Raw genomic sequence first — 57,671 nt, 5'->3', positions numbered from 1 at the left:
AGTATCTCATCAGGGTAATCGAGCGAACCATCATATAAAATGTCCGACTCAATGCCTTTAAATATATGAAAGCCATCAAGTTTTTTGTTCAGGTGATCAATCTCTTCCTGTTGTTGCAATACACGTTCAATGCTCAAACCCTTGGCATAAAAAGCGCTTTTGCTATGATCACACATGCCCAGGTATTCCAGTTTCAGGTTGTCGCGGCAGTATAAGGCCATTTCTTCAACCGTGTTTACACCATCGCTCCAGGTGCTGTGATTGTGCAGGCTGCCTTTCAAATCATGCGTAGTGATGAGGGTAGGCAGCTGGTTATTTTCGGCTTTTTCAATAAAGATGGTGCCTTCGCGTAGTTCAGGTTGTATCCAAGCCAGGCCTGCTTTTTTATAGATGATTTCCTCACTTTCGGGCTGATCAAGCGGCGTATTGATACGCTCTAAAACAGCCTGAACATGATCGTCGGTACCGGTATTCAAGAACAGTTCTTTAAAATAATCGGCCTTGTCAACACAAATAATATCAACAAGCAGGCCATTTTGCAATTCGCCTGATACATGGTTTTCGTTCCTTGTTACATTAGTTAAAATTTTCGATTGCATAAGTGTGTTGTATGCCAATTCATGATCAACAGAGCCAACAACAATTACAATTTCGGTAATGATATCATTTAATCGTCTGAATTCACCTGCAAAATGCTTCAGCGCATCCGGAAAAATGGACTTTATTTCGTCCATCAATTCATTGGCTTCTTTTTCAACCTGGGCGTACAAAAACTTCCCATTGCTGGCCATCCTGAACTCAATAGCCTTGCGGATCTCTTCCTGGGTTTTTAAGCCGAAGCCTTTTGCTTCAATAAGACGGTTCTCGTTGCAGGCATAAAAAAGTTCGCCGGTGTTTTCAATACCTAATTCGCGCCAAATGATGGCTACTTTTTTAGGGCCGATACCCTTAATACCCATCATTTCAACCACACCTTCGGGGGTGTTGGCCAAAAGCTCGTCCATCTCGGCAATGGTGCCGGTTTCAAAAAGCTCAATGATTTTGCTGGCGATGCTTTTGCCCACGCCATCAACTTTCTCCAGCTCGGCCAGGGTTTTACCGGCTATAGGGAAGGGCAGTTTGTCAACCTTAAAGGCTGCATTGGCTACCGACTTTATTTTAAAGGGGTTAACCTCATGCAGTTCCATGAGTTGCGAGAATAAACGAAGTGTACGGGCTATGGGTTTATTTTCCATAATAATATTGAAGGCGTAAAAATACAAAAAGGCTTTGGAAAGATGCTGCTTTTTTAAGTGAGGGTGTGGGTTTTTGGTGCGGAGAAATTATTTGTAATTGTCTGAATCGGAATTGATAGAATTCAGGAATTTACAGAATTACATTTTACTCCAAAATGAAAAAAGCTGCCCATACAAGCAGCTTTTAATCAAAATATAATAGGAAAACTTATTTAATTACAATATCGTAAGGCAAACGGGTTTGTGGGGTACGCATCATTTGGGTTATACCTTTAAGTTGTTCGTAAACCCTGTAGTTATCACCCAGTTCAGATTTAAGCATCCGGGTGCGGGCCTCTACGGTGACGTCGCCGCTCAGTTGGTTCAGGAAGCTTTTTTGCTCGGGATATGATACCAGCTTGTAGTTTTTCACATTCGCTTTTTTAGCGGCTGATGCTATGGCATCATTGATGTTGCCCAGGCGATCAACCAAACCAATTTTAAGGGCCTGAGTGCCAGTCCAAACGCGGCCCTGGCCAATGCTGTCGATATATTTTTGTGTTTTATTACGGCCTTGTGCCACGGCTTTTGTAAAATCATCATAGCCATGATTTACGCTATTTTGCAGTATAAATCTTTCTTCAGGTGTTAACGGGCGACTAACATCACCCAGATCAGCGTATTTACCGGTTTTTACACCGTCGAAACTAACACCTAATTTATCATTAAATAATTTTTGTAGGTTGGGTAGTATAGCAAAGATGCCAATAGAGCCTGTGATGGTATTAGGTTCGGCTATGATAGAATCGGCAGCACATGAAATATAATAGCCACCTGATGCCGCAACATCGCCCATGGAAACGATAATAGGTTTTACTTTTTTGGTGAGCATCACTTCGCGCCAGATCACATCTGATGCCAGCGAACTGCCGCCCGGCGAGTTAACACGCAGTACCACAGCCTTTACCTTATCATCTAAACGCACTTTACGCAGGGCTTTTGAAATTCTTTCTGATCCGATGTTGTTATCATCACCTTCGCCGCCAGAAATTTCGCCCGAGGCATAAACAATAGCAATGCGATTTTTTGATGATGAGTTATCGTCGTCTTTATCGGGAGTGCTGTTGGTGTATTCGCCCAGTTCAACGCTGTGCAAATCACTTTTTAGCTCGGTATTGGTGCGTTTTTTTAACTCGTCGAGTATTTCATCTTTGTATTTCAGGCCATCAACCAGTTTTAATTTCAGCGCATCTTCCGGGAATTGAACACGCATTTGGTCGGCATAATTATATAAAGTATCCTTGTTGATACCGCGGCTTTTGCTGATACCGGTTAAAAAATGGTCATATAACGAACCCAGGTAGGAGGTAACCTGCAAGCGGTTTGCATCGCTCATTTTGGTTAATATCAATGGTTCAACAGCGCTTTTATAAGTGCCAACCTTTATAATTTGAGCTTCGATGCCCAGTTTGTCAAGTGCGCCTTTTAAAAAGGTGATCTGCGAGCTAAAGCCATGAAATTCAAACATGCCTTTAGGGTTAATGTACACTTTATCGGCTACGGATGCGAGGTAATAAAAGCCCTGGGTATAGATTTCGCCATAGGCAATCACAAATTTGCCTGATTTTTTAAAATCAATAAGCGCGTTTCGGATCTCCTCGGTAGTGGCCTGGCCCGATGTCATGTAGCTTTCATCCAGAAATATACCCTTGATGTTTCCGTCTGTTTTGGCCTTGCGAATATTGGCCAGGATATCATTTAACCCGGTTGATTTATCTTTATTTAATCCTAAAAAGTCTATTCCGGCAAGTGGGTTATTGGGAGTACGTTCGGTTATTGGTGTGGTAAAAGTCATGCGCAATACCGAGTTTGGTTCAACATCTACAGTTTTTTCGCTGCCTGCCGAAGAAATAAGGCCACCAATTATACCGGCTATTATGATCACTATAATAATGGCTGATATAATGATACCAACTACCGAGGCCAGAACGAATTTGAAGAATTGTTTCATTAATGTTATAAATCTTTTTAACTATGCAAACTTAGTAATTCAATACCGATATTGTTAAGAGCCCATTCTATAATATTTGTTACAACATGAATAACATTTTTTTACTCTTAGGCAGTAACCTTGGCAACAGGAAGGAGTATCTGCAACAGGCAGTTGAACAAATTGAGGCGCAGATTGCTCCGGTTATACATGCATCGTCGGTGTATGAAACGCAATCATGGGGAAAAACCGATGAGCCTGATTACCTTAACCAGGTGTTGGAATTACAAACCGAGCTACCCGCCCGAGAAGTGCTTGAGAAAATATTGGCTATTGAAAATTTGCTGGGACGTAAACGGGTAGAAAAATGGGGATCGCGGATTATTGATATTGACCTTTTGTTTTACGGTAATGCTATTATTAACGAGCCGGATTTAAAGGTTCCTCACCCCGAATTGCATAAAAGACGGTTTACGCTTGAGCCACTGGCCGAAATTGCAGCTGATTTTGTACATCCCCAATTAAATAAGCGTATTTTACAGCTGAAAAATGAACTTAACGATAGCTTGATCGTAAAAAAAGTATAATTTTATACATTATAATATATATACTTATGGCCGATATTTCGCCCGATCAGGATCTTGATCTTTCTTTTTTATATGAAATTGCCGATGGCAGCACCGAGTTTATTGTAGAATCTATTGATATGTTTCTGCAGCAAACTCCCCAGTTACTGGATGCCATTGATACGGCATTGGCTAATGGCAATTGGCAGGAGGCCTCGCAGGCTGCGCACAAATTAAAACCTAATTTAGGTTTTTTTGGTATGCCCATAAGTCAGGCAACCATTCAGGAAGTTGAAATTGAATGCAAAGCCGGCGCCCAGGATACCGCAGGGGTATTTGAAAAATTTAACCGCGTAAAAACAATGGTTAATGCTAACCTTATTACGCTCAAAAAAATAAAAGAAGAAAAAGAAGCAGAACTATAAGTGACCTAAAAGCCCAAGGCAGAAAGCTTAAAGCTAAAGCCATTAAATAAATTAGCTGCAATCAGATTGGTTGCAGCTAATTTATTATATAAGTAAGTTGTTTGATATTAAATTTTCGCTTTAAGCTTTTGGCATTCAGCTTTAGGCCTTACGCTACTTCCTGTAAAGTGAAGGTGTAGCTTTCCATGATCAGGTTGGCTAACAGGTTTTTGCAGGCTTGCTCTACCTTGGCGTGAGCGGTTTCGGCGTTATCAGCCTCAATTTCAAGTGTGATGTGTTTACCTATACGTACATTGTGTATTTCGGCTAAACCAAGATTTTTCATGCTTCCGGTTACTGCTTTTCCTTGTGGGTCAAGTATTTCTTTTTTGGGCATTACGTCAATTTCAGCCTGGAACTTTGTCATTTGTAATTTTTGTTTGAATTAGAGATAAGGTGATATATATAAATATAACCACCGGAACTGCCACAAATTTAAAAAATAGAATCAGTATTGCCGAAAACAACAGCAGTAAATAGCGGAAAATGTTTTTATTGAAGTCGCGGTTTTTAAATTTGAGCGACATAAGCGGTAATTCTGATACCAGTAACACGCACATTACGGCTATTAAACCTGTTAATACATAAGGGTTTAATATGTAATGGCCTAAAACTTCGTACTGCTCAATAATAAGTGGCAGCGATGCTATAAATATGGCATTGGCAGGGGTAGGCAGGCCTATAAAACTATCAGACTGCCGGGTATCATTATTGAATTTAGCCAAACGCAGGGCCGAAAATACGGTGATCAGGAAAGCCACGTAACATAAATACTGGCTTATCTCTCCTAATTGAGGGGCCTTTAAAAACAACTCATATAATATGGCCGAAGGTAAAAAGCCAAAGCTTACCATATCGGCAAGTGAATCAAGGTCTTTACCGATAAAAGAGTAGGAGTTGAGTACACGGGAAGCAAAACCGTCAAAAAAATCAAAGATGGCGGCCAAAAAAATGGCGTATGATGCTACCAGCAGGTTGTCCTGAAAAGCAAATACTATCCCTATACAGCCGCTAAACAGGTTAGCACAGGTAATGGCATTGGGTAGATGTTTCTTAACGCGCTTCTTCATCAGGCCATGAAGTTATCATGATTTTATTAAGTATTTATGAAGTTACAGATAATTTTTGAGAGTCAAGAATCAAGAGCTAAGACTCAAGAATCTAAAGCTTAGTTTATCTTGATTCCTGGCTCTTGATTCTAATATCTTATCAACTCTATAACTTCATAAATGCTAAAATATTACGAATTCATTGAAATCAGAAATTCTTCGTTGGTTTTTGTGCCTTTTATTTGGGCCTGTAAAAACTCCATTGATTCCTGAGAATTCATATCGGCTAAGTGATTGCGTAAGATCCAGATGCGTTGCAGCGTGTCGCGGTCAAGCAACAGGTCATCGCGGCGGGTGCTTGATGCAGTAATGTCAATAGCAGGGAATATACGTTTGTTTGAAAGTTTACGATCCAGTTGTAACTCCATGTTACCTGTACCTTTAAACTCTTCAAAAATAACCTCATCCATTTTTGATCCGGTTTCGGTTAATGCTGTAGCAATAATGGTTAATGAACCGCCATCCTCAATATTACGGGCGGCACCAAAAAAGCGTTTTGGTTTGTGCAGCGCGTTGGCATCAACACCCCCTGATAATATTTTACCTGATGCCGGTGCAACAGTATTATAAGCACGTGCCAGGCGGGTGATAGAATCTAACAAGATCACTACATCATGACCGCATTCTACCATACGTTTGGCTTTTTCCAAAACGATGTTGGCAATTTTTACGTGGCGCTCGGCAGGCTCATCAAAAGTTGATGATACAACTTCGGCACGTACGCTGCGGGCCATATCGGTTACCTCCTCAGGACGTTCGTCAATTAATAATATAATCAGGTAAACTTCCGGGTGATTTTTGGCTATGGCGTTGGCCACATCCTTTAATAACATGGTTTTACCTGTTTTGGGCTGGGCCACAATTAAACCACGCTGACCTTTACCAATTGGCGAAAACAGGTCCATGATACGGGTTGAATAGTTGCCCGCATCGGTAAACAAGCTTAGTTTTTCTGACGGGAAAAGCGGTGTTAAGTGGTCAAATGGTACACGGTCACGCACTTCGGCAGGTATACGGCCGTTAATGGCTTCTACACGCACCAAAGGGAAATATTTTTCGCCTTCTTTTGGCGGACGTATGCTGCCGCGAACGGTATCACCTGTTTTTAAACCAAATAGTTTTATCTGTGATTGTGATACGTAAATATCATCGGGCGAGGTAAGGTAATTATAATCTGATGAGCGTAAAAAACCATAACCATCAGGCATAATTTCTAATACACCTTCGTTTACAATTACGTTATCAAAATCAAGATTAATAGCTGGTTCCTGGTTTTTTTGCTGGTTAGGATTTTGGCCATTAGCGCGTCGGTCAAATTTTTGAGGACGGGCTTCAGCTACCGGCTCATCAACCCTTGGGGCTGTTTCGCCTTGTTGTACTGCAGCAGCTTCAGTTTCTGCTACGGCAACAGGAGCTTCGTTTTCAATATCTTCAGTTTCTGCCGGAGTATCTTCATCCTGCATATCAAACAGGTTGGTATCATCTAAAGGTACTTCAACACGTGGCTGGTTTTTGGTTTTTACAACACGGGTTCTTTTACGTGTTTTGTCAGCGGCTTCGGCCACCGGGGCATTGGTGGGAGTATAGTTTGATTCAACAATGTTTTGCTGGGCACGGGCAGCCTCAATAAGCTGTTGTTGTTCAACTATACGTGATATTAACTGTGGCTTTCTGAGTTCGTCGGCCTCGGCAATACCTAAATTTTTTGCAATCTCGCGCAACTCAGAAACGAGTTTGTCGTTCAATTCTATTTTATCAGACATGATATGAATTATAGTTCAAAAGGGATTTTTAATGTTGTAATTTGTTTTCTGACGGTAATAAGGCTTCTATGCTAATTTAAGCTGTTATGTGGTTACACACGGAGCATTATTTTAAAGAAATTGATCTTGAAACTTTGTTTAAATAAACATCCAAATCCAGATAATTATTAATGTAATAAATAACGTGGGGTTTTAAATTGTTTCTTTAGTGCAAGAAAAATTCAAAGGAAAACGTTGCAATTGTAATCAAATAATTTTTAATTTCAAATTTATTAAATAAATATCTGCCAAAACATCCCGATTAAGCTAAATTTTTAGTTTTTTTGACATTTAAAATATTTAGCATTAATGATTTCACGCGCGCAGCTTATTGAACAGATCAAACAAAAAAAATCGTTTTTATGTGTTGGTCTGGATACAGATATTGATAAAATCCCAGAATTTTTAAAGTCATATCCCGATCCTATACTTGAATTTAATAAACGGATCATTGATGCAACCAAAGATCTTTGCGTATCCTATAAGCCCAATGCTGCGTTTTATGAAGCACGAGGCATAAAAGGATTGCAAAGCTTAATAGATACCTGGAAATACCTGCCTGCCGATACCTTAAATATAATAGATGCAAAAAGGGGTGATATCGGCAATACTTCTGATAAATACGCCAAAGCTTTTTTTGACGAAAATGCCTCAGGAATGAGCTTTGACGCCATTACTATTACCCCGTATATGGGTAACGACAGCGTAACACCATATCTGGCTTATGAAGGTAAATGGATCATTATACTGGCCTTAACCTCATCAGTAGGCAGTAAGGATTTTCAGTACCTGCAAACCGGCGATGGTTACCTGTATGAAACTGTGATACAAAAGGCTAATACCTGGGCCGGGGCAGATAGAATTATGTATGTGGTTGGGGCTACCAAAAGCACCGAATTTACCAACATCCGTAAATACGCGCCTGATAATTTTTTACTGGTGCCAGGGGTAGGAGCACAAGGGGGCAGTTTGGAAGAAGTGTGCCGTTATGGTATCACTAAAGACTGCGGACTTATCGTAAACGCTTCACGCTCCATTATATACGCAGGTAATGGTGAGGATTTTGCCGATGCTGCCCGTGCCGAAGCCCAAAGCATCCAAAAACAGATGCAAACAGAACTGGAAAAGGCTGGGGTGATATAAGGAGGTTGTCTGAAATTTTGCCTGAACCAGGATTAAACAGATTTTGGGATTTTACTTCAATTTGTAAATGGTGGTAATCTTTTAATCCTGAAAATCGTGGTTCGGACAAAATTAATCCATGCTCACAATTTCGTAAAGTATTCTGCATAATTAGTAAATTACATGCCTATATGCTTTACACTACATGAAAAAAGCCGTACTATCTGTTATAGCACTGTCATTAGCCATTACAGCTGCTGCCCAGCAAGATAAAAAGCCCATAAAACCGGTTGATTTTTATCGTATTCCGTCGGTAAGTGATCCGCAGCTATCGCCTGATGGTAAATGGGTTGCCTACAGTGTATCAACAATTGATACGGCTAAGGATAAACGCGTATCACACTTATGGATGCAAAGTTGGGACGGTAAGGAATCGTTGAAACTTACACATGGCGATGAAGCAGCTTCAACCCCACGATGGAGCCCTGACGGCAAGTACCTGGCCTTTCTCTCTTCGCGCGATTCAAAGGATGGTTCGCAACTTTGGCTGATCGACCGCCGTGGGGGTGAGGGTGCTAAAGTAACCAGCGTTAAAGGAAGTTTAACCGAGTATGCATGGTCGCCGGATAGTAAAAAGCTTGTTTTGGTAATTGGCGATCCCGAAAATAAAGGCAAACCAGCTCCCGGTACTCCCAAACCTATAGTGATTGACCGCTATCATTTTAAACAGGATATAGAAGGCTATCTGCAGCAACTGCATGATCATTTGTACCTGCTTGATGTGAGTACCAAAAAACTGGATACACTTACCAGCGGTGAAAAGGATGAAAACTCGCCGGTATGGTCGCCTGATAGTAAAACCATCGCTTTTGTAAGTAACCGCACGGTTGATCCGGATAAAAACTCAAATAAAGATATTTTCACCATTGATGCCCGGCCCAATGCAGCCATGTTGCAGCTAACCACCTGGAAAGGCCGCGACAGTAACCCGCAATGGAGCCCGGATGGCCGATATATATCCTATCTGCGTAGTACAAGTGATGCCGATTATATGATGTATGATCAAAACTTGCTGTGTATTATGGATGCCGTTGGCTCCAATAGCAGGATATTAACCCAGCAACTCGACCGCCCGGTTGTTGGCCAGTTTTGGTCAAAAGATAATAAGAACCTGGCGTTTTTAGTGGTTGATGACCGGCAGCGTTATGTAGCCAACATCAATGTGAATAACGGAAAAATATCAACGGTAAGTAAAGGTGTTTACAGTATAACTGATATAAATACCAATTCGTCAGGTAATTGGGTTGTTGCTAAAACCGATCCTTACACACCAACCGAATTGTTTGCCCTTGAGGGCGATAAACTACGTCAACTTACCTTTCACAACCAGGATTGGTTGAGTACTGTAAAACTGGCACAGGTATCTGGGTTTCAATCTAAAAGTGCAGATGGTACCAATGTATCGGACATATTATTTACGCCGGACAGCATCCCTGGTAAAAAATGGCCATTTATACTTTTTATACATGGCGGTCCCGTTGGGCAGGATGAATATGCTTTTGATGCCACACGGCAAATACTGGCAGGTGCAGGCTATGCTGTGGCAGGTGTAAACTACAGGGGCAGCAACGGCCGGGGCCTTGATTTTTGTAAAGCCATATATGCCGACTGGGGTAACAAGGAAGTAAAAGATTTACTTGGTGCCGTTGACCAACTCGAAAAAATGGGTATTGCCGATCCTAACCGTTTGGGTATTGGCGGCTGGAGTTATGGGGGTATACTTACCGACTATACTATAGCATCAGATACCCGTTTCAAAGCCGCGGCGAGTGGTGCGGGTAGCGGCCTTCAGCTCTCAGTTTATGGCAGCGATCAATATGTACTTCAGTACGAAAATGAAATTGGTGTGCCCTGGAAAAGTGCCGATAAATGGCTGCAAATATCGTATCCGTTTTTTCATGCCGACAGGATAAAAACGCCTGTTCTGTTCATGTCGGGACTGAAAGATTTTAACGTGCCAACTATTGGGAGTGAACAGATGTACCAGGCACTTCGATCGCAAAATATACCAACCGAACTGATATTGTACCCTAACCAGTTCCACGGTATAACCAAACCCAGCTACCAGGTTGATCGCCTGCAGCGTTATGTTGATTGGTATAATAAGTATTTAAATCAGTCAACTCTTTCAAAATAACATTTTTTTGATTTGCAACTTACGTATCCAGATTAGCCGATAACCCATATCATGAATAAAAATATTTTGTTGTTTATTGTTGTTTGCCTTTATGGCACAGCAAGCGCCCAAACGGTTAAAAGACCGTTTAAGCCAAATGATTTTTATCATATCCCAACGCTTGATGATCCGCAATTATCCCCCGATGGCAAATGGATAGCTTATACCTTATCTGAACCTGATTCGGCGAGGGATAACCGGGTATCGCATCTGTGGATGCAAAGTTATGACGGTAAACAATCTATAGAGCTTACACAGGGAACTGAGCCTGTTTCATCGCCCAAATGGACACCTGATGGTAAGTTTCTCTCCTATATTTCTGCACGCGATTCAAAGGCCGGTGGCCAGGTTTGGTTGATGGACAGAAGAGGGGGAGAGGGCAGAAAACTGACTGATATTAAAGGTGAAGTGAGCGATTATGCATGGTCGCCAGATAGCAAGCGCCTTGCTCTGATCATTAAAGATGAAGAAAATAACGGTAAGGAAACAAAAATAAACCCGCCAATAAAAATTGATCGCTACCATTTTAAGCAAGATATAGAAGGTTACCTGCAGCATTTGCGTTCGCATTTGTACGTATATGATATTGCTTCAAAAAAATTAGACACTTTAACAAAGGGTGATATGGACGATGATTCGCCGGTATGGAGCCCGGATAGCAAATCTATAGCCTTTGTGAGCAATCATACAGATGACCCTGACCGGAATGAAAATACCGATATTTTTACTGTAGAGGCTAAAAAGGGGGTCGAAGTTAAACAACTAACCACCTTTACCGGTCACGATATTAAACCCCAATGGAGTCCCGACGGCAAACATATTGCCTACCTGCGTTCAACCAGTGATGCCGATTATTTTATTTACCAGCATGATGTGTTGTGCCTGATGGATAGCGATGGTAAAAATAATAAAGTGATCACCGCCCAGCTTGACCGGCCCGTAAGTAACATCTCCTGGAGTCGGGATAGTAAAAATATTGGCTACGTAGTAAGTAGCGACCGCATCAGGTACATTGCACAGTATAACCTGCTGCTGCGTAAATCAACGGTAATTAATAAGGGCGTACAGTGCAGTTTTGAAGATCTTATTGCACAATCGCCGGGTAACTGGATAGCAAAAATGACCAATGCCTATATGCCGCATGAATTAGTGGCTGTAGAAAATGGCAAAATACGCAGGCTTACATTTCATCAGGACAAATGGCTAAGCAAGGTTAAGCTGGCTTATGTAAAAGGTTTTCAGTCATTCAGCAGTGACGGAACGCTGGTATCAGGATTGTTGTTTACACCTGATAGTTTGGTTACTAAAAAGCTGCCTTTGGTATTATACATACATGGCGGCCCAACAGATCAGGACGAGTTTGAGTTTGATGCCATAAGGCAGGTATTGGCCAGCGCCGGTTTTGCTGTGGCTGCTGTTAATTATCGCGGTAGCACAGGTAGGGGGCTCGAATATACCAAAGCCATTTATGCCGATTGGGGTAACAAGGAAGTAAAAGACCTGCTTGGCGCGGTTGATGAACTGGTAAAAACAGGTGTTGCAGATGGGCAGCGGTTAGGTATCGGCGGTTGGAGCTATGGAGGTATACTTACCAATTATACCATAGCGAGTGATACCCGCTTTAAAGCCGCAGCCAGCGGTGCGGGCAGTTCCTTGCAGCTATCCATTTATGGTAGCGACCAGTGGGTTGTACAATATGATAATGAACTGGGCTTTCCGTGGAAGAATGCAGAGAAATATATCAAACTCTCGTACCCGTTTTTTCATGCCGATAAGATCAAAACCCCAACCATGTTTATGTCGGGCCTGAAAGATTTTAATGTCCCTACAGGCGGCAGCGAACAAATGTACCAGGTGCTTAAATCGCAGGGGGTACCCACTCAAATGGTGCTTTACCCTGGGCAGTATCATATTTTAAATGTGCCAAGCTACCAGGTTGATAGGGCACAACGCTACATTGATTGGTTTAACATGTACCTGAACGACCAGCCAAAAGGCAGTATATTTTAAATAGCTTATATACATATGTTAATATGTTAAAAACATAACTATTAAATAAATGCTTTTTACATATATTTTTACTGAATGACCAAACATCACAACCTGCTTTACCTGCTTGCAGTATTTTTTGTGCCTTTGATATTAACATCCTGTCATTCGCGTAAAGCTGCGATGAGGGGACAGCCTGGTGAAATAGTAAAACCCCAGACTGAAATGGCAGACAAATATTCGCAAATTATGGGGGTTAATCGTGGTGATATTGAAAACGGTCGCTTATATGCCTTTATTGATCAATGGATGGGCACACCGTACAAATTTGGTGGTTTAGATAAAGACGGTGTAGATTGCTCGGGCCTGGTTTACTTATTGGAGCAGGAAGTTTACGGTATAACTATACCACGCATGACCAGCAAGCAGATCACCGTTATTAAACGTAAATACGAAGAAGAACTGAAAGAAGGCGACCTGGTTTTCTTTGATTTTGATGGCAAGCAGTTTAGTCATGTAGGTGTTTACCTGCAAAATGGGTATGTGGTGCATGCCAGTTCCAGAAAAGGGGTAATAATAGTACGCCTACGTGATCCTTCTATCTATAAATACTTTTCAAGGGCCGGCTCTGTTGATATACAGTCGCATACGCAAGTTAATTAGCTATTTGCAGAATAATTCTTTACGATCTAAATTTTTCCGGCACAATACTTATTCCAGTGCGATATCAGTAACTTTTGACCATAGCTGGTTGTGCAGGTTCCCATTCCCGGGGTAGGAGTAAACTCACCAAATACACATCCTTTGTCGGTGGCGTAAAAATCAATCCTTACAAATATCTCATAAGCCTTACTCAAAATTTTGGCTTGCCTTACTATTTCTTGTAAACACTTGGGTGGCTGTTCAAGCTCGCCTGCGGGATATATCTTATTAACTGTTTTTAGCAGGTTCCAGTGTTCATCATAAAAAGACCCATTTCCCGATTTAGGGCTTAACCGGTTAATTACCCATATGCAGGCTATCTCTCCGTTAAAACTATACACCTTATAATCTTTCAGAATTTCGTTCTGTCCCTGCTCATTTTTCAAGAATTCTTCAACTAAAAACTCAAGCTTATCATTTGATGCAATAGCCGTTTTCAGAGCTTCTTTAATTTGAGCCGTTGTGTAGTTTTTTTTATCAAAAAGATTGTAATTCTTCTTCATTAAAAAGACCAGATTGGCCGAATGACCTATGGTAGGTCTGATCACATAGTTTTCGGGGAGTTTTTTAAAGTCGATTTTGTCGATATCTCTCCCTTTCCATATCAGGGCTGCTACCTTACAGCCATGTTTACCGGCAAACTCTCTCGAGTTATATTTATTACTTAATCGGCGTTGCCAGTTAACTGCATCCTTCCATTTTTCAATGCCGTCTTCGGCATCCAGCAAGGTGTTTCTGACTGTTTCGGCATCTGGATCCTGCCAAAATTGTTTATGCCTATCCCGTATTCGCGCAGGAAATGGCCCCCTATGATCCAAATAGGATTGGATAAATTTGAGCATGGTTTAGTTATTTAGGTAAATAATTGGTACTCAAATGTGAATAATATTTATCAACTTAATATTGGATTTTTAATATTGTTACCCATTGAGAAAAAGTGTGCATTAAAATTAAAAAAAGGCGTTTTTATGAACTTTGATTCATAAAATCAAAGTTTGATTATTGCACACTATAATTCCAGAAATGTAAATAATATATTACGCAGGTAATAAATACCCACGCATCATTCCGATTTCTGCTTTTAATTTCAGAAATATTTAAAGGAGAATTATTGTGAAAGTGTGAATTATTAAAACCGAAAATATTAAATGTTGTAACAGTATTTAAATATGATAATTCATATACTGCTCAATTCAAAAAAGGAGTTTTAAATCGAACTGTGAAGCTGAGTTAGCGAACTAATTATAATTTCAATAGTTTTGCAGCATTATGGCCAATCAAAACGAAAAGTATTCATTTTGGACTAAATACAAGCATTTTGCCGGTAATGAGATCTTGCTTTACCTTATCATGATAGTAGGTATTGTATTGGGCATAGTTATTTTCAGTTACCTTTAATGAGGGTAACGTTATTACTATCGCTCTCTACTACGACCTGATAAAAATCAACAAGATCCTGATAGGTATCTTTATTGTAAGTGCCATCAAAAATTTGCATATGGCGCTTATATATCAGTTGATTATCTTTTACAGTTATACTTGCCGAAAACTTTCCGAATGGTTTATTGATCAATACATTAGGTGGATGCATATCCAGTTTATATCCTGCGGGTAAAGTATAGCTGATCTCATCCTCATCGGTGTAACCACGGTTTATATACACATCAAGGCGGCGGTTCCGTACCTCACGGGGAACCTTGCTCATTCTGTTAGTGGCGTTTATGATAAATGATAATTTACCCTCATTGGCAGATGCATAATCGCGGGCATTAAGCCTGATGGTTTCTGTAGTTACAGGCTGGAGGCTTTTATCCTGTTTAAATTCGGCGTTAACAATATCCATATTATCAATAGGATATTCTTTTTGCACAGCCTTAATCTGCTCTTTGGGTGCTTCATCAATAATATATTGTACATTATCATACTGAGTGCCTTTAAATGAAGTGAGTATATTGCCGGTAAGCTCTCCATCGGCATTTAAAACAAAACTGGCATTGCGTTGCTGTAAATTGTTTTGAGCGGTATATACAGGGGTATGCAGTAGTTTTCCGCCTGCCGGAGTACAAGCCAGCACCGTACGATCGTCAGTAAAATCGCTTAAAAAGCCAAATGGTATTTTCTGACTGGTACACTCTAAAAAGGTAGTATCGTTTTTAAATGGAAGGCATAAAATAACATGATCAAACTGGTTCATGCTTGCAAAATCTTTCAGAGGGCTGGCCTTACGGCTACCTGCCTGTACCACGCAATAGTATGATTCTATGTTCACGGTTTTAAGCAGGGCCTGTGTATAGTTTACCAGCGCTTTGCAGTCGCCATAATTTTGCTCGTCAACATCACTTGCCAAAAATGGCTGATAACCGCCAATACCTACTTGTACGCTTATATAATGGGTTTTACCCTGCATATATTCATAAATCTTTTTTGCCTTCAGCTTAGGATCTGTTATGCCCTGTGTTAGCTGCTTCACGTATTCGGCAGTAGTAGCGGGTATTTGCAGGCGGCTTACCAGCAGCTTATCGTATATCCATTTACCCATCTCGTTCCAGTTGGTAAAAGAGCCTGTAATACCCTCATAGCTAAATTTTTCGGGAGCTATTTTAACGCAGCTTAAGTATTTATCTTCATTGGGGCTGTAGGGTTCATCTTTGATGGCTTTTAAATTACTTACCTGCCAGGTGTAGGTTTTATATCCGTCTTTATTAGTGCCTTTAACAACACTTGGTGGCATATTGATCTCTTTGTACCTGATATTAAAATCGGGTTTGCAGCTAAAGGTGTATGCGCTTTTTTCAACGGCAAGGCCGGTTGTTGAATTAGGCTCCCAATCCTCAAAATTTAGTGATTGCTTTGATTTTACTTCATATTCATAGGCCACCGTGTAGGGGTAATCAGTAACCGGCGGATTATAATGCTTTATCTTCAGATCCTGAAAAAGTGAAAAACCATCGCGGGAATTTACATCCTCAAAATCACTTTCTGAAAACTTGGCCGTTGGTTTACCAAATTGGTTATAAACCATTCCTTTGATGCTTTTTATTATCCGGCTTTTATTGTGCCAAACCAGTATGTCGGCCATTTCACTACCATTTTTGTTCAAAATAGTTATGGCCGTTTTAATATGGTAAACCGTGTTGTCAAGGTCTTTAACTTCAATGCTCACCTCCTTGTTACGAATTACCGCGCTGGCATAAGGCAGCAATTCTTTAGCTATAAGGGATGCATCATAGTTTTCCTGGGCATGGGCACATATGCCGCTAAAAAGCAGGAATGATAAAAGTAAAAACGATTTCATTATTTTTTCTTGAAAACCATATCGGCTTTTTCGGTAAGGATTATCTTATTATAAAGCTCTTTAAGGTACGGATACTCGTTAGAGCTGTAAATTCCTTTAGTAAAGCGTGTTATGTTTGACACGGTGAAGGTATCGCCCTGATTGTCATAGTTGGTGGCAAACATGCCCCCATTATTTGGCAAGGCAAAAGCAGCGTTCTGTGGCGGTGTTTCAACTATAAATTGCGATGGCAGGTGCATGGTGAGTAATAGTCGCTCATCAGAAGCCATGCCCCAGTCAACAGGGTAATCGCGTTCGGCCAGTTTAAATGGGTTGGTAGTTATTTTGTTCCAGAAAAACGGGTTGAACACCAACTGACTCTTATTCATATTATCAAAGGCATCAATTTCTACTTCCAAAGTTTCGCCCAAGGGCATATTAAGGCTATCCAGGTTACTGATGTTTGATTTCAGGATCTTTATTTTAGGAAGCTTGGCGTCCAGGTCTTCAATGTATTCATCAACAGAGTTGAACTTTTTAATAGCCTTGCGTTTTTTGTATGCTTCGTACCCGGTGTAATAATTGGTTATGCTTCCTTTTATTTTGCCGTTTTCAAGCAAGGTAAGGTCAAGAGAACGTGTGCTGTTTGACTTTTGCAAGCCACTAAGCTCAACCCAATACGATGGTTTATCAAGGCTGATCACCCGGCCTTTATCATTAAGGCATTTGAGTTGAAGCAAACCAAATGACAGTAATGGATCGGACGCATCGAGATAATAGGAGTTGCCATCAATATTAGCCTTGGCTACTACATAATTAAAGTCGCTTAAAACAGGATAAAGGGTATTAATATTACCATGGTCTCGCGTAGAGAGCAGCACGGCTTCTGTATTAATACCGCAGGCATTCAGTGCGGTAATTAGCGAAAGATTAATATCGCCAATACTACCGGTGTGCGCCTCCATTGCCCGTTTAATTCCGTTTGAGCTGGCTATGCCAATATAATCGTTCCATTTATACCATTTTTGAAGGTAACTATAAATAGCCTGGGCCTTATCTATGTCAGTGGTTTTACCTGCAATTATGGGCGCCATACGCTCCTTCATGAGGTCTTTGCGTTTTAGCTGTGAGCCAAAGTTTTCGTCAATTTTAAGCTGGCGGTCAATATCTTTCCACTCCTTACTTACCACTGTTTTAACAGAAGTATAGGGATTCATCCATTCTACAAGCTCAAAATCAATGGCCGATAAAAAGTTTTTTGCCGAGGTCATATAATCCTCTTCTACAAAAGCAGGAATATCATTCATGGCGTACATCAGGTGCGAGCAATCACTTTTTGCGCCATGCGATGTAAAGCATTCACGTTCAAGCTCTGAGCTTGTTTTTGATAGCTTTAAACTACCCTTTAAAGCGGCATTAAATGTCCAGAAGCCAGGTATATGCACCTCATATTGTGAATGTATTTTGGGGATATTATCCTGAAATTCCCAGCGGTGAAAGCTATCCCAGAAAGGGGAAATGAGTTTGTACCTGAACTCAATAACGCAACCGCTGCGAAGCCCTGGTAATGCAAATTTTACAGTACCGCCGTATTTATAGTCCTTTACCTGGAACACTTTCTTCGGATCAAGATCTATTTTTTGCATCAGCCCATTATCGTCGGTATAATAGGTGCTGCCTTTAATGTCGGTTATCTCGTCGGCTACATCATCACTGTTATGAACCGGTATTTGAATGGTGCCGTTTTCGAGGCCTTTGCTGTCAAGTATTTTTATTTTGGCGTGGTAATCATAGATGAGCCTAACGTGGTCATCGTTGGTGATATCTATCCTGGCATTGCCAAACTCGTTCAGGAAAACTGCGTGTGCTTCGGGGTCTTTGTCGTACTTTTGCATGCTTAGCTCTTCCTGCACAAAACCTTCTTTAAAATCCTGTGCATTTGCAAGCTGTTGAGTACCAATAGTTACTAACGCAATGAGTAATGCTTTTTTCATGTATTGCTGTGATAAATTAAGGTGGTATGAAATTAAATATAAAATGGATATATTAAATAAATTAAAAAATTTATTCTGCTGATTCTTTTTAGGACATTTGCGACCTTTGTACTATCTACTTTGATCTTTATAAAATGAAATTAAATTTAAAACGCCCTCTTGCTTTTTTCGACCTGGAGACTACCGGTACCAATATTGGCGCCGATCGGATAGTTGAAATATCTGTTATTAAGCTAAATCCCGATGGCAGCGAAGAAGTGAAAACATGGCGGGTTAACCCGGGTATGCCTATCCCTTTAGAGTCGTCATTGGTGCATGGTATTTATGATGAACATATTAAAGACGAGCTGCAGTTTAAAGAGATAGCACAGGCCATAGCCGAGTTTATTGCTGATAGTGACCTTGCAGGTTATAACTCCAATAAATTTGATATACCTATGCTTATGGAGGAGTTTTTGCGTGCAGGCGTATCATTTAACCTGGATGCACGCCATTTTGTGGATGTACAAAACATATTTCACCAAATGGAGCAGCGCACCCTGAAGGCTGCTTACCAGTTTTATTGCGATAAGAAGATAGAGAATGCCCACTCGGCAGAGGCAGATACCCGTGCTACCATGGAAGTGCTTTTGGCGCAAATTGAGCGCTACGAGAATATGGAATGGGAAGATAAAAAAGGTAATATCATTATCCCCGTTACCGGCGATGTGGAAGCGCTGCACAAATTTACTAACCTGAGCAAACCGGTTGATTTTGCAGGCCGCATGGTTTATAACGAGCAGGGCGAAGAGCTGATTAACTTTGGAAAACATAAAGGCAAACGCGTTGAAGATGTATTTAACGTAGAGCCAAGCTATTATTCATGGATGATGCAGGGCGATTTTCCCTTGTACACCAAACGTAAGCTGGAAGAGATATACCAAAGATGGAACGGTAAAAAAGCCGCCGAGCGCCAGGCTAAAGCGGCAAGCCAACCAAAGCCCGCAGAGCAACAGGCTCCGAAAGCGGATGCCCCAAAGGCAGATTATCAGAAAAAAGATTACACCAAACAAGACCATACCAGAACCCAGCCATATCAAAACAAACCTTTTAAAAAGAAGGAAGAACCTGCAAAACCGGTTAATGAAGATATGCTGCAGCAATTAGCCCTGAAATTTAAAAAGGGTTAATTTTATAGTGTTGAGTAATGAGTTTTGAGTGGTCAGTTTTCACTTGAAACTCATTACTTATTTATGGAGAAGGAAAACTCATAACTCCGTACTTAAAACTCACAGCTATTTCCGAAGGAAATCAATATTCCGTTTAAGGCCGGCGAATTTGGTGCGCTTTACGGCCGAGTTTTTAAATACTTTCTGAAAAATATCCTGGGTTATTTCCTGCCAGTCGGCCGCTTTAAGGCCGAGTAGATCAGGGTGAGGATTAAATGCAGGTTCGGTATTTAATACCGAGAAACGGTTCCAGGGGCAAACATCCTGGCAAACATCGCATCCAAACATCCAGTTATCCATTTTGCCTTTAAACTCCTGCGGTATCTCGTTTTTAAGTTCAATGGTAAGATATGATATGCAGCGGCTGCCATCAACCACATAAGGGCCAACAATGGCATCAGTAGGGCAGGCATCAATACAATTGGTGCAGGTGCCGCAATGATCGGCAGTGGGTGCAACATCATACTCCAGCTCCAGATCAATGATCAATTCGGCCAGGAAAAAGAATGAACCTGCTTTTTTACTTAATAAGTTGGAGTTTTTACCGATCCAGCCCAGGCCTGCTTTTTTTGCCCAGGCCTTATCCAATACCGGTGCTGAATCAACAAATGCCCGGCCGCCTACTTCACCTATTTTTTCATTAATGATTTGCAGCAGCAGCCTCAGTTTATCTTTAATAACGGTATGATAGTCCATACCGTAGGCGTATTTTGATATTTTGGGAGCCGAGGGATCATCCTGGTGATCATTGGTAAAATAGTTTATACCTAATGATATAACCGACTTTGCACCATCAACAAGCAGGCGGGGGTCAAGTCGTTTGTCAAAATGGTTTTCCATGTACTGCATTTCGCCGTGCATGTTTTTTTTAAGCCATGTTTCCAAACGGGGGGCTTCTTCTTCTAAAAAATCGGCTTTTGAGATTCCGCAAAACAGGAAGCCAAGTTTTTGGGCTTCTTGTTTGATCAACTGGCTGTATGTTGTCCTGTTTTGCATTATTAATGCAAAGATACTATAAAATAAAATCCCCAAACTGGGGATGGCTTTTTTACATATGCCCTGCTGACTTTATGTTTTTTTAATAAAATAGTAGGTTTTCAGGTGCTTGGTGCAGTTTTTGCAACTAATGACATAAAAAGCCTACTATGCTTAAACACATGAATTATTTGCCTGCGCATGTGTTAGGTATGCACGCGGTTGGGGATGTTACTATTGATGATTACGGGAAAGCTTTACTGCCTTTACTTAAAGAGCAGGTACGGCGAAACCACAAGATCAATTTTGTATTGGTTTTAGAAACCAATATAAAGAACTTTACAGCAGGTGCCTGGTGCGGAAATGTAGAAATAGGACTGAAATACTTTTTGAGATGGAATAAGCTGGCCATAGTATCCGATCAAAAGGATGCACGCGGTTTCAGCGATCTGTTTAAATATATATTACCGGGAAAGTACCGGGGATACGCCTTGGAGGATATTGATGAGGCTATAAAATGGGTATCAGAAAAATAGATGTTTACGCAAAAGGCCTTTCTTTTTGGGAAAGGCCTTTTGCGTATTTAAAGAGTATTTGAGTTTTAGAAACTATTTTTTACGCTGTTGCCAAAAGTTTTGGTTGTCCAGTAACCGCTATCTAATATCCTTCTTACAGTCATTAGTGGATAGTCGGGGTCACGCTTGTCGGCCAGTTGGAAAGCAATTTTGAAACCCTTTTTTTGGAACTCAGGCAATACCGGTTTTTTCCAGATGCCGAATGGGTATGCAAAATAATCTATTTTTTTACCGGTTATTTCTTCCAGTTTTTTGGTAGGCTTGTCAATTTGGGTAACCCAATCATCAACCGGGCGGGTAGTTATTTTACCATTTTTTCCAATGATCTTCAACTCCGAATTGTGCGAGTATTTGTCAACACGGTGATGATCCCAGGTATGGCTTCCAATAACGTTGCCTTCATCAGATAGTTGTTTAACCATCTCTGGTGTCATATAACGCGGGCGACCTAAAGATACCGTCATCACAAAATAAACAGCTTTAAAGCCATATTTTTTAAGCGTAGGGTTAGCTATCGTGAACTGATCAAGATCGGTATCATCAAAAGTTAACATGATAGGTTTTTTAGGCAATGCCGCGCCAGTTGTTAAATAAGCATATAACTGATCTGGCAGTATGGTATGGTAACCGCTATCGGCCAGCATTTTTATATGTTCTTTAAAAGCCGCTATCTGTACAATATAATCTTTAGCACCTTTTGAGTCGGTAGGTTTCCAGTCGCGTATCTGGTGATAACAAACCACCGGAACTTGCTTGCGGGCCATAATAGCCGCGTTATCTGCTGGTTTACCGGCTGCCGAGGCAGCAGCTGTAGGTACTTCTGCACTGGTTGCACCAGTGCTTGTTGTTTTATCAGAAGGTTTAGACTGGCAGGATACTGTGCCCAAAGCACACACGGTCAACCACACAAAAGCTTTTTTAAACATATTAAAACAATGATTTTTTAGATTATTTCAAGAACGGCTAAATTAGTATAATATATATGCAGGCAATAAATTTATTATAAATAAATTATTAACAAAGGCTTACAATACTATCCGCTTACCTTCCTTGATTGATCTTTTTGCAGCATCCAATATCTGCATCACAATCATGTTATATTTTAATGATGATTGATCGTTACGCGTTCTTCTTGGATCTTTAAGCGCAGCGGTAAAATAAGGTACAGGCGCATTAATAGGGGATGGCAGCGGAGGTGCTTTAAATTCCCTGGTTGTTTTATTTATCCTTATTTGTAGGCTGTCCGGATCAAAAGTATGAATGTAGCCTTTAGCGCCAAAAATTTCCATATCCTTTATGCTGAAAGGCCAGTTCCATGAACCTTCTATCATGCCGGTCGCGTTAGGGTATTCAACCAAAACGGTGGCATCATCCTCAACCTTAGGGTACACAGATGGTTTATAGTGCCTGGCAATAGCTGTAACGGCAATTGGTTTTTGGCCTTGCATAAACCAGGTCATCATATCAGCTCCATAGCAGCCAAAATCATTCAGCGCACCTGCGCCATTAAGCTCCGGATCGGTTAACCAGCTCAGGAAATCCTCGCTGCATCCAATCTCACGTGGGCCCTGGTGCCCATCATGAAACACCATTTTACGTATTACGCCAATGCTATCGGTTTTAACAGTATTATAGGCGCTCTGTACTGATGAATACCAGGTAGTTTCGTAATTGGTAAGTACGTTAACATAATATTTAAGCGACAGGAACTCTATGCGTTTGGCTTGTTCAAGCGTAGCTGCCAAAGGCTTTTCAACCATTACAGGTATACCCATAGGGGCGCAGGTTTCCACAATATCAACGTGTTTAGCTACGGCATTATAGCCCAGTACAATGGTTGGTTTGCGCTTAATACACATGGTTTTCAAGTCTTCAAAAAACAGTGAATCGGGCAGGTTATATATTTTGCCAAATTTTTGCCAAAGCTTTTTATCGGGTTCGGCAATGCCAACAATGTTTACGTTGCCGTGGCGGTATTCATTTAAAATAAGGTGAATATGATCATGGTTTAAGCCCGCTATACCCACCTTTGTGCCTGTGGCTATACGGCGCGCGGCAAGGCTATCGGCCTTAACCTTTGCTGAATCTGTGGGGGTTGTTTGCGCCTGGGTATTTGTGATGGATAGGCCCATGACAAGGCACGCCGCTAAAAGGATTTTGCAGCATGCCCCAATGCTTTGTTTTAATTTGGTTTTCATGTTTGGTATAATAGTTTATTGCTTGGTTACTAAAATAACGTAGGATTGCCTCCCAGTTTTATTTTTCCTAAATGCTTGTAAGCGCTCTCAGTAGCTTCACGACCTCGGGCTGTACGCATTAAAAAGCCTTCCTGAATTAAAAAAGGCTCGTAAACTTCTTCAATAGTACCTTCATCCTCACCAACGGCCGTTGCAATGGTTTTTAAACCAACGGGGCCGCCTTTAAACTTATCAATAATGGTAATCAATATTTTATTATCCATCTCATCCAAACCATGCTCATCCACATTCAGCGCGTTCAGGGCATATTGGGCTATATCTGTATCAATTTTACCATTCCCTTTTATCTGGGCAAAATCACGCGTGCGGCGCAGCAGGGCGTTGGCAATACGCGGGGTACCACGGCTTCGGCGGGCAATTTCATACGCGCCTTCATCACTTATAGGTGTTTTAAGGATAGATGCGGAGCGAAGTACAATGGTATTAAGTAGCTTGGCATCATAATATTCCAGGCGTGAGTTTATACCAAACCTGGCTCTCAAAGGTGCAGTAAGCAAACCTGAACGGGTGGTGGCCCCAACCAGGGTAAAGGGATTAAGCGATATTTGTACCGAACGGGCATTTGGGCCGCTCTCCAGCATAATATCTATCTTAAAATCCTCCATCGCCGAGTATAAGTACTCTTCAACCAATGGGCTAAGGCGGTGTATCTCATCAATAAACAGGATGTCGCCGGTTTCCAGGTTGGTCAGCAGGCCGGCCAGATCGCCGGGTTTATCCAATACAGGGCCTGAGGTAATCTTGATACCCACACCCATTTCGTTAGCAATAATGTGCGATAGGGTAGTTTTACCCAAGCCCGGAGGGCCATGCAGTAAAACATGATCAAGCGCCTCGCCGCGTTGGCGGGCTGCCTGTACAAATATTTTCAGGTTGGCTAATATCTTATGCTGGCCGGTGAAATCCTCAAATTGCTGGGGGCGCAATACTTTTTCAATATCGCGTTCCGTATTACTCAATCGTTCTGCTCCGGGATCAAGATGCTCATTCATTACCAACGAAATTAGTATTTTTTTTTGAGGTAAACTGATTCTTTATGGTAAAAGGATAAAGGTGAAAGGTAAAAGGTTTCTTCCCAGCATAAAACAAAAAAGCGAATGGTAACACTCTTTTTACCTTTCGCTTTTTTACTTTAAATTTTATCTCCCGGTCACCCTTCAGGGTATTTCCTGAAAATACTATTGATCTTCATTTGTATCACTCCAAAAAATGCTTCCTTGAATATCCCTGTCGACATTTTGGATGTGCCTGCCGTACGATCTGTGAAAATGATAGGCACTTCTACCAGGTTAAATCCGTGTTTAATGGAGGTGTACTTCATTTCTATCTGGAAAGCGTAACCCACAAACTTTATTTTATTGAGTCTGATGGTTTCCAGTACCTTACGTTTGTAGCACATAAAGCCTGCTGTTGAATCTCTGATATCTATTCCTGTTATGAACCGTACATAAACCGATGCAAAATAGCTCATCAGCACGCGACTCATAGGCCAATTAACCACGTTTACGCCATTGCTGTAACGGGAACCAATGGCAGCATCGGCACCATCAATACAGGCTTGCCTTAGTTTAAGCAAATCATCCGGATTGTGCGAAAAATCGGCATCCATTTCAAAAATATAATCGTAATGGCGCGCAATGGCCCATTTAAAACCATGTATGTAGGCAGTTCCGAGACCCTGTTTACCCGCCCGTTCTTCAATAAACAGCCGCTCGGGGTATACGTTCATCAGGTTTTTTACAATGATGTTGGTACCATCCGGCGATCCGTCATCAATAATAAGCAGATGAAAATCATGGGGTAGGGAGAATACTTTGCGTATCATACGCTCAATATTTTCCTTTTCATTATAGGTAGGTATTATAACAATGCTATCCGGCACGTAGAATTTATCAAGTAAACAAAGGGTAAAAATAATTGATTTTAACCCGGTTTTAAAAATAAAAAAAAGCAGCTAAGCAATATTGTTACTTAACTGCATTTAATAACGCTGAAATTTAAGAATTATTGGTTCTCGGCAATAGCTTGACTATCTACGTAAGGATCAGTGATATAATTCCGCTCTTTTAGGCGCGGTGCAACAAACATGAACACTACAATAAAGGCGCAGATAAAGGTAACAAAGAACCACTCATAGTTTGCACCTTTAAGGTTGCGTGTCCACCAGCCGCCGTCTTCTATTAAGCCATTAACAAGTGCGGTTATAAGATTACCGAATGATACAACCAGGAACCAGATACCGGTCATGGTACTTTTCATTGATTTTGGCGAATGTGTATAAGCGTATTCAAGGCCTGTGATAGATACCAGTACCTCGGCAGCTGAAAGTATCATGAACGCAAATACCTGCCACCAGATGGAAGGAGAACCGCCATGATCAAGGTTAGTATGTATTATACCTATTACCACGAATGATAAAGCTGTTAAGATCAAGCCTACGCCAAGTCTTCTAAGCGGGGTTGTTTTCAGGCCAATTTTATCAAACCATGGATATACCACATAGTTGAAAAATGGGATGAACATAAGAAGAAACACGGTATTAACAGTTGATAACTGACCAGGCAGCACAGTGAACTTAGTAAAACCAAGGTTAATTACGCGATCCATTTTTTCTGCATATAATGTCCATTCAGACAAACACTGATCCCAAACAGCCCAAAATGCCAGTGCGAAAAAGAATACCGAAATAACCCGGTATACAGCTTTTACACCTTCAACACGTTCAGGATCATATTGATCCTTAGCAACGTCAAGCATAGATTGACCCGGTTTGCGTTGACCTAAATGGGTTAGTGCATACCAGGTTATAAATACCAGGTTATTGCGATTAACTCCTTGTGGGGGAACCTTTACGTATTTTTTGCGGCCCGAGAAAAATATGATGGTAGCCAGTGCCATCAGGAAACCTGGGATACCAAAAGCCCACTTAGGGCCAAAGTGTTCATAAGTCCATGGAATAGCAACAGTTGAAATCATAGAGCCGGCGTTGATACTGAAATAGAACCAGCCGTAAACTTTTGAAAGCAGATCCTGGTTGGTAGCATCAAACTGATCGCCAACGTTAGCAGAAACGCATGATTTAATACCACCGGCACCAATTGCAACCACCAATAACCCTAATTCAAAGCCACCAAGGCCACCATCAAACATAGCCAACATCAAGTGCCCAAAGCAGTAAATTATTGATACATATAATATAAGCTTGTATTTTCCTGTAAACCAGTCGGCAATCATGCCCCCTACAAATGGCAAGGCATAGGCTACCATTACAAACAGGTGATGTAACTTATTGGCTTTGGCGTTAGCAACATCTGTTAACGCAGCAACATTATTGGGATTAAAAAACTGGTTTACCAGGAAAAGCGTGAGTATGGAGCGCATGCCATAAAAACTAAAACGTTCCGCGGCTTCATTGCCTATGATATAAGGAACGCTTCGAGGAAATCTGGATTTTGGTGTAGCCGTTTCGGCTGGGCTTTTTTGCATTATTGAAATAAAAAATTTGTTAAAATTAGTATAATTCTTTTTGAATCAGAATTTTATACTGAAAGTGTTATGGTTATTATATGTAATATTTTGATTTGTGATTGTAATGTAAAGTTTAATTTTTCTGGATAGATTTCTTATCTTCCAAAGCCTGTTTTTTAGGGTCAACCAATTGGTTGTCGCTATTGTCAGGTATGTTACGCATATCAAGATTATCCTGATACACCCAGCGTCCATTTTTTAGCTTATAGCCATCATAGCTAAGGTCGGGGCCAAAAGTTTCAGGTTGATCCTTCATTTTTGGATCAGGCGGAACCAAATGATCAAATACAATTAAGTTTTGCTCAGGTACATATCTCAGCAGCATGGATGCCTGGCGGGTATACTCAAATACAACCCGTTTACGGCCTTTGCCATTACCATCAAAAACCGGCATTCCAAAAACCGGCTTATCATTATTGAACGAGAGCACATCAATCACCTTCTTGGTTGATTTTATGGTGTTGCCTTTCCAGCCTATTAATACATAATAGGGCTTTTGAGCATATACAGGCACTATTTTATAATACTGGGCCCCATACCATTTACGATTATCAGTAACGGAATCTTCAGGGTTTTTCAACAATGGCGAATAGTCCTCCAGCGGGAACATTTTTAGCGGGCCGCCGGTATTTAGCTGTATGGTGCCATAAAAACGGTAGCTGCCATCCTGGTTTACCACATGCCAGCTCAAGATCCGGAAACGGTTATCGGGCGAGTTGATGATACTGATGCTCTTAACCGAATCAAACGGGAAAAGAAACGAGTTAGGTGTTTTTAATGCCGATACCAGGGTTTTGATAAACTGGTAATTAGCATTTTTACGTTCCAGGTCGTTTTCATTATTGATAAATGTTTTACCCAACGATGCAAGACTATCCTGATAAACATTTAATTGTTTTATGCGTGCGCTTTCGCTGTTTAGCTGACCAAAAGACTGGCCTACAACAAGCAGCAAGGGCACGAATAGAAACAAGCGCCTTATCGACATACCGGGTATTTAAAATTTAACATCATATCAAGCTGCGAAACTAATAATTTATCACAATAGTTGTTGTAACATGCTTTACAGCAGTTAGCTTGTTTTAATTAACGTAAATTTTCAATAACCATTGCGCTGGCACCGCCACCACCGTTACAAATACCTGCCGCGCCATATTTGGCGTTATTTTGCTGTAAAACATGCAGCAACGTAACAATGATGCGTGCACCTGATGCACCCAGCGGATGGCCAACAGCTACAGCGCCGCCATTTACGTTAACTTTGGCCGGGTCAAGCTTTAATATTTGGTTGTTAGCTATCGCTACTACCGAAAAAGCCTCATTGATCTCAAAAAAATCGATCTGATCTGCCGTTAGGCCGGCTCTGTGCAGTGCCAGTGGGATAGCTTTCGATGGTGCGGTGGTAAACCACTCCGGTGCTTGCTGTGCATCGGCATGGGCTACAATGCGTGCCAGAGGCTTAATACCCAATTCGTCGGCTTTTTCGCGGCTCATGAGTACCAGGGCAGCCGCGCCGTCATTAAGGGTAGAGGCATTGGCCGCGGTTACGGTGCCATCTTTTTTAAATACCGGTTTTAATGAAGGTATTTTCTCGAATTTTACAGTCTTAGGTTCTTCGTCCTCGGCAAGCAAGGCAATCTCACCTTTTTTATCTTTCAGTTCAACCGGGGTGATCTCATCCATGAATTTACCCTCTTTTTGGGCTTTTTGAGCCCTTTGGTATGATTCAATGGCGTAAGCATCCTGATCTTCACGGCTGATGTTGCAATCAGTAGCACAAAGCTCAGCCGCCGAACCCATGTGGTAATCGTTATAAACATCCCACAGGCCATCTTTTACCAGTCCATCAATGACCTGGCCGTTACCCAAACGGTAGCCATTACGGGCTTTGTCCAGGTAATAGGGTACACTGCTCATGTTTTCCATGCCGCCGGCAACCACAATATCATTTTGGCCTATGGCAATGCTTTGGGCAGCAAGCATAATAGCCTTCATGCCCGATGCGCATACCTTATTAACGGTAGTAGCAGGTAAATAGGGCAGACCCGCGAATATGGCCGCCTGGGTAGCAGGTGCCTGGCCCAAATTGGCCGACATCACATTGCCCATATAAACTTCCTGTATCTGATCGGGTTTAAGTCCTGATTTTTCAATTGCCGATTTTATAGCTATAGCCCCCAGCTGGGTTGCGCTAATGCCGGCTAAACTTCCTCCAAAATTGCCTATTGGCGTGCGTGTGGCTGCTACTATTACTACTTCTTTCATGTGTCCCTCATTAAAGTTGGTGGGGCAAATTTAGTATTTTTGGTTAAACGAAAAAGCTATGCATGCATAATAATTTATTGACTGCAAATGACAACAGCTTTTTCTATTACCAAAACTTTTTAAAATAAAATTTTAACACTTTTTCGCTCAGTTTAGCATTAAAAATGCCAGTAAATCCATTAAAAACATTCGTTTTAACACTTTTTGATCTGCTTTTTGCCACTTATTTTTACTTTAAAAAGTATTAAGTGCTTGATTGTTATTGCTTTGTTTGTTTTTGATGTGTTTGTATTGTTTTGCCACCTTAACAAAACAGCCCGGTTTTCTGGATAATTGAAAACCGGGCCGCTGCCTATCAAAAATACGAAATTTAGCCCGCATCTTTTTTCTTTTTGCTCCCTTTTTTACGACCAAGTAAAGCCTGCTGCAGCAGATATTCTATCTGGCCGTTGGTGCTCCGGAACTCCTCGGCTGCCCAGGTTTCTATCTCTTTCAGTACATCGGGGTTAATGCGTAATATAAATGCTTTTTTCTCGGCCATATTGTTTATTGCCTGTGTTATTAATGGTAAAGGGTGCCGGTATTTACCACGGGGTTAACTGCCTTATCGCCGCAAAGTACCACCAGCAGGTTGCTTACCATGGCGGCTTTGCGTTCTTCATCAAGTTCCACAATGTTTTTTTCTGATAATTTATTCAGGGCCATTTCAACCATGCCCACGGCGCCCTCAACAATAAGTCTGCGCGCAGCTATGATAGCCGATGCCTGTTGAACTTGCAGCATGGAGTGCGCTATTTCAGGCGCGTAGGCCAGGTGTGATATCCGCGCCTCCAGCACTTCAATACCCGCGCGCGACAGGCGCTCGTTCAATTCCTTCTCCAGCATTTCGCTTACCTGTTCGGCACCGCCGCGCAGGGTGATGTTGGCGCTTTCATCCTCCAGGTTATCATAAGGGAACGAGTTGGCCAGGTGCCTTACCGCAGCCTCGCTTTGTATGTTTACATATTGTATATAATTCTCAACCGCAAATACGGCGCTGGCCGTATCTTTTATTTGCCATACAATTACAGCTGCAATTTCAATAGGGTTGCCAATACTATCGTTCACTTTTAACTGCTGACCATTAAGGTTAAAGGCCCTTAATGATACTTTTCTTTTTTGGGTAAACGGGTTTACCCAAAAAAAGCCGTCCTTTTTTACAGTACCGGTGTACTTACCAAAAAGCGTAAGCACTTTTGATTCGTTAGGATTTACTATGATGAGGCCGGGTAATAAAAAAATAACATCTATAAAAAGCACAATGCTCCCGGCCGGTTCCTGGCCTGCCCAAAAGCACAGGCCCGCTACCGCTGCCAAAATCAGAAATAAAGCAAACACTGTAAAACCAGATGGCGGATTGATGATTTTTTCGGATTCCATGATAAAGGTGATTTTAAATTGATATCATAAAGATATCAAAACCAAATTGATATAAACAAGAAAAACTGCATATAACAGAAACTTATATTATTTTTGGCTGGTTAATTAATTAAATGGCAAAACTATCTTCTTCGCGCCAAAAGGCCTTATTGCGCAAATACGCCCGCAACGTTAAGTTTTTAATGATGCTGATAAGCATTTGCCTCATTGTGTTTTTTTTACCCAAGCAGGCAAAATTTAGTTATGAGTACGAAAAAGGACGTATCTGGAACCAGAAAGACCTGGTATCGCCCTATAATTTCGCCATACTAAAAACCGCTCAGGAAAATAAAACTGATCAAAAAGCAGCCAAAGAAAGTATTACACCTATTTATCAGTTGGATGCCTCGGTTGAAAATCAACAGGTAGAAGGTTTTAAGAACGATATTGAAATAAAGTGGCACAACGCCGGTATAAATGATAAACTTAAACCAAAGTATGTTGCCACCGGTACCGATCTGCTCATCGAGATCTATGAAACCGGTATTTTAAAGCTCAATGCGCAGTATCAGCTCAATTCAGAAAATTACCCCATCACCGTTTTAAACAAGAATATAGCTGCCGAAAAAAATACGAACGAACTGTTTACCCGCGAAAAAGCCCTGGCTTATTGCGATAAGATACTCACCAAACATACCGATCTGGATAAGGCCTTTTTGCTTGACTTGCTGCAAAACAGGCTGCAAACTAATTTAAGCTATGACAATAACCTAACCTCAAGGCTGGTGAACGAGGTGGTTGACGGATTATCACTCACCCGTGGTATGGTTCAAAAAGGGGAAGTGATAGTTTATAAAGGTTCGGTTATTAATGATGATGTATACCAAAAGCTTGAATCTTATAAACAAGCTTTTGAGGATAATGCGCGTACCAACGGCAACCGTAAACTGGTACTGCTTGGCCAGTTTTTACTGGTAGCCATTGCCATATCGTTGCTGATGATATTCCTGTACCTTTTCCGCAAGGATATTTATGCCGATAACCGGTTGGTAGGTTTGATATTGCTGGTAATAACCGCTATGTTAGCCACCCTGTCGCTGGCTATTAAGCTGCAGTTGCCCAACTTATATTATATACCTTACTGCATAGTACCTATCATTATCCGCATATTGTTTGATACCAGGCTGGCACTTGATATTCATTTGCTGGTGGTATTAATAGCAGGCTTTTTTGTGCCTAACAGCTTTGAGTTTGCTTATTACGAGATCACCGCGGGTATGGTATCTATTTATAGCATTAAAAACCTGATCAAACGCGAGCAATTCCTGATTTCGGCACTTATTATAACGTTTAACTATTTTGTGGCCTTTTTGGGTATTACGTTTATACGTGAGGGCACTTTCCTGGATATTGACTGGATGGATTTTCTGCCATTTGTTGTTAGCGTGCTGCTTACCTTACTGGCTTACCCGCTTATTTACCTGTTTGAAAAAATATTTGCCATTACCTCAGATATTACACTTATTGAGCTTACCAATACCAACGCGCCTTTACTGCGCGAACTGGCCTTTAACGCGCCCGGTACCTTCCAGCACTCGCTGCAGGTAGCCAACCTGGCCGAGAACGCCATATACACCATTGGAGGCAACGCCCTGCTGGTTAGGGCAGGGGCGCTGTACCATGATATTGGTAAAATGGAGAACCCGCTGTTTTTTATCGAGAACCAAAGCTCGGGCTTTAACCCGCATGATAAACTGCCTTACGAGGAAAGCGCCCAAATCATCATCAGGCACGTAAGCCGGGGTATTGAGATGGCCCGCAAGGCCAACCTGCCCGAAATTGTGATTGACTTTATACGCACTCACCATGGCAATACCCGGGTCGACTATTTTTACCAGTCGTCGTTGAAGAATTTTCCTGAAAAATTCATCAATGAGAACATTTTCCGCTATCCCGGACCCATTCCTTTCTCGAAAGAAGCGGGTGTTTTGATGCTTGCCGACTCGGTTGAGGCCGCATCGCGCTCATTAAAGGAACCCGATGAGGAATCGATAAGCATTTTGGTTGACCGCATAGTGAAATATAAGCTTGATCAGAACCAGCTGAAAGACAGTAATATAACTTTAAAAGATATTGAAACCATTAAAACTATTTTCAAAAGAATGCTCATGAGCATTTACCATGTGCGAATAGATTATTAAAAATGTAACTTTTTTTTTGACGGTATGGTTGAATTACTATATTTGCAATCCCGAAAAACGGGGAACGTTTTTAAAAAAGATGGTGAGGTGCCTGAGAGGCCGAAAGGATCAGTTTGCTAAACTGACGTACGGGAAACTGTACCGAGGGTTCGAATCCCTCCCTCACCGCTGATCATATCGTCAAAAACAAACAAAAGCCTGTAAATGAATAGTTTACAGGCTTTTTTATTTTGGTCATTTACCCAAAAAACACCAAAAATGCGCATAAGTTCGTGGCAAAATCGTGGCAAAAAAAAAATTTACGAAATTGCCACGAATTGTTGCTTAACTTATTGATTATTAAGTTGTTCATGAGGTGAACATCTTGACTTCCTGTAGCTGTATTTCGACATTTACTTACTTATAATCGTGGCAATTATGTTGGAAAAAAGCTTTGGTTTGCTGTATTTTCTCAAAAATTCGGGAAACGAACCTAAAAAATTCATTTATTTACGCATCACCGTGGATGGACATCCGGTGGAACTATCGACAAAAAAACAATGGTGGGACAACCGTTGGGACCAGGAAAAGGGCAGGGCCAGCGGCGTTAAGGAGGATGCACGTGAAGTGAACTTCTTTTTGGATACACTCGAAAACAAGGTATTCAAGGCTCGTCAAAAGCTGATCGAAGAGGAAGAAATCATCACCGCAGAAATCCTGCGCGATATGCTTGCTGGCCGGGATAGCCGCAAAATGATCCTGGAGATTTTCGCACAGCACAATGCCGACATGAAAGTGCTTGTAGGCAAGGACTATGCCGAGGGAACCTGCGAATGTTTTGCGACTACCTATGAACACACGAAGTCCTTTATCATCTGGGCATTCAATGCAGAGGACTTGAGTGTCCGAAAACTTAATCATGCCTTTATAGAACGCTTCGCCCTATGGTTAAAGACCGAACGCAATTGCGGCCATAATACCACGATGAAATACCTGGCGAATTTTAAGAAAATCGTACTGCTTTGTGTGAAAAACAGGTGGCTGCCGGCAGATCCCTTTCCCGATTTTGAATTAAGCAGAAAGGAGGTAATCAGGCACCCATTGAACCAATGGGAATTGGATAAGATTTCCGCGAGGCGTTTTACCAATGAACGCTTACGTATCGTACGGGATATATTTGTGTTCAGTTGCTATACGGGATTGGCATACGCGGATGTTGCTAAACTAACCCGGCAGGAGATCATCAAAGGTGTAGATGGAGAACAATGGATCGTCACTTCAAGGCAAAAAACGGATACCAGTTGTGCAATTCCACTGCTGCCCGCAGCACTTCAAATACTCGAAAGATATTCAAATCATCCGAAATGCCTGAATGCCGACAAGGTATTACCTATCCTCTCTAATCAAAAGATGAATGCCTACCTTAAGGAGGTAGCTGACTTGAGCGATATAACCAAGGTGTTAACCTTTCACCTTGCCAGACATACTTTTGCCACTACCGTCACTTTAAGCAATGGTGTGCCGATCGAAACCGTTGCAAAAATGCTGGGTCACACTACTTTACGGCAGACGCAGCACTATGCCAAAATTTTGCATGGAAAGATAAGTATGGACATGGCGCCCCTACGAAAGAAATTCAGTGCTGGTATACAAGAGCCTGAATTGGCATGCGCTGACGTTATTACGGAACCGGTTAAACAGGCTTCCACGTCAGCGAAATATAATTATGTCCTGGTGTGATGATACACCATTGTTAGTGGAGACAAAACGCTGCCACCGTGGAATTAAGATCAAAAAATCAGTTAATTAAAGATAAGATAATCATGAAAGATCAGTTAATGCCTGACGAGGTTGTTACAAGTAAAATTTATTTGATACGCGGAAAAAAAGTTTTACTCGACAGCGATTTGGCGGAATTGTACAATACGGAAACCAAAAGATTAAAACAGCAGGTGAAACGAAATATCAACAGATTTCCAAATCACTTTATGTTTGAATTGACTAAAGAGGAAAATGAAATCTTAAGGTCACAAAATGTGACCTTAAGACATGGCGAGCATTCAAAATACCTTCCTTATGCATTTACCGAACATGGAATTCTGATGTTGTCTAACGTGCTGAAAAGTGACCGCGCTGTGGAAATAAGCATAAGAATAATAGACATCTTTGTCAGGCTAAGGGAAAATTACACGGATCAAACAGAGTTGTGGTTAGCCATTGAGAAAATCAAAGGTAAACTGGACAGCCAGGATAGGAGTATGGACATTATGTTTCGTTATCTTGATGAATTATCGGAGCGTATTCCGAACCGGCAGGAACCAGACTCAAGAAAAATGATTGGCTATAAATCCTACGAAGAATAATTCCTGGTTTCATAAAACGGGAAAACGAGCACAGATCTTTGGCCTTTTTCGTTTTAAGCCGGCATTTTAAATCTCAGTTGGTATTGGGTGCCGGATTTTTTATTCTGATTATGACCAAACTTACATAGCTCCCGGTAAAAGGATTGAAAGATGGTTCATAAATGATATAGCCGAACTCGTTTAACTGCCGTATACATTTGTGATAAGTCACAATACTGCCAATATGTGTCTGTTCCATAATTTGCCTGCGGGAAACAGCTATAGGGTTAACGAACCCATTCAACAGCCATTGATGGAACAGGCACATATAAATGCTAAAATGCCAGACACTGATCCTTTGATCTGCGGCTAAAGCGCTGACCACCTGGCTGAAAATTTTCTCGTTACGGTTACCCTTCATTTCGCGTCTGTCAGCATCTTTTGAATGTCACCGTATCGATAATAATAAGTTCCGCCGATCTTGGAATAGGCCAGTCTCCCGTTTGCCCGCAACGTCAGCAGGGTTCCTGCCGATATTTTTAGCAGCTGCCGTACCTCCGCAGCTTTAAGCCATTCTTTGACCTGCGGCTTGCTGTTGTCCAGCAAGGAACGGATATCGTTCAGCAGATCATAACGGAATTGCTGTAAATCATCTTTCGTAATTATTTCCACACTCATCACGCACACATTAAAGTTATCATCAATAATAAAACAGGCGGTAAAAGCCTTAAGCATATGTTTTATCTCCAAACCGGCTCAGCGATGCTATTGCACATCTCTTTTTAGGGCTCATCTTCTGTCTTCAGGTATATGCGACTGCGCACGTTCCTTTTAAAGGAAGGTTCATATGTAATGTATCCGAAATCATGCAGATCCCGGATACATTTATGATAGGTCGTACTCCCTGAAATCTTGGCGAGGGGCATGATCTCATGTGCGTAGGCATGCAACGGGTTGGTAAACCCGTTTGCCTGCCAATACTCCACCAGCGCGGCAAAGATGCCGATATGGGTAATGCCAATCCGCGCATCATGCGCTATCGCCCGGAAGAATCCCCTTATGGGTTCGCACCTTTCCATGCTATCAATTAGGGCGAACGCCCTGCCTGCGGCGTTGTTCCGGTTTTTGATCCGCTGCAAGCCTTTCTTTGGCTGTTTCCTTTTGCGCGTGCTGGGCTGTTGATGATTGAGCAGTATCCTGGGGCTTTGTTGCAGGTGTCTGTTCCTGCTCGATGCCGTTTTGAGTCTGCCGGTTTGCTGCCGGGGCGGGTTGCTGTTCAGCGGCACGTGCAATCGCGGCCCGTTGTATTTCCTGCGGCGTCATACCGGTTTTTTGCGTTTCGTCAAGGGCCTGTTTCTGGAGCTTGCGAACGATCAGGCTCTGTCCGTCACTGTCGTAAAAATCAAGACGGACCATACGCGGATTGGCCACCATCTTAGCAGGGATCTCCCTGCCGTCTTTCAGCACTACGACATCCACTTTATTGCCCTTTTCCAAAGCCGTGATCAGACGCTGCCTGTCATACTTTTCGTCGATCCCCTTAATCGGGTATTTTTCCACTTCTTTCTGATGGTTCCAGAACAGCGTCTTGGGCATGAAATTTCCGTAGTTGTCCGATTCTTTGAAATTCAAGATCTTCCACGCGATATAGGTTTCACCGGTTGGCTTCATTTTCGTTTCGCCATTTTCTTCCACGGGCCTCATTACCGGTTGCTCGCGGTAAGCCGCGCGTCCGTCCATCATGTTATAGCGCTCCTGGAGCGTGTAATTATACTCTTTACCTACGAAAAATGTTTGGGTCAGGTCTTCCTTGCCGGGTTGTTTCAGGGTGGTCTCAAAACGGTTGAAAAAGGTCATGTCTTTTTGGTCTCCCTTAGAAAAATGCAGTACGGAGCTGGTTTCATCCTGGCCAAACTTCCGGCTGTGGGGCAAGGTGAATTCCGCCAGGTTCTGTTCCATTTTTTCCAGTAGGGGCTTGGCGATCTCTTCACCAAAACCCAGGTAAAGCAATTGATTCTTTACATAGTCATAGCTTTGCTCATTCATGTTGTTTGAATTTTTAATGGTTAAATAATCATTGATAAAATAGGTCGGATAAAACGTTCGCTGCAGTAAGTCCGGATCAGCCGGCTCCAACTTATCGTTATAAAGGCCAAGCTTTCCCTGCTGCAGACGGGCAAAAAAATATTGAGTGATGGTCGCCGGCTCCGATACGGATTGTATGTCGTGGTAGTCGTGGCCATGCTGAAAGTTATAATTTGCTGTCACCAATGTTAATCCGGAATGGGCCAATGCGTACCCCTCCATGTCCAGTTCAAGCCGGCGGTTGTGAAACCGGCCGACCAGCAGGTAGTCGTTTCCCCTATCTGCCAGTTCGTTATAGAGCACCGCGTTGTCCATAAAGTCACGGGCTTCCCTTAGGCGACTGAAAGATTCCAGCACCTGGTGGCTGTGCCCGATCTCATAGATCTGCCCGCCGCTATGCTGGTGTTTAATGACATGGTAATCATCGATTTCTTTTAACGGATCGATCACCAGCTGCCGGGTCACGGGAAAAAAAAGGCCTTTGGTCAGGCTGGCTTCCGCGTCATCGTACGATCTGCCGGGCAACAGATACAATTTTTCCCGGGTCATCTGCCGGATTATCGCCGTGGTATGTTCACCTGGACCGGTTGCCCCGGTCGTGCCGGAACTTAAGGCAGCCAGGAGATTCGCCACCGGCATATAGCTGTGGTGTTCATGAGTAAACATTTGCGCAGCAAAGTCAAAGGCGTTATTGCCGGCATCACAGAAAATTTCAGCTTTGTATGCCGCTGCGAAAAAATGCAGGTCTTGTGCACGCAGTTCCTGATCAGGCCGGTCGTTAAATGCCACCCACGGTTCGTCCACAGCCAGGGCGCGGTTCAGTTCAGCCAATACTTGTTCGTGTTCAGTTATCGTCATCTTCCAGGGATTAGCGATTGTTCTTTACTTCGCCGTTGTCGCGCAGTAAAACCGCGTGACCGTCCTTCAGTTTACCTTTCACCCGCCTGATCTTTTTGCCGAACAGACCTTTGGCCGTATTGATCCCGGCAGTGGTCAGCTGCCCAGTCACCGATGGATCGAAACTTGTCAGATCCATCTGTTGCACACCACCGCCGGCGCCGTCACGCAGCGCGTCAGCGGTAATGGCCTCGGGTACGCTGATCCCTTCCAATCCGTCCGTTTCGTCAAACACCGTGAGGTCGACGGGGTAGAAGCTGTTACCGACGTGGATGCTTTGAATGTTGACGGTGCAGCGCTGGTTAGACAGGATGCCGATGCCATAGAGACGTTGCCCTTTGGCGAAAAGCTGACCGCCAAGCCTGACCGTATCGCTTAACTGTAAACGCACCACCGTGCCCTGTACGATCTTTTGATTGCCGTCGATCATTGCCGGGATGGCGCGAAACCTTTTAACCGCGGGGTTCATGTCGTTTTTTTCTTGGACAGGCGCCACCCGTTCCGGGTGTTGTATATCCAGTATTTTTTCCAGGAGCCCGTTCATTTGTTTCAGTTCGGGGTCTTCAGCAGCGACCGTTAGGCTGCGCCAGGACTCCGGTAAGTCGGACGGCTGTTTCCTGGAGGACGGACCGGCCGGGCTAACCTGGGGCCTGTCGATCATTTCCTGTAATTGGCTTATCCGCCTGCTGATCCTGGCCTCGTTGTCGGCGGGACTGCCGGTGCCATAATCAACCGCACCGGGAGCGGGCTGGTGAGGGAAAAAAGGACCGTCGGGGTAAGCGGCAGGCGGGTCGCCGGGACTGTCTGGCTTCGTTTGTAGATACGGGTCCGCTTTGCGCAATTGGTGTTTCCTGATGGAATCGGCACTGGCCTGATCGTAAAAGCTCATTTTATTGCCGCTTTGACGGGTGGACACCATGACTGACGGGAGTTTCATACGTAGGCCCCCGGAAGCGGAGAGTTTGGTGCCTTCGCCCTGGCCACCACCCAGCGTTACGAACAGGATGCTGACAAAGCAAAAGATCAGGAGCGGCAGAACGAGCAGGAATCTGCGGTTGCGTTGCCCCTGTAAGCTGATGTTGTTGATTTTCATGATTTTATCGGTTAGTGATTGCTCACGGTTAATACTTTGTTCTCTACCGTGTTCCAGTGTTCGATCAGGAACCCGAACAGGTTGTTATCGCTGCGGCTTACTTCCCGCAGGTCGCCTTCGGTAACCAGGCTTTGCACGACGTTGCTGGTCGAGCGGATCAGGTGCATCGTGGCATAACAGCGGAAATGATAGGGCATGACACGGGTATCGACCTGTACACTGTCCACATCGATGCGCTGGCTGATGTTGCCTGCAATGATTCCGGAATAATACCCGCTTACAGAAAGGCTGTCATACACCTTTTTAGCGGAGCCGTCAGCGAGGTAGAGCGCTTTCGACAGGTTGCGCCTGATCACCTGTTCGTCCGGGTCAAGCGTGAAGAAGGCATCGTGAAAAGCGCGCACATGACCGCGTGCCTCCATAGGCAGGTAGGTGCCCTTATCGGCCGCCAACGCCGACCAGGCCGTGTTGCCGGATAGAACGTACACCTTGCTTTGCAGCGCGACCGAGGCTTTCCTGTTCTGCCAGGCCATAAACGCGATGGTTAGAAAGGCGCAGACTACGATAACTATCGTGAAACCGCGCACATGCTGAAAGGCGGTTTCGAGGTTTTTCATTTTCCTGAACATATGGTTATTCTTTTTGAGGATTGCCGGAGAGTTTGCTTTTGTTCAAGTCCGGGCTGCTGCCCGGCTGGTTATAATTGGTTTGCCGGTGGTTTTGAATACGGTTGCCGCCGTTGAAACTTTGCATCACTGAACCGCTGAAATAGGATACCGCCATGGAAGCCAATGCACTGGTTTTGCTGAAAAGTGCATGACCTCCGACATTCATCATGTAGTTGGCGACTGCGGGCACGGTGAAATAGCCAACAATGCCGATAAGCAGGAAGATCATATAAGCGGTATTGTCGTTTGCCAGCTCCTGACCACTGAGGTTGCCATTCTGGATACCGATGATCATATTCTCCTGCACCCTGGCGATGATCGCCCCGAAGATATTAGCCACAGGCAGCCACATGAAGACGTTGATATATCGTGCCAGCCATTGTTTCAGCGTATGCTGAAAGCCGTCAAATACGCTGAGCCCGAAGCAGAGCGGCCCCAATATCGACAGCACGATCAGCTTGAAGGTGCGGATGGTGTCAAGACAGAGCGCCGCGGCCTGAAATAATACGTTGAGGACTTCGGCAATAAATTTTCTCGCCCAGTTTTTGATGCTCCAGCCGGAGAAAGCGTCCGCTATCGGGTTACCGCTGCCGGCAACGCTGGTCGTGCCGTCCGGGTGGCTATACTGATACCATTTGTCCGGATCACTGTCAGCATCGTTCGGCACGGCGTCGGCAGCATCCGGTTTGCCGCTGCTCAGCAGACGTTCGATAGCCTGGTTACTATTGGTAACCATCGCTTGCGTCGCGGTGACAACGGGCTGCAGTATGCTGTTGATCAGCCCGAGAAGATCCGGGAAAATGGCGATACAGGCGCCGATTACGAACGGCCGGAGCAAAGGGTAAATGTCTACCGTCTCCGCCGCGGCGATGTGTTTCCAGATGCGTGCGCCGATATACCACAGGGCTGCGAAGCCGGCGATTCCCCGGGCAACGCCGGTAATGCCGCTGCACAAAGGCAGCATTTGATCATACAGATGGTCGAGCACGCCCTGTAACCCATGCAGGTGATCTGCTACGCCTTCGGCATGGGAGAGTAGTGGAGCGAGCATGGCCGGGACGGTTGTCAACGCTGTTTTGAAAAGTTTATGGTTCATGTGCTATTGATTTTGTGTTGTGATTTTGTTGATGTGTTTGGAAACGTTTCAATGGGTGAGTCCGTAAATGGATCCGACGCTTTGCCGCTCGGCATTGTCCTGCGCGCGTTGCCTGCTGACGCGGGCAGCCTGGTCATCAAATTTGCGGAGGTAGCTGAGCTGGTCACGGCTTTCCCGGTAGAGTTGGTCTATGGCCGACAGCCTTTCCGCATCGCTCATCCGCAGCTGCTTATCCGTGACGATCATCGAAAGGTCGTCGAGGTTTTTCAGGCTTCGGCTGATCAGGTTTCCGTAGACCGCCGTCATGTAGGCTTGTTCGTCCGGCGGGAGCTGCTGACCGCTGCGAAAGAGGCCGGAGGCTTCCCGGCATTCGCCGACCAGTCGCGCCTGGTCAAGAATAATATCCTTGATCCGCGGATACCTGCGCACCGCAGGACTGACCAGGTACAGGCCGTCAAGGAACACTTCCTGCAGGCTGAAATTACCTTTCGCGGCATCTTTTACCGCGCCGTAACCCTTGCTTAATACCGAGTAACCGGTTTGTAGCTGTCCCAGTATGTTTTTGAGCCCGGCGAGTTTCTGGTAGTCCAGCGCCAGCTGTTTGAGCACGTCCGCTACGGATTGCGCCCGGCTGCTCAGCGGAACACCGGCCGCCAGACCGAGAAATATGACCATGGTGATGAATCTTTTCATTGTTGTTCTCCTTGCTCGTTTTGGGGTTATTGGATACCGTATAATTTTTTGAGTTCCGCTTTATTCTGCCGGTTGTTTATTCTGGCCAGCGTCAGCCGGCGGCACCGGGCGGTAAATGAACGGGCAAAGGCATATTTGTCCTTCATCTCCTCATAGAGCCTGTCAAGCCTTTGCAGGCGCTGCCCGTCGCTGAGCTGTAATTTGCCCGGCGTGAGCACCTGCAGTAGTTCATCCATATTCAGCTGACACTGGTCTGCCAGGTTATCCCGTACCTTTTGCAGATAGCCTGTTTCTGTTGCCGTCAGGATCTTCTGGTGCTGCTGCCAGCTGATTTCATCGGCCAGCAACGTTAATGTCTGCCGGCCCAGATCGGCTATCGCCCGGCCCTTCGGGTTACTTCGGATCAGGGGACTGACCTGCGTCAGCGAACCGATATAATCGCCCTGCAGGCCTAACGTCCCATTTTTTAGTTCCTGCGCGATGTTCAGCCCGCTTTCACTGATATGATATCCCGTTTGCAGCATACGGAGATAGATTCCGTATTGGGCGATTTGCTCGCCCATTAATTTACGCTGCCGCGATTGCTGGCTGAAAAAGCCACCCAGGAACTGGGCCGCTGCCGGATAACAGGTGAAACACGCGAGGGCAGTGAACAGGAGCGTTTTGATTGTCGTTTTCATCATGTTGATTGTAGCTTAGTGGATACTGTAAAATTGTTTCACTTGCTGGCGATCCTGAACATCCTTTGCCCGCCTCAGGCTCAGCGCAGCGGTTTGGCGGTTAAACTGGCGCAGGTGGTCCAGGCTGACCTGCATGGCTTGGGATGTTTCCCGGATTCTTTGCAGGCGCTCGGCATCATTCATCTGTGTGCTGTAGGCACTGACCGCCGTTAACACCTGGTCGAGATCCCGCAGGCTTTCCTGTAAAATGCCCTGATAGATCGTTTCCATATACCGGAGCTCGGCCTGCGAAAAGTGCCGGTCGCGGCTGAACATCCCGCTCGCCCGCCGATATTCGGCGACCAGTTGCTCCTGGCGTGTAATGATGGTTTTTACCTCTTCGTAATCAGCGATCAGGGGCCGCACCTCACTGAGTTCCCGGTAGTAGCCCGCATACAATTCTTTTTCCCTGTTCAGCCATCCGGAAATATCGTCCAGACCTGACAGGTGCAGGTTGTTCTCCAGCCGCTGGCCGGCGTTCTGCAGTGCGATCGTCTGGTTCTGCAGCTGTTGTACTTTCAGGTCAACGGCCATGATCACCTTTTTGATCGCCCCGCTGACCAGGCCGGTACCGGGAATTTGTCCGTTTGCACGGCTGAGCATGCAGGTCAATAAAGTAGTCCATAGCAGGTTGCAGCAGGTCATTTTCATAATCCCGTTCCTTTCTCATGTTGTTGCTGTTCCGCGACTAAAACCCTGATGCCCTCCTGTACGCTGCCATATTTTTCTGCATACTCCAACACTTTCACCCGCTCGCGGCCTTCGGTGGTAAAGGCATAATATTCTTCCGGACAGAGTTCGTTCCTGTAAACTTTCATGACCTGCCCGCCGATATCGATGAAGATCTCCCGGTGATCCTTATTGACCGAAAGGAGAATGGTTTTACCTTTGTCGGACAGGCCCAGCGCGTCCTGCAGCTTGTCAAACTTACCCTGGAACTTGCGCATGTCCATGAGTATCTTAATGTCGGCATTGTTGATGATGGCGTCTTTAATCACCGGCGAGCTGATCAGGTCATCCAGCTCCTGGGTGACGACGATGGGAATGCCGTTAAACTTGCGGATGGTTTTAAAGGCATAACGCAGGAACTCTGCCATACCGCTTTTGGCGATCGCTTTCCACGCCTCATCAATGGTGAGCACTTTGCGCAGCCCCGGCAGTTTACGCATCTTGGAGATAAACAACTCGGTGATGATGAGCGTACAAACCGGGAATAGGATAGGATGATCTTTGACCTGGTCCAGCTCAAACACGACGAAGGGCTGATGGAGCAGCTCGAGGTTTTCCCGCGCGTTCAGTAAAAAGTCAAATTCACCTCCGCTGTAGTAGGGGCGCAGCACATACAGGAAATTATCCATATCAAAATCGCTTTCTTTAACCCGGTGGTTTGCCAGAACTTTCCGGTAGTCGGTTTCCAGGTAGTCATAGAAGGTGTTGAAGCCGGGAAACAGGCGTTTATTCTGTGACAGGTATTCGTAATAGCCCTGCAGGGCATTGGACAGGGCCACGTATTCGGCGCGGTTGAACGTTTCGTTTTCGCCTTTCCATAAAGAGACAAGCAGGGCCTTCAAACTTTCTTTCTTCTCGGTGTCCAGCACTTCATTCTTACCGAGGTAAAAGGGGTTGAACCTGATCGGGTTGACTTCCTCGTAGGTAAAGTAATAGCCGCCCAACAGTCCGCAAAGCCCTTTGTAACTGCCGCCGATATCGACGGTAACGCAATGGGCGCCCTGGTCATAGAGCGACCGCAGGATGTGGTTGACGGTCATGGATTTGCCGCCGCCGGACGTGCCGCAAACCAGCGTGCCCATATTGCTCGTGATGCCGCTGCGGCGTGGCGCGTCGTACAGATCGGCGTGAACCGGACTGCCGGAAAGCCGGTCGCAAAAGCGGATGCCCCCGGCCGCTGGGTCGCTGCGGTAGTTGCTTTCGAGATTCAGGAAACAGGCAGCCTGTTCCGCGAAGGTGTCGAAGGTGTCATTGAGCGGAAAGTCGCCTCCGTTGCCCGGGATGCCCGCCCACCAGATCTGCGCGGCGCCGTCGGTCTCGGGTTTGGCGGCAGCGTCCATGGCGGCCAGTGCGGAGACGACCCTGTTCCCATTATCCTTTAACACTTCGTCATCAGACGACCAGATCATCACGTTGCAGTGCGCTTTTACCGGCAGGCGCTGCTGGCTGATGGCCTCGTTCAGGAAATCGTTGGTGGCTTCCAGCGCGACAGCATTCTCGCGGGAATAGGCGGACAGGGATTGCAGGCGCAGTCGCTTTTTCTCCAACCGGCGCAGGCTGGCCTGGGCATCCCCAATAAAAATATATTGGTTATAGATGTGGCTGCAATCCAGTAACAGGCCCAGGCCCGCGGCGAAGCTTAGCGGAAAGCGGGTCTGGTCGGTGGAATAGGCGTCATAGGTCAGGCGTGAACCGCAGTGGGCGGGTAACTGCCCGGCGTCGCCTACCGTATAAACGGCCATCCGCTCATTGCCGATGCGTATGCCATCCGACAGGCTGACGTCTTTGATCAGCAGCTGGCTGTCATCCTCCGAAAGAAAGCAATAACGTTCGATCAGCCCGCTGCACCTGGGCTGGCTTTGCAGATCTGCGGCGGTCAGCCGGGTCAGCGTGATCAGGCGCGTATCTTCGAGCAGGTGCCTGAACCGGCTGCAGGCGTCCAAAAACTCCCGGCGCCCCTGTTCCCGGAGGTTCTCCTTCGGCACCAGGGACGGGCGGATGAGGGTGGAAAGCAGCGAGCTGCTGCTGCGGCCACCCGCCGTTTTTTTGGTCAGGTATACGAAGGCTTCATGCTGCAAAGACTTCCGGCCCTCGAAATGGCGATCCGCGCTTTGCTTCAAAAAGTTGTCTTTGCCGGCCCTATCCGGCCGGTAGTACCCCGGCCTGAACCAGTCTTGTTTATGCAGCACACTGTCTTTTGGCAAAACCCGTATGGCTTTGACCCAGGCCTGGTGCATGTTCTCGTAATCCTCACCGGACAGTGTAAATATCTCCGGCAACCGCACCCGGTAAGCTATCGTATAATCACCCTGTTTGGAGAGGATGCAGTCATGTTCGACGCCCATAATGGGCAGTATATCTTTGAGTTCTTTTTCCATTTCGATAGTGTTTTCCGCGTGTTTATGCTCCTTACTTAAAATTTCGGCCTTTTCCCGGGCCTGAGACGACGTGCGTTTTCGCGGTGTTCCTCCCGAAGGGCCTCCTTATTGCGCCGGATCAAAGCCGGCACATGGGTTTCGCTTAACGGGATCACTTCGGCCTTCAGGTTTTTTTGTATCGGGTAGCGGCGCAGCAGTTCGCGTTGGTCGATACCATGGGCCCTGGCCGTGGCCACGGGGTCGAGTCCCAACTCGTTAGGGAGCCTGAGCTTGATGACCCCTTCGGGAAATTCCAGCAGTTTGGGGTCGAGCTCCACGACCTGCTTCATCACCGGGTGGTAATAAGCCTCGTAGTGCGTGCCGTCACCCGTTAATTCGAAGCTTTTCAGGCTGATGACCGGGAAGAAATGCCGGCTGTTCGGCAGTTCCCGCAGCCGCAGGTCAACGGTGAACAGTTCACCTGCAAGATCGATCTGTGGCAGTGCACCGTTCAGGCGCTGATCAAGCAGCTGTTGGTCAACGATCAGCTCAAAGTCTGATTTACCCATCACCAGTTCGCGGGGCAGGCCATATTTCAGGGCCATGCCCTCGCGGTCCAGATCCGTCATCTGCGGAACATGCACGGTTTTGACCCGCTGTTCTGCCGACAATTCATCTGCGGCGTGTTTTTTGTCCGGGTCATAACGGAGCGTATAAAAAGCGCCCTGATCCTGCATGTCGCCGATAAAGGATATTTCGTTGCTTTGGTCATTGGTCTGGCGCAAGACCTGCCGGTCAATGTCCACCTCGAAGTGGGTGCCCTCAATTTCGTAAATCACGGGTTGCTTTTGCTGGTTCATCGTTGTCCTCCCTGATGGTTAAAATTTTGAAAAAAACGGCGGCTGTAGGATTTCAGCACGCGGGGGGTGCGTTTGCGGGCAGCTGCCTTCATCAGGCCGTGTTCTCCGTACCTTGCGCTGAGCCGATATATCGTCGTGCTGCCGTACACGGCGGCACTGCCGGTCACCGCCATGCAGATCAGTGTTCCCGCACCGGAGATGTATAACACGGCGAAAATGATCAGCAGGCCCATGACCATTCCCGCGAAGTACCAGATATACTGCGCCCGCAGGCCCCGGAACTCGATGCTTTTGTTAATGCCCTTATTGATGGCGTAAATGCTGTTGTTCATAAACTGTGCTTTTATAGGTTCTTTTGTGTTGGATCAGCTGTTTTTTTCCACCGGTAAAGCCTGCGGCCGGTGAGCGAAATGGCATGCATGTACTTGCCTTGCTTTCATAAGCGCATCCCTCTCCCTTTTTTTGATTCAGCGATTTCAGGAAGCTGCGTATAGATGGCCTGATGCGTTATTTCCGGAACGGTGTTCTCTGCCGGAGCATCGGCCCCTGATTGAGGAACACGATTACTTTTGGTACCGTTGGTATTTATAACCGTGCTTTCAAGGGCGTTTATGCCAGGTAACGATTTAGTTTCATTAACGTCCGCCGCTAACCGCTCTTCCGGTTGTTCGTTTTGCGCTTCCTGTTTCGCCTTGATGTTCCGGGCGATATCTTGTTCCAGTCTGCTGAGTTCTGATTTCATGGACTGCAGTTCCGTCTCCTGCCCGAATGCTTTGCCCTGCAGCGCTTTAAGCTGGGGTATCTGCCCCGCCATTTCCCTGAGCTCCTGCCGGTATTTTTCCACCAGGTCGTCCACTTTATCTATGGCGTTGATAAAATAACGGGCAGCCAGTTTCGGATTGTCCATATTGGGGGCACCGGAACTGAAAGTGTAGCGGATGGTGCCTTCAGGGCGTTCGGCATACAGACTGTTATAGGCATTGTCCATGGTCCTGCCGTCCAGGTTAGCCATTGATACTTCATGACGGATGTACAAGGTAAATCCGTACAGTTCGCCGAGTTCCTTAGGATTCTCGCTGTTGCTTTTTGGTTTCCAGGCCTGATAAAGCCTGATCAGGTATTTTCCGATGGCAACGCTGTCGGCGCTGCGCAGTTCCTTCAGTTGTATGGGGTTGGATTTGCTGCCGTCTTTCTCTTTCCTGAGCAACAGGTGATATTGCTTTTGATCTTCCTCCAGCGCTTTTAGCGTGCGCCGACTCGATTCGCTATCCTTCTCCAGGCTTTCCAGCTGGTAGCGAACCCGTACGACCTCCTTAAAGTGGGCCGTTTTCAAACTTTCCATCACGGCAATCTTCTTTTCCAGTTTTGTTTTTTCCAGTAGCGTCGTATCACCGGAAAGAATGGCAATGTATTCCGAAAAGTTCATGCCGCTCTTTTCATCCATCGACCCTTCATCGATGCTGCGCACGTTCAGCTCGCAGTTTTTCATCTGCGAGATAAAATTCTGTTTGTTTTTGAGGAGGCCGAACTTGTAATTATCCAGCGACTGCTCTACGGCATAGATAAAATTTTGCACTTTATTGCCATAGACCGATTTGGCCAGTTTATTTCCTTGCCGTGCGCCACGGCCGTTGCGTTGCTCCAGTTCACTCGGCTTCCAGGGTATGTCGAGATGATGCATGGCGATCACCCTTTCCTGCACATTGAGGCCCGTTCCGGCTTTTTCTGTGCTGCCGATCAGGACGCGGATGTCCCCCCGGTTCATGTTTTTAAATAGTTCCGGTTTTTGCTTATCGGTCCAGTCATGGATATAAGTGATCTGTGCTGCCGGGATGTTCAGGTCGCGGGTCAGTTTGTCCTTCAGCGCGTCGTACATGTTAAAGGCATCCGGTTTCGGTGTACCGATATCGCAGAACACGATCTGCGTGCCGCGGTCCTGATGGCTGCCTTCATACAGTTCCGCCACCTTGCGGGCGCAAACGTTCACCTTGAAATCCGGGTGATCTTCGTATTTAACAGGGTCGATCAGCCGCAGATCAGCGGCCATTTTTTTGGCATAATTGGTGGCAATGAGCATCCGCCCTTTATCCTCATCCTCCGTTAGCGGCGGCCGGCCGATCAGCGTTGCATCGCCGTTTTTGGCGAACGTCATCAGGCGCCTGATGAAATCCGCCTGCTCAGGCGTGGGCGGAATATTGATGAGTTGCTCATGAAGCGCGGGCTTGTCCAGCGCAATATGCTGCGCGGTCTTGTAATCCGTGATCTCGTTATAGAACAGCGCCAGTTCAGGTACCTTGATAAAATGGCGGAAGCGCTCTTTGGCGATGATCTCATTCGTTACCGAGAATTCGAAGTCGGTGGTTTTCTTGGCGAACACCGCCGCCCAGCCATCAAAGTTCTGTATGGACTGGCGCTCCATTTCGTTTGGCCGCAGGTATTTAAAGATCAGGTACATTTCTGTCAGGCTGTTGGAAATGGGCGTGCCGCTCAGGAAAGTAACGCAAAGGTCGCTGTCGAAACGTTCCTGCAGGGTGCGCACGGCGAAAAGCATGTTCAACGCTTTCTGGCTGCCTTCGGTATTGCCGAGTCCCGCTACCCGGTCATGGCGGGTGGTGAAGGTCAGGTTTTTGAATTTATGGGACTCATCCACGAAGAGGTGATCGACATTCATTTCTTTAAAGTCTATACCCTTGTCTTTTTTGCCTTCCAGCTCCTGTTCCAGTGTTTTGAGTTTTGCACTGAGGTTCTTTTTGCGGACTTCCAGCCCCTTGAGCATCCTGCGGGAGATATCGCCTCCCTCCATTAGCACGGTATCCAGGTCACGCTCGGTGTTATCCAGCTCCGCCTGGAAGATGCGCTGCTGCACCTCCGGAGATTGCGGGATCTTGCCAAACTGATCGTGGGTCAGGATGATACAATCCCAGTTGTTATTCCTGATCTCGTGGAATAGGCGCAGGCGTTTATCAGGTGTAAAATCATTTTCACCGGGTGCCAGTATCCTCGCCTGAGGGTAAGCCCTGCGGTAGGTGTCCGCGATCTGGTTGACATTAGCTTTCAGCGCCAGGATCATGGGCTTGTGAACGATGCCCAGCCGCTTCATTTCCTGCGCGGCAATGATCATGGTCAGGGTTTTGCCCAGGCCGACCTCGTGATCGATCAGCGCCCCCCGGTTTTGTACAATGCGCCAGGCCGCATTCTTTTGGGAGCTGTACAGATCGGCGATGCCCAGCGCTTTTTTATCCAGTCCGGGAAAAGTCAGGTGGCTGCCATCATATTCCCGCAGGCGGTAACAGTTGAAGGTATCGTTGTACAGCTTTTCGAGGTATTGCTTTTCCTCCGGCGGGAGTTCGCCCAGCCAGCTGACAAAGCCCGCGCGGATCTGCTCGATCTTTTGGTGCGCCAACTGGATAGCTTCGTTATCCGGGTAGCGCTTGGTTTTACCATCGCCGGTTGATACCTCGTAGCTGAAATAGGGAGTCGTGTTTTCCAGCGCATGCTCCAGCAGGGTGTAGCCATAGGTCGTGCGGCCGCTCTCTTTGGGACTGATCGCGTACTCGCGGCTGATCTTCAGGTTGGTGCCTTTCGCGGCTACTTTGAAACTGTCGCTGCCCTGCAGGTAAGCAATAGTGATGGGCAGCTCAAAGAAAGCGGAAGCAAAGCGTTCGTAATAGCTGAGCGGGAACCAGCGTTCACCAAGATTAAAGTCCAGCACCAGGAGCTCAAAAGGTATGCGCTCAGGCTGCACCCTGCTGATACGCTGCAAACTGTCTTGCAGCCGGATATCTTCGGGGAACTGTGCCGCTTTCCCTTCGGCAATGGCCAGCTTTTCCACCACATTGCCCGACAGGTATTGATCTGCCGTTTCCCATTCCATGTTTTTGGGGTTCAGGACAATATGGCCGTGCAGGCTGACGGGAACCTCTTCGAGCGACAACCCGGTAGCCGCACCGATGAAACCGGGGTCAACCAGGCCTTTTTCATTCAGGCAACGTGCCAGTGCCGCTACGGGATCATCGGTTTTAAAAGCCTCCCGGCTGCGAAAAATGGGACCGCTCAAAATATCCGCCGGCCTGAAATCATGACCATCTTTTACTTCGACAGAAGACAGTAGCTTAAAACCTTCTTTTTCATCGGTCAGGATCAAACGGCGGTTGGCTGGGCGGTTGAGCGCTCCGAAAGCCTGTACAAACTCATTGTAGGCTATATTCAGGTCGGCGCGGAACGCGGGGTAGGCGACCTGCGAAAGCGATTCTACTGCTGCAAGGGCCAGGTAGGTATCCCGGATCAGCGTATAACGTTCAAAAAAACGCGCATTCTGCTGATCACTCAGCGGTTCAAAGATGGCTTGCGTCCTGGTTTCATTGATATCACGGATGGTTCCGGCCTGCCCGTTCAGGATCACCAGGCTGCCTTCCTGGTGAAAGGCGTTGATCGTACGGTAGTAGATCTCCGAATTCTTGCCGAAATTGAAATAGGCTTTCAGGCTTTGGTCGCCTTCGAAATAAAAATCATGGTTAAAGGCCTGGAGCGCGGGCACCAGTTTAGGCAGTTCCTGTCCGAGCAGGTTACCGTTGAGCCAATGATCAGGTACCCTGATACCTTCAATATTAGCGACCAGCTTGTAAACGAATTGCCTGCCGTTGTTTTGCCTGGCCGTCAGTAACACCACGTTCTCATGCCGCGGGTTATCCTTATTACGGATGGTGCCGATAAGCCGGGCGCTGCTTTTGAGTACACTGCTTTCGTCCGTTTCGCCGATGTAGTCCATCGCCCGGTTGCCATTTTCGGCAGGCGCGGTATCGAACAGGCCTAACTGTACGCTGGTGGCGACAGCCGATGTTTCCGGAACGGGCAGATAGGACAGTTGCGGCTTTTGCTCAGGTGCCAGCTGCGCGGTTTGAAATCGCTGCGCACGGGCAAATGCCTCGCGGTTGAAGCCGGAAGTAATACCATCCGTTAAATTCCCGTACAGGACCGGGGCGATAGCGTTAATGTCAGCCTTTTGCCAGGCACGCTGATGCGCCTGTCCGTACTGGTTCCTGCCCGGTTCGATGGTATCAGCCACAATAATCCGTTTGCTTTCGTCATGGATGTATTCGCTTACATGATATTCGCCAAATTCGTTTTGCTGTTTCATCGTATTGATGAGCAGCGCCTCATCAGCGCTGACATTGATCTTGCCATCATTCTTCTGCACCACCAGCAGGAGACTTGGCGCCTCGGTATTGCCGGTATCCTTCATCAGGTTATCGGGCAGGACAGTCACGCTGATAAAGTCGGCGCGGTCGAACAGGTATTGGCGGGCAGCTCGGTTATCCGGCGTGTTGAGGAATGCGGCAGTGGTAACGTAGGCGAGGATGCCGCCATCGGCCAGTTTGTCCAGTCCTTTTGCGAAGAAGTAATTATGTATCCTGCCGCTGATGTTTTTATCAGGAACAGCGGGATCGAAGACCTGGAAACTACCGAAAGGAATATTGCTGATGATGAGGTCATGCTGTCCGTTTTCGGTAACTGCCGTTTCCTCCAGACCTTTGATTTGAACTTCAACCGGAACTGTTAAACCGGCCGTCATCGCTTCCAGCACCATCCCGGTAACCACATCTTTTTCGACAGCCACCACTTTTTCAACCTCCGGGAAAGCTTTGGCCAGTTCTGTAATAAACACACCGGCGCCACTGCTGGGTTCATAGGGACGTTTTGGATGAATGCCCTGATCCTTAAATGCGGTATACAACGTTTGAGGTATTACGTCCGGCGTATAATAAGCTGTCAGGATACTGTCCCGGATGGATTGTACCGCGCTGCGATATTCGGCTTCAGGCAGGCGTTCCTTCAAAAGTCCGTAGAGTTCCATCATGGATGGGTAAAGTTTAAGGTCGCTTTGCGAGGCGTTGCGTTTTATCCATTCCTCTTTTTCCCCTGCGGGAAATAATACGGCTTTAAGCCCGCCGAAACCGGAATAAGCCCGCAGGACGCTGATGTCATCCTCCTGCGGTACCACGCCTTCGCGGTAATCCAGTGCGACGCGGATCGCGGCGATATTATCCCTTAAATGGTGTAGCTGATTGTAAGCCATGTTTCCTTATTTTCCTTTTCTACTTGCTGGTCTATCTTTCCAGGTATTCGGAGATCATGCCCATGACCGCATATTTCAGGTCAGGACTGTCCTCGGTTTCCGTGCCGAAGGCGAAAACCTCGAAAATGGGTTCGCAGGCACCGGTGAGACTGATAATTTCGTAGGTCAGGATGCCGCTTTGGAGCATCCTCTGGTAATCCCGCTCGAATTCTGCTTCGAGCAGCTCGCGCATATAATTGAAGCGGGATGGCCGCAGGTCGCATGTAAGTTCTTCGAGACAAAGGGCTTCTATCACGTACGCGGGCCTGCCTTCTTCCTGCAGGGTGCTCAGCAGGTCGCTCACGGAGGCTACCTTTTGTGTCAGGTAATGCTCCAACCGGTGCTCTTCCTGCAGGGCGATCAGCAGGTCGGTATGGTTATGCAACAGGTAATCGTGCAGCTGCTTGATTAATGTTATTTTCATGATTGTATTTTTAAATCTTCCCTGAACACATACTGAGTTCAGCCCGAAACAGGGAAGGCTTTCGTGGCTCAGATGCCGAAAAATGATTTGATGATAGTAGCCACGACCACCAGGAAGATGCAGGAGCCGAACCAGGCGGCGGCAACTTTGGAGGTATCCTGGTCGCCGGAGTTCCATTTCTGGTAAACCTTGACTGCCCCGATCAGGCCGACGATGGCGCCGATCGCATACATCAGCTCGGTACCGCTTTCAAAATAGCCGCGCACCTGGGTGTTGGCCTGCTGGATGCCGGCGTTACCGTCCTGGGCACCTGCCTGCTGGATTTGAGTGAACAGCAGCGTGCAAAGCACGCCTGCTTTCAGGGCTCCCCCTACGAATTTTCTTTGGCACATTTTCATCTTCACTATCGTTTATTTAAAAGTTTTCGGGCCGGAATTTTTCTCATTGGTCCTCAAGCGGACCTGTTCGTTTCAGGACATAGCTTTCCCGTACCCGCTCCGGATTCCGGTCCGCACAGGGCCGGAGGGGTTGGAAAAGATGCTGCCGGCGTTTCCCCTTGTTGGATTATCCTGGCGCCTGGCGCCGGGACGTTCGGTCAGCAGAGACTGGTGTTGATTTGTATTTCTTCCGTTGCCCGGCCCCGGTTAAGGGGCGCGGGAAGGAAGCGGCTGGCCTGCTAACGTTCCCACCACTGATCCACTTCTTCTTCGGTCAGCAGGGCGGTGCCGGTTTTGTCACATTCGTTCACGATCAGGCGGTTGATCAAGGGCCTGTCCGCGGCGGCGATATATTGGTGATCCTGCAGAACCTGCTGCAGCTGCAATATCAGGACGGCTGGCGCAAAGGGTTGGTCGGCTGCCCGGATGATGCAGGCCTTGAGCTTTCCGGCGAGGAGGTCGGTATCAGCAATGGCTTCCTCAGTGTACGGCTTTTCTGTGCGCTCAATCACTGGTTCAGCTATGGCTGATTCTTGTCCGGGCTGGAATTGCAGGGCTTGTAAATCTTCGCCCGGTTTTTCGCCGCTAATGCGGCGCTGCAGGTTTCGCAGTTCAGGCTGGTAGCAGCGAAGGATCAGCAGGGCATAATAAATGATAGCCGCTAAAATGGCAAAGCTTAGGTATTGGTGCCAGCTGATCTGGTGCAGGAGATGGTTCATGGTCTGATTGCTTTTGTTGTTGCTGAATGGGCAGATTAACTGCCGTTTGTTGATACAAAGCAAGCGGATCCGGGTACGCTGGAAAACTTCAACTTTTGGTTGCATCCTTTTTGCAGGTTTGGAAGCCTGTTGGAAATGAGGTGATTAAAGTTCAGGTTTTGAATAATTGAACGAATAGAGACGGAATTATTTTGGGAAGTGTGATTGACCAGCGCAGGTGACGGGCCGGAAAGGGTTCATAAGATCAGGTGTTTGAGGGCCGTGAACAAAAAAGCCTCCCGGTGGGAGGCTGTCGAGACTGTCGATTAGCTGGTTCAATATTGACTGATTTTGCTGATCAACGCCTGAAGGGTTTCAATGGCGATGGCTTTATCCCTGTCTTCCATCTTGTAGGTGCTGCTGCGTGCGCTCTTCCAGGAGAAGTCTTGAAAACGCTCCGTGGATAGAAAAGGTACGATGCTTTTAAGTACCTGGCTGAAAGACCGGGTAATAACCAGTTTGATATCGTCCGCCGCTTTCAAAATGATGGCGATCTGGTCAACGCTGAGCCGGCAAAGTACCTTATATAGTGCTTGTGATTCCGGTTGATTCGCAGGAATTTCATTGATCCAGAACTGATAGCGCTGATGAAGGCTTTTTTCGAACTCACTTAGGTGGTCCAGCAGTAGCTGGCAGGTATCCCGCAACGGGCCTTTTTCAGCATACTGCGCCAGGTTGATGTGTGTTTGTCGCAGCAATAAGCGGATAGCCTGATCATAGTGGCCTGCAACGACTTTAACTTTCTCGTTGGAATAAAGACAGAAGGCCTGATTGTTCAGTGTCGCCTTGATCCGGGCTAATTCTGCAGGTAATCGCTCACGGATAGCGGATAAATCTTCCGGCGTTAAGGCACCTGCTCTATTTTTTTCCGGGTTCAGGGTAACCTCAGCCAGCTCATCAATCCAACTGAACGGATAACTGCTTGCAAACGCTAATTCTTTCCGCATATAGTTCCTCCGTTCATTAAAAACATACTTTCCGGTAAATGATCAGGCGTCAATTGAAAAGGGAACAGGAGTAATCCTGACCGTTCAGGATCAGTCTTCATCCGTGTGCACACCCTGGGTTTTAATTTTTGCGTCATACTTCGAAATTTATTTGGTTATCCCGCCACGCCCGTTCACTGGCAATGATTATCACTTTGGCAGGGGTAAGTAAATTTTTTTCATAGACTCTTCTGCTTTGTTAGATTGGCAGACAGTCAAAAGTATAAGGCATTTAACTTTAAGGAAATACCAATAAAGTGTAAAAACTATACTGAAAAAGTGGTATTTATAGATGAAAAACACCGGATTGACTCATGTATGCTTCTTTCGTAACAGATAAAGTAAAGCCTGCCTGTTTTTTACGCTTGTTTTTCTAAACGCGTTATAGATGTGTTTTTTTACGGTTTCTTCTGAAATAAAAAGCGTTTCTGCTATGGTCCTGTTATTCATCCCGCTGCTCAAAAAGTGGACGATTTCAATCTCTGTTTTGGTTAGACCGTAAATACGGGCGTTATCCTCAAGCATCTGTGGTGTAATACCCGTTTGGGAGAATTTTAAAAGACGACTGTGCTCTTCACGGGTGCTTTTGATTGACTTCCACATAAAAAGAAAGCTAATGGCGATGATTCCTGTGTTGGTAACCAACACCTCCACCAGTTGACTTTCTTCCACAAAACCAAAAACAGCCAGGGCAGCCCATGGACTGATGGCAAAATACATCATGATTTCTTCCAGATACTTCTTGTCATTCCTGTTTTTTCCGTGTTTCTTTCTTATCGCACTGAACATGACCCAAAGCAGGACAAGCGCATAAATGAAAGGAACGATCATGCCGTATTTTAAACTGGTATTCAGGTTACCATAAATAGTGTAAACGACTATAAAAAAAATGATGTACGGTGTAATCAAAAACAATGGAACGCCGAATAACGCGTGCCATCTCAATGGCTTCAGATCAAAGGCCTTATAAAAATAAAAAGGAAAATAGGACGCCATCAGGAATCCACTGCCATAAGCGATCATTTCCTGTGTCTGGATGGTCAGGTTAAGTTTGGGATCCGGGAACAGTCCGCCTGTCACATTGTAAAACAGGAGTAAAATTAACAGAAAGAGGTACCAAAGCCTGCTTTTATCGTCCGGCCTGAACAGATAATAAAAAAACTGGAATATCAACATCCAGGTTTCCAGCAGAATGAAAATAAAGGTTACAATATGAATTTGTGTACCAAAAACGAGCATGGGTATAGAGATAAGGTAGGTAATTGAGTTTCGGCTATGATTGCTTTAAAAAGAATAACTTATACGTCAGGTCAAGTTGATCATAGATTTTGAAATTATAACTTTCGTACCAGGGAAGATTTCTTACAGTGGAAGTTTCCAGAAAGACCGGGAGATCTTTTTCTCTGGCATCGGCAAGCAGATCTCTCAGCAACCGGCTGCCCTTACCCTGGTGTTGAAATTCCGGGTTCACCCCGATGAACCATACATAAGCCATTGGCTGTTTAGGTTGCTTTGCTTTTATGCTGCTTTCCCTGTTAAGCGTTTTGATAATATTCCCTATCCCGATTACCTGCCAAATTAATTTGATATCCAGTATGATGGATTTTAGCGTTGTTCGTTTATTCTGAGGGTACAGAACAAGGGCACACGCTGATTTGTCTTCTGAGAGCCAGACATCACCGAATAATGAACAGATTTCAAAAGAATAACTCATCAGCTTAGCAATCCTTTCTTTACGCTTGTTATCCTGTCGGACAATATAATTGACACTTTGATTAGCATCAAAAGATCTTGAAAGTATTCTTACTATGAGGTCTTTATCATTTTTTGTAGCTCTAATCATCATATATTAAGGCCTTTAAATGTATTTGAAGTAGATTGTATACGATTTAGTCTCGATTTACCTTAAAAACATATTGCTCGTATTTATAAATATTTATTAAACATTAAAATAATATTAAAAATAGTTATTTAAAACGGTATTTATTGTTATTTATTGCCTGATAATATTATAAGTTGCTGGTGTAGTCTTTTTATGCCATTTCGAATAATAAGTTTTATGTTTTTAAATAGTTTATTAATAGTGTGTTATAGATGTTGGGTAGGATTAAACGGAATGTATTAGTTTTCTTTTATTTAATATCTGTTATTTTATATTAAAAGAAAATCTTGTTCTTGATTTTTACTACATATTAAAAACTCATTAGATGGTATAGTGTGACCTGGAATCAGGCTAATGTTTTGATATTGAAGTCAGGCTCTATCCTTCAATAACATCTCGTCATTATCCTCCAATACCACACGTAAATTGAGAAGTTTACTTGATCAAAGCTTCAATAACCTACCATCGGCTTTTTTGACGTCTTTGTCATGTCCTGAAGAATATTCGATGATTATGAATGTTAACGGTATCAGGTTGATTATCAAATTGGATGACTAACTTTCCTTAACCAGCTTCTCGATTCAACAATGACCGTCATATTATCCGGTTCAACGGACAAACGATTAGGCAGCAAAGATTTAATCAAATTTGTTTAACAACCATTTAGGGTTAGTCTGAAAT

General features: G+C 45.0%; 50 protein-coding genes and 1 tRNA gene (2 of these 51 only partly in view). 14 read left to right on the top strand and 37 right to left on the bottom strand.

Going from position 1 to position 57,671, the window contains the following annotated elements:
* Positions 1 to 1,235 carry the 5' portion of a DNA polymerase/3'-5' exonuclease PolX gene (locus tag QWZ01_RS11520; protein WP_290323476.1) on the bottom strand. 451 nt of this gene lie to the left of the window's left edge, so the window shows 1,235 of its 1,686 coding nt (coding positions 1-1,235); it begins with the start codon at positions 1,233 to 1,235; the stop codon falls past the left edge of the window.
* A 208-nt stretch (positions 1,236 to 1,443) separates the two neighbouring features.
* Complete coding sequence (sppA, locus tag QWZ01_RS11515) at positions 1,444 to 3,225, bottom strand: signal peptide peptidase SppA (RefSeq protein ID WP_290323475.1); 1,782 nt, start codon at positions 3,223 to 3,225, stop codon at positions 1,444 to 1,446.
* Between the two features lie 86 nt (positions 3,226 to 3,311).
* On the opposite strand from sppA, the gene folK reads away from it, so the two are divergent.
* Positions 3,312 to 3,791 carry a 2-amino-4-hydroxy-6-hydroxymethyldihydropteridine diphosphokinase gene (gene folK, locus QWZ01_RS11510; protein ID WP_290323474.1) on the top strand — a complete coding sequence of 160 codons (480 nt, stop codon included), beginning with the start codon at positions 3,312 to 3,314 and terminating at the stop codon, positions 3,789 to 3,791.
* Between the two features lie 26 nt (positions 3,792 to 3,817).
* A complete protein-coding gene (locus tag QWZ01_RS11505; RefSeq protein ID WP_290323473.1) occupies positions 3,818 to 4,195 on the top strand; it encodes an Hpt domain-containing protein in 378 nt (125 codons plus the stop codon).
* Positions 4,196 to 4,343: 148 nt separating this feature from the next.
* Here the strand turns inward: QWZ01_RS11505 and purS are convergent, their stop codons facing one another.
* From purS to rho, 3 genes are all read right to left on the bottom strand, one after another.
* A complete protein-coding gene (gene purS, locus QWZ01_RS11500) occupies positions 4,344 to 4,601 on the bottom strand; it encodes a phosphoribosylformylglycinamidine synthase subunit PurS (RefSeq protein ID WP_290323472.1) in 258 nt (85 codons plus the stop codon).
* On the bottom strand, positions 4,582 to 5,304 hold the full coding sequence (locus tag QWZ01_RS11495) for a CDP-alcohol phosphatidyltransferase family protein (RefSeq protein WP_290323471.1): 723 nt from the start codon (positions 5,302 to 5,304) through the stop codon (positions 4,582 to 4,584). The genes purS and QWZ01_RS11495 overlap by 20 nt, the downstream gene beginning before the upstream one ends.
* A 170-nt stretch (positions 5,305 to 5,474) precedes the next feature.
* Positions 5,475 to 7,106 carry a transcription termination factor Rho gene (gene rho, locus QWZ01_RS11490; RefSeq protein WP_290323470.1) on the bottom strand — a complete coding sequence of 544 codons (1,632 nt, stop codon included), beginning with the start codon at positions 7,104 to 7,106 and terminating at the stop codon, positions 5,475 to 5,477.
* A 351-nt stretch (positions 7,107 to 7,457) separates the two neighbouring features.
* Between rho and pyrF the strand changes: the two genes are divergently transcribed.
* From pyrF to QWZ01_RS11470, 4 genes are all read left to right on the top strand, one after another.
* Positions 7,458 to 8,288 carry an orotidine-5'-phosphate decarboxylase gene (gene pyrF / locus QWZ01_RS11485; RefSeq protein WP_290324613.1) on the top strand — a complete coding sequence of 277 codons (831 nt, stop codon included), beginning with the start codon at positions 7,458 to 7,460 and terminating at the stop codon, positions 8,286 to 8,288.
* 184 nt (positions 8,289 to 8,472) lie between these two features.
* Entirely contained in the window at positions 8,473 to 10,464 is a 1,992-nt protein-coding gene (locus QWZ01_RS11480) for a S9 family peptidase (protein WP_290323469.1), read from the top strand.
* Positions 10,465 to 10,515: 51 nt separating this feature from the next.
* On the top strand, positions 10,516 to 12,513 hold the full coding sequence (locus QWZ01_RS11475) for an alpha/beta hydrolase family protein (RefSeq protein WP_290323468.1): 1,998 nt from the start codon (positions 10,516 to 10,518) through the stop codon (positions 12,511 to 12,513).
* 75 nt (positions 12,514 to 12,588) lie between these two features.
* The gene (locus QWZ01_RS11470; RefSeq protein ID WP_290323467.1) at positions 12,589 to 13,155 is read left to right on the top strand and encodes a C40 family peptidase; all 567 of its coding nucleotides are present in this window, start codon (positions 12,589 to 12,591) and stop codon (positions 13,153 to 13,155) included.
* Between the two features lie 26 nt (positions 13,156 to 13,181).
* Here QWZ01_RS11470 and QWZ01_RS11465 read toward each other — a convergent pair whose 3' ends face one another.
* Positions 13,182 to 14,036, bottom strand: a complete 855-nt coding sequence (locus QWZ01_RS11465; RefSeq protein WP_290323466.1) for an ATP-grasp fold amidoligase family protein — start codon at positions 14,034 to 14,036, stop codon at positions 13,182 to 13,184.
* 427 nt (positions 14,037 to 14,463) lie between these two features.
* On the opposite strand from QWZ01_RS11465, the gene QWZ01_RS11460 reads away from it, so the two are divergent.
* Positions 14,464 to 14,592: a hypothetical protein gene (locus tag QWZ01_RS11460; RefSeq protein ID WP_290323465.1), complete on the top strand. Its 129-nt coding sequence runs from the start codon at positions 14,464 to 14,466 to the stop codon at positions 14,590 to 14,592.
* Here the strand turns inward: QWZ01_RS11460 and QWZ01_RS11455 are convergent.
* A complete protein-coding gene (locus tag QWZ01_RS11455; RefSeq protein WP_290323464.1) occupies positions 14,579 to 16,489 on the bottom strand; it encodes a DUF3857 domain-containing protein in 1,911 nt (636 codons plus the stop codon). The genes QWZ01_RS11460 and QWZ01_RS11455 overlap by 14 nt on opposite strands.
* The gene (locus QWZ01_RS11450) at positions 16,489 to 18,462 is read right to left on the bottom strand and encodes a DUF3858 domain-containing protein (RefSeq protein ID WP_290323463.1); all 1,974 of its coding nucleotides are present in this window, start codon (positions 18,460 to 18,462) and stop codon (positions 16,489 to 16,491) included. Before QWZ01_RS11450 ends, QWZ01_RS11455 begins: the two co-directional genes overlap by 1 nt.
* 134 nt (positions 18,463 to 18,596) lie before the next feature.
* Here QWZ01_RS11450 and QWZ01_RS11445 point away from each other — a divergent pair, with 134 nt between their 5' ends.
* Positions 18,597 to 19,631 carry a 3'-5' exonuclease gene (locus QWZ01_RS11445; protein WP_290323462.1) on the top strand — a complete coding sequence of 345 codons (1,035 nt, stop codon included), beginning with the start codon at positions 18,597 to 18,599 and terminating at the stop codon, positions 19,629 to 19,631.
* Positions 19,632 to 19,736: 105 nt separating this feature from the next.
* Here the strand turns inward: QWZ01_RS11445 and queG are convergent, their stop codons facing one another.
* Positions 19,737 to 20,666 carry a tRNA epoxyqueuosine(34) reductase QueG gene (queG, locus tag QWZ01_RS11440; protein WP_290323460.1) on the bottom strand — a complete coding sequence of 310 codons (930 nt, stop codon included), beginning with the start codon at positions 20,664 to 20,666 and terminating at the stop codon, positions 19,737 to 19,739.
* A 161-nt stretch (positions 20,667 to 20,827) separates the two neighbouring features.
* Here queG and QWZ01_RS11435 point away from each other — a divergent pair, with 161 nt between their 5' ends.
* Entirely contained in the window at positions 20,828 to 21,181 is a 354-nt protein-coding gene (locus QWZ01_RS11435) for a SpoIIAA family protein (protein WP_290323459.1), read from the top strand.
* 65 nt (positions 21,182 to 21,246) lie between these two features.
* On the opposite strand, the gene QWZ01_RS11430 is transcribed toward QWZ01_RS11435, so the two are convergent.
* The 9 genes from QWZ01_RS11430 to QWZ01_RS11390 all read right to left on the bottom strand — a co-directional run bounded on the left by QWZ01_RS11430 (position 21,247) and on the right by QWZ01_RS11390 (position 30,690).
* The gene (locus tag QWZ01_RS11430) at positions 21,247 to 22,146 is read right to left on the bottom strand and encodes a polysaccharide deacetylase family protein (RefSeq protein ID WP_290323458.1); all 900 of its coding nucleotides are present in this window, start codon (positions 22,144 to 22,146) and stop codon (positions 21,247 to 21,249) included.
* Positions 22,147 to 22,245: 99 nt separating this feature from the next.
* Positions 22,246 to 23,418, bottom strand: coding sequence for a Gfo/Idh/MocA family protein (locus QWZ01_RS11425; RefSeq protein ID WP_290323457.1), 1,173 nt, complete (start codon positions 23,416 to 23,418; stop codon positions 22,246 to 22,248).
* Positions 23,419 to 23,447: 29 nt separating this feature from the next.
* Positions 23,448 to 24,470 carry a Holliday junction branch migration DNA helicase RuvB gene (gene ruvB, locus QWZ01_RS11420; protein ID WP_290323456.1) on the bottom strand — a complete coding sequence of 341 codons (1,023 nt, stop codon included), beginning with the start codon at positions 24,468 to 24,470 and terminating at the stop codon, positions 23,448 to 23,450.
* Positions 24,471 to 24,628: 158 nt separating this feature from the next.
* Entirely contained in the window at positions 24,629 to 25,360 is a 732-nt protein-coding gene (locus tag QWZ01_RS11415; protein WP_290323455.1) for a polyprenol monophosphomannose synthase, read from the bottom strand.
* A 122-nt stretch (positions 25,361 to 25,482) separates the two neighbouring features.
* Positions 25,483 to 26,964 carry a POT-type proton-dependent oligopeptide transporter gene (locus tag QWZ01_RS11410; protein WP_290323454.1) on the bottom strand — a complete coding sequence of 494 codons (1,482 nt, stop codon included), beginning with the start codon at positions 26,962 to 26,964 and terminating at the stop codon, positions 25,483 to 25,485.
* Positions 26,965 to 27,079: 115 nt separating this feature from the next.
* Complete coding sequence (locus QWZ01_RS11405; protein WP_290323453.1) at positions 27,080 to 27,994, bottom strand: hypothetical protein; 915 nt, start codon at positions 27,992 to 27,994, stop codon at positions 27,080 to 27,082.
* 98 nt (positions 27,995 to 28,092) lie between these two features.
* Positions 28,093 to 29,271: an acetyl-CoA C-acyltransferase gene (locus QWZ01_RS11400; protein ID WP_290323452.1), complete on the bottom strand. Its 1,179-nt coding sequence runs from the start codon at positions 29,269 to 29,271 to the stop codon at positions 28,093 to 28,095.
* 370 nt (positions 29,272 to 29,641) lie between these two features.
* A complete protein-coding gene (locus tag QWZ01_RS11395; protein ID WP_290323451.1) occupies positions 29,642 to 29,812 on the bottom strand; it encodes a type II toxin-antitoxin system antitoxin in 171 nt (56 codons plus the stop codon).
* Between the two features lie 20 nt (positions 29,813 to 29,832).
* Positions 29,833 to 30,690: an SPFH domain-containing protein gene (locus QWZ01_RS11390; protein ID WP_290323450.1), complete on the bottom strand. Its 858-nt coding sequence runs from the start codon at positions 30,688 to 30,690 to the stop codon at positions 29,833 to 29,835.
* A 113-nt stretch (positions 30,691 to 30,803) separates the two neighbouring features.
* Between QWZ01_RS11390 and QWZ01_RS11385 the strand changes: the two genes are divergently transcribed.
* From QWZ01_RS11385 to QWZ01_RS11370, 4 genes are all read left to right on the top strand, one after another.
* Positions 30,804 to 32,870 (top strand): HD family phosphohydrolase, encoded by a 2,067-nt coding sequence (locus tag QWZ01_RS11385; RefSeq protein WP_290323449.1) that lies wholly within the window; start codon positions 30,804 to 30,806, stop codon positions 32,868 to 32,870.
* Between the two features lie 81 nt (positions 32,871 to 32,951).
* Positions 32,952 to 33,038, top strand: a tRNA-Ser gene (locus QWZ01_RS11380).
* Positions 33,039 to 33,287: 249 nt separating this feature from the next.
* Positions 33,288 to 34,589, top strand: coding sequence for a site-specific integrase (locus QWZ01_RS11375; RefSeq protein ID WP_290323447.1), 1,302 nt, complete (start codon positions 33,288 to 33,290; stop codon positions 34,587 to 34,589).
* 83 nt (positions 34,590 to 34,672) lie between these two features.
* Positions 34,673 to 35,212: an ORF6N domain-containing protein gene (locus QWZ01_RS11370; RefSeq protein ID WP_290323446.1), complete on the top strand. Its 540-nt coding sequence runs from the start codon at positions 34,673 to 34,675 to the stop codon at positions 35,210 to 35,212.
* A 396-nt stretch (positions 35,213 to 35,608) separates the two neighbouring features.
* Here QWZ01_RS11370 and QWZ01_RS11365 read toward each other — a convergent pair whose 3' ends face one another.
* Positions 35,609 to 35,926 carry a helix-turn-helix domain-containing protein gene (locus QWZ01_RS11365; RefSeq protein WP_353959398.1) on the bottom strand — a complete coding sequence of 106 codons (318 nt, stop codon included), beginning with the start codon at positions 35,924 to 35,926 and terminating at the stop codon, positions 35,609 to 35,611.
* Between the two features lie 197 nt (positions 35,927 to 36,123).
* Between QWZ01_RS11365 and QWZ01_RS11360 the strand changes: the two genes are divergently transcribed.
* Positions 36,124 to 36,282, top strand: a complete 159-nt coding sequence (locus QWZ01_RS11360; protein WP_290323445.1) for a hypothetical protein — start codon at positions 36,124 to 36,126, stop codon at positions 36,280 to 36,282.
* Here the strand turns inward: QWZ01_RS11360 and QWZ01_RS11355 are convergent.
* The 18 genes from QWZ01_RS11355 to QWZ01_RS11270 form a co-directional block, all read right to left on the bottom strand.
* Positions 36,275 to 38,134: a hypothetical protein gene (locus QWZ01_RS11355; protein ID WP_290323444.1), complete on the bottom strand. Its 1,860-nt coding sequence runs from the start codon at positions 38,132 to 38,134 to the stop codon at positions 36,275 to 36,277. The two genes, QWZ01_RS11360 and QWZ01_RS11355, sit on opposite strands and share 8 nt — an antisense overlap.
* A 10-nt stretch (positions 38,135 to 38,144) precedes the next feature.
* Entirely contained in the window at positions 38,145 to 39,266 is a 1,122-nt protein-coding gene (gene traM / locus QWZ01_RS11350) for a conjugative transposon protein TraM (protein ID WP_290323442.1), read from the bottom strand.
* An 11-nt stretch (positions 39,267 to 39,277) separates the two neighbouring features.
* Positions 39,278 to 39,883 (bottom strand): conjugative transposon protein TraK, encoded by a 606-nt coding sequence (gene traK / locus QWZ01_RS11345; protein ID WP_290323441.1) that lies wholly within the window; start codon positions 39,881 to 39,883, stop codon positions 39,278 to 39,280.
* A 16-nt stretch (positions 39,884 to 39,899) separates the two neighbouring features.
* Complete coding sequence (gene traJ, locus QWZ01_RS11340; protein ID WP_290323440.1) at positions 39,900 to 41,030, bottom strand: conjugative transposon protein TraJ; 1,131 nt, start codon at positions 41,028 to 41,030, stop codon at positions 39,900 to 39,902.
* A 48-nt stretch (positions 41,031 to 41,078) separates the two neighbouring features.
* Entirely contained in the window at positions 41,079 to 41,723 is a 645-nt protein-coding gene (locus QWZ01_RS11335; protein ID WP_290323439.1) for a TerB family tellurite resistance protein, read from the bottom strand.
* Between the two features lie 26 nt (positions 41,724 to 41,749).
* Complete coding sequence (locus tag QWZ01_RS11330) at positions 41,750 to 42,406, bottom strand: hypothetical protein (RefSeq protein WP_290323438.1); 657 nt, start codon at positions 42,404 to 42,406, stop codon at positions 41,750 to 41,752.
* A gap of 12 nt (positions 42,407 to 42,418) precedes the next feature.
* A complete protein-coding gene (locus QWZ01_RS11325) occupies positions 42,419 to 43,045 on the bottom strand; it encodes a conjugal transfer protein TraI (protein WP_290323437.1) in 627 nt (208 codons plus the stop codon).
* Positions 43,046 to 43,089: 44 nt separating this feature from the next.
* Complete coding sequence (locus tag QWZ01_RS11320) at positions 43,090 to 45,549, bottom strand: TraG family conjugative transposon ATPase (protein WP_290323436.1); 2,460 nt, start codon at positions 45,547 to 45,549, stop codon at positions 43,090 to 43,092.
* Positions 45,550 to 45,584: 35 nt separating this feature from the next.
* On the bottom strand, positions 45,585 to 46,388 hold the full coding sequence (locus QWZ01_RS11315) for a hypothetical protein (RefSeq protein WP_290323435.1): 804 nt from the start codon (positions 46,386 to 46,388) through the stop codon (positions 45,585 to 45,587).
* On the bottom strand, positions 46,385 to 46,720 hold the full coding sequence (locus QWZ01_RS11310; RefSeq protein WP_290323434.1) for a DUF4133 domain-containing protein: 336 nt from the start codon (positions 46,718 to 46,720) through the stop codon (positions 46,385 to 46,387). The genes QWZ01_RS11315 and QWZ01_RS11310 overlap by 4 nt, the downstream gene beginning before the upstream one ends.
* 104 nt (positions 46,721 to 46,824) lie before the next feature.
* A complete protein-coding gene (locus QWZ01_RS11305; protein WP_290323433.1) occupies positions 46,825 to 52,464 on the bottom strand; it encodes a helicase-like domain-containing protein in 5,640 nt (1,879 codons plus the stop codon).
* 31 nt (positions 52,465 to 52,495) lie between these two features.
* The gene (locus QWZ01_RS11300; RefSeq protein ID WP_290323432.1) at positions 52,496 to 52,927 is read right to left on the bottom strand and encodes a hypothetical protein; all 432 of its coding nucleotides are present in this window, start codon (positions 52,925 to 52,927) and stop codon (positions 52,496 to 52,498) included.
* Between the two features lie 68 nt (positions 52,928 to 52,995).
* A complete protein-coding gene (locus QWZ01_RS11295; RefSeq protein WP_290323431.1) occupies positions 52,996 to 53,325 on the bottom strand; it encodes a DUF4134 domain-containing protein in 330 nt (109 codons plus the stop codon).
* Between the two features lie 278 nt (positions 53,326 to 53,603).
* On the bottom strand, positions 53,604 to 54,188 hold the full coding sequence (locus QWZ01_RS11290; protein ID WP_290323430.1) for a hypothetical protein: 585 nt from the start codon (positions 54,186 to 54,188) through the stop codon (positions 53,604 to 53,606).
* A gap of 209 nt (positions 54,189 to 54,397) precedes the next feature.
* Positions 54,398 to 55,069, bottom strand: a complete 672-nt coding sequence (locus QWZ01_RS11285) for a hypothetical protein (RefSeq protein ID WP_290323429.1) — start codon at positions 55,067 to 55,069, stop codon at positions 54,398 to 54,400.
* 351 nt (positions 55,070 to 55,420) lie between these two features.
* Entirely contained in the window at positions 55,421 to 56,347 is a 927-nt protein-coding gene (locus QWZ01_RS11280) for a response regulator transcription factor (RefSeq protein WP_290323428.1), read from the bottom strand.
* A 34-nt stretch (positions 56,348 to 56,381) separates the two neighbouring features.
* Positions 56,382 to 56,954: a GNAT family N-acetyltransferase gene (locus QWZ01_RS11275; RefSeq protein ID WP_290323427.1), complete on the bottom strand. Its 573-nt coding sequence runs from the start codon at positions 56,952 to 56,954 to the stop codon at positions 56,382 to 56,384.
* A 674-nt stretch (positions 56,955 to 57,628) separates the two neighbouring features.
* Positions 57,629 to 57,671, bottom strand: the 3' portion of a protein-coding gene (locus tag QWZ01_RS11270; protein ID WP_290323426.1) for a patatin-like phospholipase family protein. 1,583 nt of this gene lie beyond the right edge of the window; the window shows 43 of its 1,626 coding nt (coding positions 1,584-1,626); the start codon falls outside the window, past its right edge; the stop codon is at positions 57,629 to 57,631.

Origin of the sequence: Mucilaginibacter aquaedulcis, assembly GCF_030409325.1 — a bacterium.
In the GTDB taxonomy this organism is placed as follows: Bacteria; Bacteroidota; Bacteroidia; order Sphingobacteriales; family Sphingobacteriaceae; genus Mucilaginibacter; species Mucilaginibacter aquaedulcis.
This window is presented reverse-complemented; position numbering and strand designations above follow the sequence as displayed.

Excerpts from the sequence above, each read along its gene's own strand:
- rho (WP_290323470.1), bottom strand. The coding sequence starts at position 7,106 with ATGTCTGATAAAATAGAATTGAACGACAAACTCGTTTCTGAGTTGCGC.
- QWZ01_RS11375 (WP_290323447.1), top strand. The coding sequence starts at position 33,288 with ATGTTGGAAAAAAGCTTTGGTTTGCTGTATTTTCTCAAAAATTCGGGA.
- QWZ01_RS11410 (WP_290323454.1), bottom strand. The coding sequence starts at position 26,964 with ATGCAAAAAAGCCCAGCCGAAACGGCTACACCAAAATCCAGATTTCCT.
- sppA (WP_290323475.1), bottom strand. The coding sequence starts at position 3,225 with ATGAAACAATTCTTCAAATTCGTTCTGGCCTCGGTAGTTGGTATCATT.
- QWZ01_RS11330 (WP_290323438.1), bottom strand. The coding sequence starts at position 42,406 with ATGATGAAAACGACAATCAAAACGCTCCTGTTCACTGCCCTCGCGTGT.
- purS (WP_290323472.1), bottom strand. The coding sequence starts at position 4,601 with ATGACAAAGTTCCAGGCTGAAATTGACGTAATGCCCAAAAAAGAAATA.
- traJ (WP_290323440.1), bottom strand. The coding sequence starts at position 41,030 with ATGAACCATAAACTTTTCAAAACAGCGTTGACAACCGTCCCGGCCATG.
- QWZ01_RS11290 (WP_290323430.1), bottom strand. The coding sequence starts at position 54,188 with ATGCAACCAAAAGTTGAAGTTTTCCAGCGTACCCGGATCCGCTTGCTT.
- QWZ01_RS11505 (WP_290323473.1), top strand. The coding sequence starts at position 3,818 with ATGGCCGATATTTCGCCCGATCAGGATCTTGATCTTTCTTTTTTATAT.
- QWZ01_RS11285 (WP_290323429.1), bottom strand. The coding sequence starts at position 55,069 with ATGCGGAAAGAATTAGCGTTTGCAAGCAGTTATCCGTTCAGTTGGATT.
- QWZ01_RS11355 (WP_290323444.1), bottom strand. The coding sequence starts at position 38,134 with ATGACGATAACTGAACACGAACAAGTATTGGCTGAACTGAACCGCGCC.
- QWZ01_RS11385 (WP_290323449.1), top strand. The coding sequence starts at position 30,804 with ATGGCAAAACTATCTTCTTCGCGCCAAAAGGCCTTATTGCGCAAATAC.
- QWZ01_RS11475 (WP_290323468.1), top strand. The coding sequence starts at position 10,516 with ATGAATAAAAATATTTTGTTGTTTATTGTTGTTTGCCTTTATGGCACA.
- QWZ01_RS11435 (WP_290323459.1), top strand. The coding sequence starts at position 20,828 with ATGAATTATTTGCCTGCGCATGTGTTAGGTATGCACGCGGTTGGGGAT.
- QWZ01_RS11315 (WP_290323435.1), bottom strand. The coding sequence starts at position 46,388 with ATGAACCAGCAAAAGCAACCCGTGATTTACGAAATTGAGGGCACCCAC.
- QWZ01_RS11400 (WP_290323452.1), bottom strand. The coding sequence starts at position 29,271 with ATGAAAGAAGTAGTAATAGTAGCAGCCACACGCACGCCAATAGGCAAT.
- QWZ01_RS11335 (WP_290323439.1), bottom strand. The coding sequence starts at position 41,723 with ATGAAAAGATTCATCACCATGGTCATATTTCTCGGTCTGGCGGCCGGT.
- QWZ01_RS11300 (WP_290323432.1), bottom strand. The coding sequence starts at position 52,927 with ATGAAAATAACATTAATCAAGCAGCTGCACGATTACCTGTTGCATAAC.
- traK (WP_290323441.1), bottom strand. The coding sequence starts at position 39,883 with ATGAAAAACCTCGAAACCGCCTTTCAGCATGTGCGCGGTTTCACGATA.
- QWZ01_RS11325 (WP_290323437.1), bottom strand. The coding sequence starts at position 43,045 with ATGCTCAGCCGTGCAAACGGACAAATTCCCGGTACCGGCCTGGTCAGC.
- QWZ01_RS11405 (WP_290323453.1), bottom strand. The coding sequence starts at position 27,994 with ATGTCGATAAGGCGCTTGTTTCTATTCGTGCCCTTGCTGCTTGTTGTA.
- QWZ01_RS11295 (WP_290323431.1), bottom strand. The coding sequence starts at position 53,325 with ATGAAAATGTGCCAAAGAAAATTCGTAGGGGGAGCCCTGAAAGCAGGC.
- QWZ01_RS11470 (WP_290323467.1), top strand. The coding sequence starts at position 12,589 with ATGACCAAACATCACAACCTGCTTTACCTGCTTGCAGTATTTTTTGTG.
- QWZ01_RS11390 (WP_290323450.1), bottom strand. The coding sequence starts at position 30,690 with ATGGAATCCGAAAAAATCATCAATCCGCCATCTGGTTTTACAGTGTTT.
- QWZ01_RS11465 (WP_290323466.1), bottom strand. The coding sequence starts at position 14,036 with ATGCTCAAATTTATCCAATCCTATTTGGATCATAGGGGGCCATTTCCT.
- QWZ01_RS11365 (WP_353959398.1), bottom strand. The coding sequence starts at position 35,926 with ATGCTTAAGGCTTTTACCGCCTGTTTTATTATTGATGATAACTTTAAT.
- QWZ01_RS11445 (WP_290323462.1), top strand. The coding sequence starts at position 18,597 with ATGAAATTAAATTTAAAACGCCCTCTTGCTTTTTTCGACCTGGAGACT.
- QWZ01_RS11370 (WP_290323446.1), top strand. The coding sequence starts at position 34,673 with ATGAAAGATCAGTTAATGCCTGACGAGGTTGTTACAAGTAAAATTTAT.
- traM (WP_290323442.1), bottom strand. The coding sequence starts at position 39,266 with ATGAAAATCAACAACATCAGCTTACAGGGGCAACGCAACCGCAGATTC.
- QWZ01_RS11310 (WP_290323434.1), bottom strand. The coding sequence starts at position 46,720 with ATGAACAACAGCATTTACGCCATCAATAAGGGCATTAACAAAAGCATC.
- QWZ01_RS11360 (WP_290323445.1), top strand. The coding sequence starts at position 36,124 with ATGTGCGTAGGCATGCAACGGGTTGGTAAACCCGTTTGCCTGCCAATA.
- QWZ01_RS11455 (WP_290323464.1), bottom strand. The coding sequence starts at position 16,489 with ATGAAATCGTTTTTACTTTTATCATTCCTGCTTTTTAGCGGCATATGT.
- QWZ01_RS11305 (WP_290323433.1), bottom strand. The coding sequence starts at position 52,464 with ATGGCTTACAATCAGCTACACCATTTAAGGGATAATATCGCCGCGATC.
- QWZ01_RS11275 (WP_290323427.1), bottom strand. The coding sequence starts at position 56,954 with ATGATGATTAGAGCTACAAAAAATGATAAAGACCTCATAGTAAGAATA.
- ruvB (WP_290323456.1), bottom strand. The coding sequence starts at position 24,470 with ATGAATGAGCATCTTGATCCCGGAGCAGAACGATTGAGTAATACGGAA.
- QWZ01_RS11280 (WP_290323428.1), bottom strand. The coding sequence starts at position 56,347 with ATGCTCGTTTTTGGTACACAAATTCATATTGTAACCTTTATTTTCATT.
- QWZ01_RS11395 (WP_290323451.1), bottom strand. The coding sequence starts at position 29,812 with ATGGCCGAGAAAAAAGCATTTATATTACGCATTAACCCCGATGTACTG.
- queG (WP_290323460.1), bottom strand. The coding sequence starts at position 20,666 with ATGCAAAACAGGACAACATACAGCCAGTTGATCAAACAAGAAGCCCAA.
- QWZ01_RS11425 (WP_290323457.1), bottom strand. The coding sequence starts at position 23,418 with ATGAAAACCAAATTAAAACAAAGCATTGGGGCATGCTGCAAAATCCTT.
- QWZ01_RS11460 (WP_290323465.1), top strand. The coding sequence starts at position 14,464 with ATGGCCAATCAAAACGAAAAGTATTCATTTTGGACTAAATACAAGCAT.
- QWZ01_RS11430 (WP_290323458.1), bottom strand. The coding sequence starts at position 22,146 with ATGTTTAAAAAAGCTTTTGTGTGGTTGACCGTGTGTGCTTTGGGCACA.
- folK (WP_290323474.1), top strand. The coding sequence starts at position 3,312 with ATGAATAACATTTTTTTACTCTTAGGCAGTAACCTTGGCAACAGGAAG.
- QWZ01_RS11320 (WP_290323436.1), bottom strand. The coding sequence starts at position 45,549 with ATGGAAAAAGAACTCAAAGATATACTGCCCATTATGGGCGTCGAACAT.
- QWZ01_RS11480 (WP_290323469.1), top strand. The coding sequence starts at position 8,473 with ATGAAAAAAGCCGTACTATCTGTTATAGCACTGTCATTAGCCATTACA.
- QWZ01_RS11450 (WP_290323463.1), bottom strand. The coding sequence starts at position 18,462 with ATGAAAAAAGCATTACTCATTGCGTTAGTAACTATTGGTACTCAACAG.
- QWZ01_RS11495 (WP_290323471.1), bottom strand. The coding sequence starts at position 5,304 with ATGAAGAAGCGCGTTAAGAAACATCTACCCAATGCCATTACCTGTGCT.